The 57671-nt window shown below is 44.9% G+C and carries 50 protein-coding genes and 1 pseudogene (2 of these 51 cut by a window edge); 39 read left to right on the top strand and 12 right to left on the bottom strand.

Annotation, left to right across the window (positions count from 1 at the left end):
- The 7 genes from Q7P33_RS13275 to Q7P33_RS13245 all read right to left on the bottom strand — a co-directional run.
- Nucleotides 1-228, bottom strand: partial view of an MATE family efflux transporter gene (locus Q7P33_RS13275; RefSeq protein WP_303871019.1) — the beginning only. 1107 nt of this gene lie to the left of the window's left edge; 228 of the gene's 1335 nt are visible here — the first part of the coding sequence; the start codon lies at nucleotides 226-228; the stop codon falls past the left edge of the window.
- A 58-nt stretch (nucleotides 229-286) separates the two neighbouring features.
- The gene (locus Q7P33_RS13270) at nucleotides 287-880 is read right to left on the bottom strand and encodes an MBL fold metallo-hydrolase (RefSeq protein WP_303871017.1); all 594 of its coding nucleotides are present in this window, start codon (nucleotides 878-880) and stop codon (nucleotides 287-289) included.
- A gap of 399 nt (nucleotides 881-1279) precedes the next feature.
- Nucleotides 1280-1846, bottom strand: coding sequence for a hypothetical protein (locus tag Q7P33_RS13265; RefSeq protein WP_303871015.1), 567 nt, complete (start codon nucleotides 1844-1846; stop codon nucleotides 1280-1282).
- The gene (locus Q7P33_RS13260) at nucleotides 1839-4424 is read right to left on the bottom strand and encodes an FtsX-like permease family protein (RefSeq protein ID WP_303871013.1); all 2586 of its coding nucleotides are present in this window, start codon (nucleotides 4422-4424) and stop codon (nucleotides 1839-1841) included. Before Q7P33_RS13260 ends, Q7P33_RS13265 begins: the two co-directional genes overlap by 8 nt.
- 11 nt (nucleotides 4425-4435) lie before the next feature.
- Nucleotides 4436-5143 (bottom strand): ABC transporter ATP-binding protein, encoded by a 708-nt coding sequence (locus Q7P33_RS13255; protein WP_303871012.1) that lies wholly within the window; start codon nucleotides 5141-5143, stop codon nucleotides 4436-4438.
- A gap of 127 nt (nucleotides 5144-5270) precedes the next feature.
- Entirely contained in the window at nucleotides 5271-6581 is a 1311-nt protein-coding gene (locus Q7P33_RS13250) for a cell wall metabolism sensor histidine kinase WalK (protein ID WP_303871010.1), read from the bottom strand.
- Nucleotides 6581-7258, bottom strand: a complete 678-nt coding sequence (locus Q7P33_RS13245; RefSeq protein ID WP_303871007.1) for a response regulator transcription factor — start codon at nucleotides 7256-7258, stop codon at nucleotides 6581-6583. The genes Q7P33_RS13250 and Q7P33_RS13245 overlap by 1 nt, the downstream gene beginning before the upstream one ends.
- Nucleotides 7259-7640: 382 nt before the next feature.
- Here Q7P33_RS13245 and Q7P33_RS13240 point away from each other — a divergent pair, with 382 nt between their 5' ends.
- From Q7P33_RS13240 to Q7P33_RS13180, 13 genes and pseudogenes are all read left to right on the top strand, one after another.
- Entirely contained in the window at nucleotides 7641-9368 is a 1728-nt protein-coding gene (locus Q7P33_RS13240) for an MATE family efflux transporter (RefSeq protein WP_303871005.1), read from the top strand.
- A gap of 14 nt (nucleotides 9369-9382) precedes the next feature.
- The gene (locus tag Q7P33_RS13235; protein WP_303871003.1) at nucleotides 9383-11005 is read left to right on the top strand and encodes a PP2C family protein-serine/threonine phosphatase; all 1623 of its coding nucleotides are present in this window, start codon (nucleotides 9383-9385) and stop codon (nucleotides 11003-11005) included.
- Between the two features lie 3 nt (nucleotides 11006-11008).
- Nucleotides 11009-11563, top strand: a complete 555-nt coding sequence (locus tag Q7P33_RS13230; protein ID WP_303871001.1) for a GNAT family N-acetyltransferase — start codon at nucleotides 11009-11011, stop codon at nucleotides 11561-11563.
- On the top strand, nucleotides 11560-12162 hold the full coding sequence (locus Q7P33_RS13225; protein ID WP_303870999.1) for a hypothetical protein: 603 nt from the start codon (nucleotides 11560-11562) through the stop codon (nucleotides 12160-12162). Before Q7P33_RS13230 ends, Q7P33_RS13225 begins: the two co-directional genes overlap by 4 nt.
- On the top strand, nucleotides 12159-12569 hold the full coding sequence (locus tag Q7P33_RS13220) for an ATP-binding protein (RefSeq protein ID WP_303870997.1): 411 nt from the start codon (nucleotides 12159-12161) through the stop codon (nucleotides 12567-12569). The genes Q7P33_RS13225 and Q7P33_RS13220 overlap by 4 nt, the downstream gene beginning before the upstream one ends.
- 120 nt (nucleotides 12570-12689) lie before the next feature.
- Complete coding sequence (locus tag Q7P33_RS13215) at nucleotides 12690-15680, top strand: ABC transporter permease subunit (protein WP_303870995.1); 2991 nt, start codon at nucleotides 12690-12692, stop codon at nucleotides 15678-15680.
- Nucleotides 15677-16393, top strand: a pseudogene (locus Q7P33_RS13210) (amino acid ABC transporter ATP-binding protein); the annotation flags it as partial. The gene Q7P33_RS13215 and the pseudogene Q7P33_RS13210, both read left to right, overlap by 4 nt.
- 572 nt (nucleotides 16394-16965) lie before the next feature.
- Nucleotides 16966-21054: a PEP/pyruvate-binding domain-containing protein gene (locus tag Q7P33_RS13205; protein ID WP_303870991.1), complete on the top strand. Its 4089-nt coding sequence runs from the start codon at nucleotides 16966-16968 to the stop codon at nucleotides 21052-21054.
- Between the two features lie 85 nt (nucleotides 21055-21139).
- On the top strand, nucleotides 21140-22003 hold the full coding sequence (locus tag Q7P33_RS13200) for an ABC transporter ATP-binding protein (protein ID WP_303870989.1): 864 nt from the start codon (nucleotides 21140-21142) through the stop codon (nucleotides 22001-22003).
- Between the two features lie 44 nt (nucleotides 22004-22047).
- Nucleotides 22048-22779, top strand: a complete 732-nt coding sequence (locus Q7P33_RS13195) for an ABC transporter permease (protein WP_303870988.1) — start codon at nucleotides 22048-22050, stop codon at nucleotides 22777-22779.
- Nucleotides 22780-22847: 68 nt separating this feature from the next.
- Complete coding sequence (locus Q7P33_RS13190) at nucleotides 22848-23465, top strand: helix-turn-helix domain-containing protein (protein WP_369693309.1); 618 nt, start codon at nucleotides 22848-22850, stop codon at nucleotides 23463-23465.
- Nucleotides 23466-23504: 39 nt separating this feature from the next.
- On the top strand, nucleotides 23505-23840 hold the full coding sequence (locus Q7P33_RS13185) for a GIY-YIG nuclease family protein (RefSeq protein WP_303870987.1): 336 nt from the start codon (nucleotides 23505-23507) through the stop codon (nucleotides 23838-23840).
- 4 nt (nucleotides 23841-23844) lie between these two features.
- The gene (locus Q7P33_RS13180; protein ID WP_303870986.1) at nucleotides 23845-24507 is read left to right on the top strand and encodes a chloramphenicol acetyltransferase; all 663 of its coding nucleotides are present in this window, start codon (nucleotides 23845-23847) and stop codon (nucleotides 24505-24507) included.
- Nucleotides 24508-24588: 81 nt separating this feature from the next.
- Here the strand turns inward: Q7P33_RS13180 and Q7P33_RS13175 are convergent, their stop codons facing one another.
- Complete coding sequence (locus Q7P33_RS13175) at nucleotides 24589-24942, bottom strand: helix-turn-helix domain-containing protein (RefSeq protein WP_303870985.1); 354 nt, start codon at nucleotides 24940-24942, stop codon at nucleotides 24589-24591.
- 182 nt (nucleotides 24943-25124) lie between these two features.
- Between Q7P33_RS13175 and Q7P33_RS13170 the strand changes: the two genes are divergently transcribed.
- Nucleotides 25125-25616 (top strand): nitroreductase family protein, encoded by a 492-nt coding sequence (locus Q7P33_RS13170; RefSeq protein WP_303870983.1) that lies wholly within the window; start codon nucleotides 25125-25127, stop codon nucleotides 25614-25616.
- 532 nt (nucleotides 25617-26148) lie between these two features.
- Here the strand turns inward: Q7P33_RS13170 and Q7P33_RS13165 are convergent.
- Nucleotides 26149-26481 carry a helix-turn-helix domain-containing protein gene (locus Q7P33_RS13165; RefSeq protein ID WP_303870981.1) on the bottom strand — a complete coding sequence of 111 codons (333 nt, stop codon included), beginning with the start codon at nucleotides 26479-26481 and terminating at the stop codon, nucleotides 26149-26151.
- Between the two features lie 140 nt (nucleotides 26482-26621).
- On the opposite strand from Q7P33_RS13165, the gene Q7P33_RS13160 reads away from it, so the two are divergent.
- The 6 genes from Q7P33_RS13160 (at nucleotide 26622) to Q7P33_RS13135 (ending at nucleotide 32632) form a co-directional block, all read left to right on the top strand.
- Nucleotides 26622-27419: an amidohydrolase family protein gene (locus Q7P33_RS13160; RefSeq protein WP_303870979.1), complete on the top strand. Its 798-nt coding sequence runs from the start codon at nucleotides 26622-26624 to the stop codon at nucleotides 27417-27419.
- Between the two features lie 205 nt (nucleotides 27420-27624).
- The gene (locus Q7P33_RS13155; protein ID WP_303870977.1) at nucleotides 27625-28398 is read left to right on the top strand and encodes an ABC transporter ATP-binding protein; all 774 of its coding nucleotides are present in this window, start codon (nucleotides 27625-27627) and stop codon (nucleotides 28396-28398) included.
- A gap of 1 nt (nucleotide 28399) precedes the next feature.
- Nucleotides 28400-29512: an ABC transporter permease gene (locus Q7P33_RS13150; RefSeq protein ID WP_303870976.1), complete on the top strand. Its 1113-nt coding sequence runs from the start codon at nucleotides 28400-28402 to the stop codon at nucleotides 29510-29512.
- A gap of 1 nt (nucleotide 29513) precedes the next feature.
- On the top strand, nucleotides 29514-30773 hold the full coding sequence (locus tag Q7P33_RS13145) for an ABC transporter permease (RefSeq protein ID WP_303870975.1): 1260 nt from the start codon (nucleotides 29514-29516) through the stop codon (nucleotides 30771-30773).
- Nucleotides 30774-30848: 75 nt separating this feature from the next.
- Nucleotides 30849-32006, top strand: coding sequence for a sensor histidine kinase (locus Q7P33_RS13140; RefSeq protein ID WP_303870974.1), 1158 nt, complete (start codon nucleotides 30849-30851; stop codon nucleotides 32004-32006).
- The gene (locus Q7P33_RS13135; protein ID WP_303870972.1) at nucleotides 32003-32632 is read left to right on the top strand and encodes a response regulator transcription factor; all 630 of its coding nucleotides are present in this window, start codon (nucleotides 32003-32005) and stop codon (nucleotides 32630-32632) included. The genes Q7P33_RS13140 and Q7P33_RS13135 overlap by 4 nt, the downstream gene beginning before the upstream one ends.
- Before the next feature lie 94 nt (nucleotides 32633-32726).
- On the opposite strand, the gene Q7P33_RS13130 is transcribed toward Q7P33_RS13135, so the two are convergent.
- Nucleotides 32727-33311, bottom strand: a complete 585-nt coding sequence (locus tag Q7P33_RS13130) for a TIGR00730 family Rossman fold protein (RefSeq protein ID WP_303870971.1) — start codon at nucleotides 33309-33311, stop codon at nucleotides 32727-32729.
- 335 nt (nucleotides 33312-33646) lie between these two features.
- Here Q7P33_RS13130 and Q7P33_RS13125 point away from each other — a divergent pair, with 335 nt between their 5' ends.
- From Q7P33_RS13125 to Q7P33_RS13035, 19 genes are all read left to right on the top strand, one after another.
- Nucleotides 33647-34942 carry an MFS transporter gene (locus Q7P33_RS13125; protein ID WP_303870969.1) on the top strand — a complete coding sequence of 432 codons (1296 nt, stop codon included), beginning with the start codon at nucleotides 33647-33649 and terminating at the stop codon, nucleotides 34940-34942.
- Nucleotides 34943-34972: 30 nt separating this feature from the next.
- Complete coding sequence (locus Q7P33_RS13120) at nucleotides 34973-35785, top strand: glycerophosphodiester phosphodiesterase family protein (RefSeq protein ID WP_303870967.1); 813 nt, start codon at nucleotides 34973-34975, stop codon at nucleotides 35783-35785.
- 215 nt (nucleotides 35786-36000) lie between these two features.
- Nucleotides 36001-36816: a glycerophosphodiester phosphodiesterase family protein gene (locus tag Q7P33_RS13115; protein ID WP_303870965.1), complete on the top strand. Its 816-nt coding sequence runs from the start codon at nucleotides 36001-36003 to the stop codon at nucleotides 36814-36816.
- A 74-nt stretch (nucleotides 36817-36890) separates the two neighbouring features.
- Entirely contained in the window at nucleotides 36891-37100 is a 210-nt protein-coding gene (locus Q7P33_RS13110) for a hypothetical protein (RefSeq protein WP_303870963.1), read from the top strand.
- Nucleotides 37101-37209: 109 nt separating this feature from the next.
- Nucleotides 37210-37665 carry a peptide deformylase gene (def, locus tag Q7P33_RS13105; RefSeq protein ID WP_303870961.1) on the top strand — a complete coding sequence of 152 codons (456 nt, stop codon included), beginning with the start codon at nucleotides 37210-37212 and terminating at the stop codon, nucleotides 37663-37665.
- A 53-nt stretch (nucleotides 37666-37718) separates the two neighbouring features.
- Entirely contained in the window at nucleotides 37719-38621 is a 903-nt protein-coding gene (locus Q7P33_RS13100; protein ID WP_303870959.1) for a YafY family protein, read from the top strand.
- A gap of 72 nt (nucleotides 38622-38693) precedes the next feature.
- The gene (locus Q7P33_RS13095) at nucleotides 38694-39191 is read left to right on the top strand and encodes a VOC family protein (protein WP_303870957.1); all 498 of its coding nucleotides are present in this window, start codon (nucleotides 38694-38696) and stop codon (nucleotides 39189-39191) included.
- Between the two features lie 117 nt (nucleotides 39192-39308).
- Nucleotides 39309-39869, top strand: coding sequence for a GNAT family N-acetyltransferase (locus Q7P33_RS13090; RefSeq protein WP_303870955.1), 561 nt, complete (start codon nucleotides 39309-39311; stop codon nucleotides 39867-39869).
- A gap of 160 nt (nucleotides 39870-40029) precedes the next feature.
- Nucleotides 40030-43620 carry a radical SAM protein gene (locus Q7P33_RS13085; RefSeq protein ID WP_303870954.1) on the top strand — a complete coding sequence of 1197 codons (3591 nt, stop codon included), beginning with the start codon at nucleotides 40030-40032 and terminating at the stop codon, nucleotides 43618-43620.
- 15 nt (nucleotides 43621-43635) lie between these two features.
- Nucleotides 43636-45348: a radical SAM protein gene (locus Q7P33_RS13080; RefSeq protein ID WP_303870953.1), complete on the top strand. Its 1713-nt coding sequence runs from the start codon at nucleotides 43636-43638 to the stop codon at nucleotides 45346-45348.
- Nucleotides 45349-45375: 27 nt separating this feature from the next.
- On the top strand, nucleotides 45376-45645 hold the full coding sequence (locus Q7P33_RS13075; protein WP_303870952.1) for a Nif11-like leader peptide family natural product precursor: 270 nt from the start codon (nucleotides 45376-45378) through the stop codon (nucleotides 45643-45645).
- A 145-nt stretch (nucleotides 45646-45790) separates the two neighbouring features.
- Nucleotides 45791-46063 (top strand): Nif11-like leader peptide family natural product precursor, encoded by a 273-nt coding sequence (locus Q7P33_RS13070; RefSeq protein ID WP_296558103.1) that lies wholly within the window; start codon nucleotides 45791-45793, stop codon nucleotides 46061-46063.
- 230 nt (nucleotides 46064-46293) lie between these two features.
- Nucleotides 46294-46566, top strand: coding sequence for a Nif11-like leader peptide family RiPP precursor (locus Q7P33_RS13065; protein WP_303870949.1), 273 nt, complete (start codon nucleotides 46294-46296; stop codon nucleotides 46564-46566).
- 77 nt (nucleotides 46567-46643) lie between these two features.
- Nucleotides 46644-48395 carry a radical SAM protein gene (locus tag Q7P33_RS13060; RefSeq protein ID WP_303870948.1) on the top strand — a complete coding sequence of 584 codons (1752 nt, stop codon included), beginning with the start codon at nucleotides 46644-46646 and terminating at the stop codon, nucleotides 48393-48395.
- Nucleotides 48371-50074, top strand: coding sequence for a radical SAM protein (locus Q7P33_RS13055; RefSeq protein WP_303870947.1), 1704 nt, complete (start codon nucleotides 48371-48373; stop codon nucleotides 50072-50074). The genes Q7P33_RS13060 and Q7P33_RS13055 overlap by 25 nt, the downstream gene beginning before the upstream one ends.
- Nucleotides 50075-50179: 105 nt before the next feature.
- Nucleotides 50180-51331 (top strand): ABC transporter substrate-binding protein, encoded by a 1152-nt coding sequence (locus Q7P33_RS13050; protein ID WP_303870945.1) that lies wholly within the window; start codon nucleotides 50180-50182, stop codon nucleotides 51329-51331.
- Entirely contained in the window at nucleotides 51324-52148 is an 825-nt protein-coding gene (locus Q7P33_RS13045) for an HlyD family efflux transporter periplasmic adaptor subunit (protein ID WP_303870943.1), read from the top strand. The genes Q7P33_RS13050 and Q7P33_RS13045 overlap by 8 nt, the downstream gene beginning before the upstream one ends.
- 15 nt (nucleotides 52149-52163) lie before the next feature.
- Entirely contained in the window at nucleotides 52164-54365 is a 2202-nt protein-coding gene (locus Q7P33_RS13040) for an NHLP family bacteriocin export ABC transporter peptidase/permease/ATPase subunit (protein WP_303870941.1), read from the top strand.
- Nucleotide 54366: 1 nt separating this feature from the next.
- Nucleotides 54367-56508 (top strand): NHLP bacteriocin export ABC transporter permease/ATPase subunit, encoded by a 2142-nt coding sequence (locus tag Q7P33_RS13035; protein WP_303870939.1) that lies wholly within the window; start codon nucleotides 54367-54369, stop codon nucleotides 56506-56508.
- A gap of 87 nt (nucleotides 56509-56595) precedes the next feature.
- On the opposite strand, the gene Q7P33_RS13030 is transcribed toward Q7P33_RS13035, so the two are convergent.
- Together Q7P33_RS13030 and Q7P33_RS13025 are read right to left on the bottom strand one after the other, a co-directional pair.
- Entirely contained in the window at nucleotides 56596-57090 is a 495-nt protein-coding gene (locus Q7P33_RS13030) for a rubrerythrin family protein (protein WP_303870937.1), read from the bottom strand.
- 220 nt (nucleotides 57091-57310) lie between these two features.
- Nucleotides 57311-57671 carry the 3' portion of a GTP pyrophosphokinase family protein gene (locus tag Q7P33_RS13025; protein ID WP_070370848.1) on the bottom strand. It continues 305 nt past the right edge of the window, so 361 of the gene's 666 nt are visible here — the last part of the coding sequence; its start codon lies beyond the right edge, outside the window; the stop codon is at nucleotides 57311-57313.

Raw genomic sequence — 57671 nt, 5'->3', positions numbered from 1 at the left:
TTGTTTCAGGGCAGTATGGTTTTTCATTCCCCAGAAACGGGAAGTAAGTACCGAAGCGCCCATGCCAATCCCCATGCAACAGATTTGAAAAACCATGATGAACTGATTGGCCAAAGCGGCTCCGGACAATGGCACCTCGCCCAGAGCGCCTACCATCATTGTATCGGTCATGTTCACGCCAATGGTGATTAGGCTTTGTAGGGTGATGGGAATGGCAATAGTAGCCACTAGTTTATAAAATGATCGGTCTTTAATGATCTGTTTGATTGCGCTACCTCCTTAAAATTTAAAGTTTTACTTCGTCATTGGGTTCAAGAATCAGGCGACCCTCAGCCACAAAGGTTTCGGCGAGCTTACGATCAAACAAAGCCCCCGGTTTCATATGGATAGGGATGTTATGGACGGCACCGATGACTGCCGCACATGCAGATGCTTCCTGAGGATCCATGTTATAAAAGCCATCAATTGGTAACAAGGCATAGTCAATGGCTGCTTTAGATAAAACATCCTTCATATAGTCAGTGGTGGATGTATCACCGGAAGCATAGATTTTAATGCCATCAAGCACGATTAAATAACCCACACATTTGTTTTTATCATGTCCGGAGTTATAGGCAGGTACGGCCTGGATAGTAATTTCATGAATTGTGCGGGTTTCATAAACACCATTAATCAGGATCGTTTCCGGTCTGATGACAACGCATCCATGGTTTTGGAGAATTAAAGACAAATCGTTATGGTCGGGATGTTCGTGGGTGATTAAAACAATGTCGGCTGGTAGATCATAGCCTGCTCCGGCAAATGGATCAACATAGACTACAATTCCCTGATCTGAAACAAGACGGTAACTGCCGTGGCCTTGATATAACAACGTTCCCATAAAGTTTTCTCCCCATATAAAAAATTAGTCGCTTTTAGTATCTCAATTATTTTTGCTCATACCGATTCAGTAGAAATACGTAGACTGCTGTTTTCAGTTTAGCGCTATGAATTGGTTTTGTCAAAGGAATTTAAGAAGAATGCGATAGGACAACTCGAGAGTTAAAGTTGGTAGGAGGAAAATTACACACTAACAAAGCATAAACGAGACAATGATCAAAAAATAAAAACAACGGTTCATTGATGAAACCGTTGCTTTCATGAAAGGTTAGAATAGTTAAGTGTTTGATGATGCTTTGCTTGTTTATAATATACATGGAAATACTTAAGGGTAGCTTGAAATGATTCTTAATTAAGTATTCATTAAGAAATGCGAATATAGAAATCGATAAGAATCCGTTTAAGAAACCTGTTCCAGTGCGTCAATAATTGCATTCTGCAGGTTGGCAGTGTCACTCAAAAGCGTTTCCAAAGCAGTCAGATCGCGTTGTTTTTTGGCTTCCAGGATTTGATCACAATTGGAATCCAAGTTTTTATTGAGTTGATTGATTTCAGAAAACAGGGTCATGTTTTCATCAGATTCAGGGATATTGGCGATCATTTCATTGAGTTCAGCACACCGGGCAATGATCAGCTTTTGATTTTCCATAATAGTTGTCACGGACTGATTCAATCCTGAGAGTGAAAGCAGTGTCTGGTTAATTTTCAGACCAGTGATCCGATTTGAGGTCTCTGTCAGTTGAGCAAGGGTCTGAGCAAAGGGCGTTTCAATGCTGGTGGCCGGGGTTGAAAGTTCAGAGGAGCTGAGATCTGATGGATCGGGTAAATCCGACGAATCGGAAGCCCTAAACATAAACAAGGAAACTCCGGCAATCACGATGCAAAGTAGAATACCGCCGATCAGGATCAAAACCTTTTTTCTGACGCTGTTGTTTTTTCTTCTAGCGGGTTTCTTTTTTCTATTCATTGCTTTTTAATGCCTCCACCATATTGATTTTCTTGAGGGTGCCGATTAGAATTAGATTCACCAGCCAGGTAAACATAAAGGTCAGCAGAATACTGAGAAGAAAGCTTTGAGCAAGGATGGACTCAACATACATCACATTACCAACCTCGGCAGCGTCGAGAATATAGCCATGCAAAAGGACCCCAGCAATCAGGCCGGGAAGAATTCCGAATAATGTGAGCAGATAGCTTTCCCGGGTAATATAGGCTGACACCTCGCGGTCATAAAAGCCCAATACCTTAATGGTGGCAATCTCCCGGAATCGCTCACTGATGTTGATGGTTGTCAGGGTGTATTGCACCACCAGCGCCAGCAGCGCTGCAGCGATGATAATAATCCAAATCAGATAATTGATACTTCCCAGGGTGTTTTGAAAGTCCTGTTCATTATTAGAAGTGAATCGGACGGAGGAAACACCCTCAGTGGCCATCAATGTAGCGGCTAGATCTTCCTGTGGCTGGGTCGAATCAAGTAGCCCCAGAATCTGGTTAGGCTGAGGCGCCTCACCATAAATGGTTTGATAGTAGCTCGGGGACAGAAAAACATAGTGCTGAAGGTAATTCTCGGCTATTCCTTCCACCAGCACAAGCTGGGTAGTCGTTTCATCTTCCTTAATTACAATGGTGTCACCTGGTGAAACATCAAGGGATTCGGCAAGTTTCTGGGTCAAAATCACCCCGTGATCGGATAAGACTAAGGGCTCTCCGGTGTCATAACTGCGCAACATAAAATAGTTGGATAAGGAAGCCGGATCGGTGGGAACCATCAGCAGGCTGTCGATACTGTCTGAAGTGTCGGCGATACGTTGTACCGAGATGTTATTGACGGTATTATCCAGATAAGCAGAAAGGTTATTGTTTGTCAGGGTATAGTCCAGAGCTGACTGTTGTTCCATCGTCACATTTTCTTTTAATTGCAGGGAGATATCGTAGCGTAGGATATCGCCAAATTGTTTTTCGGCGACCTGGGTAGCAATGGAGTCCCGTAAGCCCAGCCCGGCAACCAACATGGCAGTGCAGCAGGCCACACCCAGTACCGTCATCCAGAAGCGCTTTTTGTAACGGAAGAGATTTCGAAAGGTGATTTTTTGACTGAATCGAAGTTTCTTCCAGATAACGTCAAAGCTTTCCAGAAAAATACGTTTTCCCGGTGGTGGGGCACTGGGCAGCATCAGTTCCGCAGGGGCAGAGCGAAGGATGGTCAGGCAGCTTAAAAAGGTGGCAACAGTGGTGACTGTGATGGCAAAAAGAGCCGATAGTGCCGCAATTGAGCCATAAAAAGCTGAAGTCATTTCAGGTAAGGTGTAAAGCACCCGGTAAGCTTTAAAGATGACCTGGGGAATGAGCATAAAGCCAATGGCCCAGCCCAGGAGGCTACCTAAAATGCTGGCCGTCGCCGCATACAAAAGATATTTAAAGGCAATGGCACCATTGCTGTAGCCAAGCGCTTTGAGGGTTCCAATCTGGGTGCGTTGTTCTTCCACCATTCGGGTCATGGTGGTCAGACAAACCAAGGTGGCAATACCAAAAAAGAACAGCGGCAGTATACTGGCAATGCCATTGGTACTATCAATGGTATTTTGATAATCCAGATAACCTGAATTGGATGTCCGACTGAGAACATGCCATTGGGGTGTCGCCAGCTCATTGATTGATTTTTGAGCCGCCAAAAATTCTGGTGAGGCATCCAGTAGACTGGGATCAGTGATGCCGTTCGCTGCGGCAAAGGCTGTTTTTTGTGCGGCCAACTGAGCTTCAGCGTCGGCCTTTAGTTCCTGCTGGCGGATTTCGACGCGTTGGCTGGCGACGGTATTAAGCGATTCTTCCAGTGGCGTGGTTATTTCGATATATTCCTCAGAAAAGGTCGAAATGCCCGACGTTCCGGCAGCGGTTACCAGTATTTCGGTGTAAGCAGGCACTGTAAAATTGGCAGCGGGCAGAAACACCAGGCCATTTATTTTACCATTACCCAATTGAGTGATGCCCCGGTCTTTGGTCAGATAGGAGGGCGTTTCGGCGATGCCGACCACATGGTAGACAGTTTCACTAAGGCTCTCACTAAGTGGTGTTTCGGTTCCTGACGTGAGCGTAATGGTGTCGCCGATTTTGGGACCGGCTTCCGAGCGCTGTTTATCAATGATGCATTCATTCGATTGTTGAGGCAACCGGCCTTGCACCAGGTGAAGATCGTTGATGGCCCCGGTAGGGTCTGGGATTGAAATCACATGAGCGACATTGGTCTGCTGACCAAATGACAAAAACGTATCGATGGCATTAACTGGTTGGGCATTCTCCACTCCTGAAGTGTTCCGGACTGCGGCCAGATCGGCATCATTAAATCCGATAGATGACAGCAAACGAAAGTTCATGAAGTGCGTTGCTTCAAAATATTGATTAGCGGAAGCCTCAAGATCAGGACCCACCGATTTCAAACCAGTATAAAAAGCGGAGCCGATCATGATGACCAGTAAGATGGCTAAAAATCGGGAGAACGAAGAGTGGATTTCCTTAATGGCGTTTTTAATGATGACTGTTCCCATTGCGTTTCTCCTTACCATTCAATGTCTTCCACCGGAAGGGGATTGGGGTTGACGGACATGTTTTCGACGCAGCCGTTTTTGATTTTAATAATCCGATCACCCATGGGGGCAATCGCCAGGTTATGGGTGATCAGCACCACCGTCATGCCAGTTTGACGGCAGGTATCCTGAAGCAGTTTCAGCACTGATCGGCCAGTAGTGTAGTCCAACGCGCCGGTGGGCTCATCACAGAGGAGTAGGGTGGGGTTTTTAGCCAGCGCCCGGGCAATTGACACTCGTTGCTGTTCACCTCCGGAAAGCTGGGAAGGAAAATTGATCATCCGGTTTTCCAGACCGACCTGTTTTAATATCTCCAGAGGCTTAAAAGGGTTCTTGCAAATTTCTACAGCCAGTTCGACATTTTCCAGTGCGGTCAGATTTTGGATCAGATTATAAAACTGAAAAACAAAGCCGACTTCCTGACGACGGTAAGTAATCAGGTCTTTTTTCCCATAGCGGTGAAGGGGCTGCTTGTTGACTGTGAATTCACCGGTGGTGGGCGAATCCATTCCTCCGAGAATGTTTAAAATCGTGCTTTTACCGGCACCGCTGGGACCGGCGATAATAGCAAACTCGCCCCGTTTTACTGTGAAATCGACACCAGTCAGCGCATCGATTTTAACCTCGCCCATGGTGTATTGTTTGGTGATTCCTTTGAATTGAATCATTGTTTCATTCATTTTAATGGTTCCTTTCCCAGTCGCTTTCAAAAACGACCATAAAAAAATGGATTGTTCAGAATGTTCCTGACACAATCCATTTTATGACTTGGGAATAAAATAAAAATATAGAAACAATAAAGAAAAATTAAGAACTAATCAGCGGCAGTTGGATTTCAATGCCAAAATCATACCGGGTAGGCTGGTAAGCCCGAATGCAGCCGCCATGCTGGGTAATCAGTTCCCGACAGATGTACAAGCCTAAGCCGCTACCGCCTTTTTCCTTTGAGCGAGAGGTTTCCACTCGGTAAAATCGGTCAAAAAGCAGTGGGAGTTGTTCATCAGGTACCGGTTGCCCGTTATTTTCTATTTTTAGGATCAGCCAATGTTTGGTTTGAAACAGATGAACATCAACAAAAAGTGGATGGCCCCCATATTTAACAGTATTGTGAAGAATGTTACCAATCACCCGCTGGAGGGCCGGTTTGTTGACTTGAATTTGGGCAGTGTCGGAAAGGTGGCTGTTGTATTCCATACTGGCATCCACATCATCCCAGTCGGATAGATAGGGATTCAGGAGGGATTGCCAGAAACAAGCCGCTACTACCGGTTCAAAGTTCATTGAGGGATCCTGATGAATAATTTGGGCGGCTTCCTGAAATTGATCAATCAGCAGTCGAATATCCTCGGATTTCTGGTGGATAACCGAGTAATAGTGGTTTATTTTTTCAGCATCGGTGATTTTTCCCGAGGCGAGTCGATCGGTATAGCTGGCAATTGAGGTGAGCGGGGTTCGCAAATCATGAGAGATGGCTGCCAGCATGGTCTGCTGTTCCCGGTCTGAGGATTGCAAGCGAACCAGCATGTCATCGTAGCGTTTTTCCAGTTCACCGATCTCGTCATGGCGGTAATGTCGTGCCTGAATCTTGATCTGCAAAGGGTTTTGAATCATCCGCTCGTGAAGCACTGATAGTGGGTAGGTGATGGAACGATGAAGGAAATAGGCAATGGCCATAAATAAGGCAACGATTAATAGAATAATCAGCCAGAGATACTGAAAAATATAGTCTTCGATAATCTGATTGCGGCCGTGAAAATTATAATTAATCCGTAGGGCATAGCGTATTTTTTCATCTTCGATGACATAATCTTTGACACTGAGTTTGGTACTGAGGGGAGCCTCGCCACTGGACCAGATTAACTGATTATTGGAATCAAGTAGCAGCATCTGATCCCCGCTTTGATTTTGAGCAGCAAGTAGCGCTATGATGTTATCTTCCTCAATTAGAGCCGCTTGTTTTGCAAGATCTGCGGCAAGGGCTTCATAATGCTCCCGATCTTGCACCAGACTATCTCGATAGTCACTGCGGTAAAAAAAGAAAAAACTTGCCAGCAACAGGCCGATGACCAATAAAAACAGCAAAATAAAGGAAAGAGAGAGTTTTAAGCGGATCGACATCAGTGACCTCCGATCATGCGATAACCGACACCCCAAACGGTTTCCAGAAGACTGCTTTCGCAGCCCAGCTTTGAACGGATATTTTTAATATGAACCGTGACAGTCGTCATGTCGCCACCGTAGGCATCTTTCCAGACGGCTTCGTAAATCTGCTCCCGGGTTAGCACCTGGCCTTTGTTTTCGATTAGGTAGGATAGGATCTGAAATTCCTTGGTCGAAAAATCCGTTAAGGTTCCCTTGACAAAAACTTGAAAGGTGGATTTGTGGAGTTCAATAGTACCCAGACGGATTATTTCGTTGATTTTTTCCCGACGGTGCTCCCGGCGAAGGTGCGCATAAACGCGAGCAACCAATTCATCCATGGAAAAAGGCTTGGCCATATAATCGTCGGCTCCGATCTGAAGGCCGATGACCTTATCAATATCCCGACCCTTGGCGCTGAGAATAATGACTGGAATATCGATTTCTTTTTTTAGCTGAGTCAAAACTTCCAGACCATCCATCTCAGGCATCATGATATCTAAAATCAAAAGGTTGATTTCATGATCTCTTATTTTTGCGAGGACTTCCAATCCATTGCCGGCCGTGTGGACAAGATAGCCTTCGTCCGTCAGTACCTCGGCAATGATTGTGGCGATATCGCAGTCATCATCAGCGACTAATATTTGTTTGGGCATGTTATGACCTCCGCATGTTTTGTAAGTATTTAGTAATAGAAAATGAGTCTTGTTAATCATACACGGTAAATATAAAATAAAAATAAAGAAAGTAGTGATTTTAGTCACGTATAAAAATAAGTATTAGTGATGAAACATAGGATTCAAGGATTAAGAAAATTTACAGCAGGAGTTGAGAAATGTTCGACAATCAAAGCTGTTTCTATGCTATAATAGCCTCGTATAACTTTATTCTATTCAAGCAATTTTGTTTGTAGTCAATCAATATCAAGTGATAGCAGATACGTGTATTTAATCACCAAAAATGATGTGTCGATCATTTGACGGTAGCCAGTGGGTTTTGCTGTCCTGGCTGAAAAAGGAGGCAATGGGAGAGGACATAATGAATACTCAACACTTTGTTAATAAGGCTTTTCGCATATTTGTCATCAACAGCATTCTTTCCTCAGCGGGAGTAGTGCTGGGAACCTTTGTAGATGCTATTATTCTGGGGAACGCTTTTGGAGAGATTGGTCTATCGGTACTGGCGGTGTCAATGCCAATCTACATGGTTTATAATCTGTTCGGTTATGCCTTTGGTGTTGGTGGCTCCCTGAAAGTAGCGGAGGCCATTGGTGCTGAGGATAAAGATGGGATCAGATCCTATTTTACCCAGACATTATTTTTTGCGACAGTCGTTGGTGTGGGCATTGCCGTGCTGGGAAGTATCTTTCTTACGACCATCATTGGTATCACCGGTGGGGCCGAAATTGATGCAGCCAGGGACTATATGTGGCCGATTGTCATCACTGCACCGATATTCATTCTGGCACCGGTAATCTCACTGTTGATTCGCAGTGATGCCGATCCATTTTTGTCAACTTTGGGTATTGGTGTCTCGGTGATCGTAAATCTGGTGCTGGATCTTATCTTTATTTTTGGCCTGAATATGGGCGTACTTGGAGGCGCTCTGGCGATGGTGATTGGTCAGTGTTGTGCACTTATTGTCTATGCTATTCATTTTTTTAAAAAGCATAATCATCTTAAATTCGGGCAGACTTCTCTGACCCCTCAAGCTGGTTACCAGCTTTTTCATGGTGGCTTTGGAATCGGCTCGGCCTTTATTTACCAGGGGATCACCCTGGTTGTCATTAATAATTTACTCAGCGCAACGGTTGGCATCGGCGGGCTGGCAGTTTATAATATTCTTTTTAACGTTTCCCTGTTTGCCTATGCGATTTTTGATGGGATATCACTGGCCCTGGCACCGCTGGTGGCAACCTTTGCTGGTGAAAAGGACACTGAAGGGGTTTATGACACCATGGGCCTGTCCTTAAAGACCGCGGTTTTACTCAGTAGCTTATGTGCCATGGTGCTACTTATTTTGGCCGATCCGATTGCAGCGATGTTTGGAGTGACCAATGATCTGCCGCTGGTAGCCCAGACTATCCGGATCTTTGCTTTTGGGGTGGTGCAGACGTGTTTTAACTGTGTGATGGCACACTTTTATCAGACCATTAAACGGCCGACGCTGGCAGGGATTATTTATTTCTTACGAGGTTTTTTGCTGCTGATTGGTTTTTGCGCCTGGTTGATTCCGGCTTTTGGTGTTGTTGGAGCTGCACTGGCCATTGTGGCGGCGGAAACGGTAACCTTGGCGATCCTTATTTTTGCGGCATTGGTACTTAAAAAACAAGGCGGATACCGAAATATTTTATTGTTTCGGGAGCCGGTAATCAGCAAAGATAATCTCTATGAAACCACCCTTTCGGCCGATATTAAGGATCTGGAAAAATGTGTGGAGGAAATTGAAGATTTTTGCGAGCGCCTTGATATTGATAGTAAAAATGCATATTTTATCAACCTGACCATTGAAGAATTGGCTGCCAATATTATTAATTTCGGTTTTAATGACGGAAAACCTCATTATATTCATATAAAAATTGCGTTATTTGAAGAAGACATCTACATCAGGCTCCGGGATGACAGCACCAGCTATAATCCCTTTGAAGAATCAGAAAAACCCGATGAAGCCCTGGATTATCTGGGGGTTTCGATTGTTCGCAAGAAAGCAAAATCTTTTGCCTATAACCGGACGCTGGTATTTAACAATTTGCTTATTATTCTGTAAAAAAGGTGGCAAAAATGAAAGATCAAAAAAATATTCGTCGTATCAGCTTAAAAACCAAGTTCGCCTCAGCCAGTATGATTTTGGCACTGGTGCTTTCGCTGGTGATTGTGCTGATTTCCTATTTCAGTTATCGGGACTCAATGTTTAAGCGGTATGAAGAAAACATTACAGCGCTGGTGAAGACGGCATCGGTCTTTATACCGGTAGAAAAAATCGATCAGTATTATGAAACCGGTCAGGTCGATGAAGATTATGAATTACTGCTTAAAGAGTTCCAGACCATTCAAGAACAGAATCATCTGGAATTCCTTTACGCTTATGTACCAACGGAACAAGGAATAAAAGTTTTTGCTCAGGGAACCAAACCACGGATGGTTGGTCATTTTGTGCTTGGTGGCATTTTGGGAGGAGAATATTTTCCGCAGGAAGATATTGATGCTGCCAATCGACTTTTCGATGATCCAGATGCACCTAAAGTGGTCATTACCAATGAAAGTGAGTTTGGCTATCTGATTTCGGCATTTAATGTATTGCGGGATGATCAAGGTAATCCGGTTATGGTGGTGGGGGCAGATATGTCCATGAAGGAGATCAACTCAACCCTTTTTAAATACATTATTCTGGTATCTTCGATTGCGGCTGTCATCTTAATTTTGTTCATCACCATTTATCTGCTGTTTCTCAATAAGTCGATTATTGATCCGCTACAGGTGATTGTGGATAATGCCACGGATTTTGTTAATACCAATGTCGATGAAAACTTAAGTGAGATTGTGGCCTTGAATATCGATGTTAAAACGGGGGATGAAATCGAAATTCTGGCCGAAGCCTTTAATAAAATGACCAGTGACATTATCCGATATATTAAAGAGCTGACCAGTGTAACGTCGGAGCGGGAGCGGATCGAAACGGAGTTGCGAATTGCTACCCTGATTCAGGAAGGGATGCTGCCCCGGAACTTTGAGTATCCCGATCGGGACGAGTTTACCCTGTATGCCTCGATGCGGGCGGCCAAGGATGTCGGCGGTGACTTTTATGATTTCTTTTTTGTTGATGATGATCACTTTTGTATCACCATCGGCGATGTTTCCGGAAAAGGGGTGCCGGCGGCGCTGTTTATGGCCATGACAAAAGCCACGGTTAAAGATCTGGTGCTTAGACGTTTGCCGGTTGATGAAGTCATGACCGAAGCCAATGTCACCCTGTGTAATAACAACGAACAGGGCATGTTTGTGACCCTGCTGATTGCCATTATCAATGTTAAAACTGGGGTGTTCCAGTGGTGCGATGCCGGACATGATCCGGCCATAATCTGGAAAAAAGATGGCCAGGTTGAAATGCTGACGGGCAAAAAAGGCTTTGTATGTGCCGGAATTGAAACCGCCAAGTATAAGATGAATGAATCTAAAATTGAAAAAGGGGATATTATTTATCTCTATACCGATGGGATTCCTGAAGCAAATAATACCAAAAAAGAATTTTATGGACTGGAGCGTCTGCAAACATTGGTGGCGGCAAAAAAAGAGCATGATATTAAAGCGCTGTGTGCTGATATCCTGGCGGATGTCGATGAGTTTGCAGATCGGGAACCTCAATTTGATGATATCACCATGCTGGGCTTCAAGCTTGAGGAATAACTGATGGAGATTACCATTAAATCGGGACAGGAATTGTCGGTTGAAGCGTTTGAGGCGATTCTCGATCTGGATTGTAAAATTTATGGGAATGAAATTCTAACCAATCAGGGGATGGCGTTAAAGCGTTTTGTAAAGTTCCCGGAGGGAATTATTGCAGCATATAACGATGAGGTTCTGGCGGGTTTTATCAGTTTTTTTGGTGTCGATGAATCCGTCTATCAGCGGGCGGTATCGAATCAGGAATATATCGATGACAATCTGAACGAAAATGACGTGGTACCACTGGAGAAAGGAAGGGGTAATTACATCCTGATCCTGGATCTTGCAGTGGACGAGCTTTTCCGGCATCAGGGCATCTCAAAGCGGTTACATGATTACCTCTGGGGTTATCTTAAGCAAAGGCAGAATCAGGGCTTTCCAATTGAGCGGGTGTTTTGTTTTGCAATAACAAATGAAGGATGCAAAAGTATGTCAAATTTAGGTGGCCAAGCAATCTGGACAAGAAATCAGACAACCCTTTTTGAACTCGATAAAAAGCTCGTTTTGGGGCAATTATGATCACAATAAGCGACAAAAAATTGGATCAACATCGCCTCGAAGAGGCTGTGGCAGTCTTGTGTCAGGCATTTAAAAGTGATCCCTTATACTTGGCGGTTTTTCAGAATGAGAAAGATTTGTGCCGCTATATCCGACTGATGGTGGAGTACTATAATCGTAACGGCGAAATCCATGTGGCGGTTTTCAATGGAAAAATTGTTGGGGCATCAATCTGGAATCATAAAGGAAAACCATTTTTTAGTATCCGCAGTGTTCTTGTCAGTGGCATGATTGGCAAAATAGTCAAATTTTTATTATTGATTCAGTTAAAAAGCTTGATCCGGCTGAGGAATGAAACGCTGATTACCGAACGCTATCATTATAATCAGGAACATCACTATCTTTTTATGATCGGTTCAGTTTATCGGGGTTCGGGGCGGGCTTTGATGGACTACGCGGTCAACAAATTCAGGGACTGTCCCATTTATCTTGAAAACAGCAACATAAAAGACAATACCTATTTTTATCAACGGCTGGGATTCCATTCCATCAAGACGATTGAGGTTCTGGGTATTTTTGTGGATTTGATGAACAACAGTAAAGGAGATCAGATAAGATGAAGAAACTAACTGTAAATGCATCGACAGATAAGTTGCCGGAGGTACTCGAATTTATCGATGCCGAATTGGAGACCGCTGGGGCCAGCATGAAAATGATCTTTCAGATTGATTTGGCTGCTGAAGAAATTTTTGTGAACATTGCCAACTATGCTTATGCTCCGGATGACGGCAATGTCATCATTCAAGTTGATAATTATGGGGAACCGCCCTTGGTGGAAATTCAGTTTATTGATCAGGGCGATCCGTTTAACCCCCTCGAAAATCCCGATCCGGATATTACCTTAACTGCGGAAGAACGCCAAATTGGCGGGTTAGGGGTGCTGATGGTTAAAAAAAGCATGGATGCGGTCGATTATCGTTTTGAAGAAAATAAAAACATTTTAACCATTAAAAAACTGGTATCCTAAATCAGGCTCTTGTTTTGAGATGAAGAGCAGATAATATTTAACACGAGAGCTGGGCGATTTAGGTCGAAAAAGGCGCGGGAATTGCTTGGAAACTAATAATAAGTAAAATGGAGGCGATTGATGAAACGCATTTTTGTAGGCTTATGCGTCGTAATGATAGTATTGCTGGCCGGATGCAGTCAGACGGTGGTGCCCCTTCCACCGGTGGAAACGGCAAAAATCGGAACGATGATTGGAACAGTGAGTGAATCGCTGGCACCAGAAAAATACCCTGAGGCAGAAATCAACCGCTTCAATAATTATGTTGATGAGTCAGCGGCCTTGATGGCGGGAAAAATTGATTATGCCATTATGGATTACGCAACAGCCCATAACTTTGTAAAAAGTAACAAAGGAACAATGGTATTACCAGAGCCGCTGACGGATGAAGTGACCGCAATGGCTCTTAAAAAAGAGAATATCGAGCTTAACGAGAAACTTAATGCGGTGTTAAACCGTTATTTAAGCGATGGCACCATGGAGGAAATCAAAGCGCACTGGTTTCCGGAAGCGGGCGGTGATTATGAAATCGTTGACGTGCCGAAAAATGTCAGCGGCCCGGTACTGCGGGTAGCGGTCACATCCCTGACTGAGCCCCGGTGTTTTGTCAAGGACGGTGAGCTAATCGGGATGAATGTGGAATTGCTAAGCCGCATTGCATATGAATTGGGAATGCAGGTCGAGTTTCAGGACATGGATTTTAAAGCGATGATTGACAGTCTCCAATCGGGAAACAGTGATGTGATTGCGGCTATGTATAACACCCCAGAGCGATCGGAGAAGGTCGATTTTACCGCCGGTTATTTTCCCAATCCCCAGGTTTTTGTTGTCAAAGCGGATCGGCAGGCGACAACTGAAGGCTCTCAGAGCAGCCAGACATTGATCAGTAGTAGTAGTGATCTGAATAAATCTGGTTATACCATTGGCGTACCGGAGGGAACCCCGCCGGAAGAGGTGGCTAAAGAACTGATGCCCAACGCTGATATTTCCTATTTTACCCAGTTTATGGACGGGGTGGCAGCGCTTAAAAGTGGTAAGGTGACCGCTGTGATTTATGATAGCTCTGGGGTTGATCGGATTTTGTTAAGCAACCCGGATCTGGTCAAGCTTGACGAAGAGCTGGGGAATATCGAGATTGCCGCCGTTGTCCGACTTGATGATATGGCCATGAATGAGCAGCTCAATGCTTTTATTAAACAATATCAGGCCGATGGTACGGCAGCAGCGATGGTGAAACGGTGGATAAATAACACCGGTGGGGAAATGCCGGATATACCCAAGCCCCTAAATCCGGAGAAAAAAATCACGATTATTACCAATGGTTTAACCGAACCGATGAACTATTATGAAAATGGCCAACTGACCGGCTTTGATATTGAATTTATGAAACGCTTTGCCAGCTATGCCAATCTCGATTTTGAAATCATTACCATGGATTATCAGGCGATGATTCCGGCCCTCCAAAGCGGGAAGGGAGATGTGATTATTTCTGACTTCTTTAAGACTGATGAGCGAGGGCAAGAGGTGCTTTACACGGATGCCTATGTGGTCTTGCACAACAGTGCTTTGATCAGAAAAGATATGGCAGCAGCGTCGATGGTTGATCAATCCATTAAAACGAATGAGGAACTTAATGGAAAGCGGGTTGGTTTTATTACCGGAATGGTTCATATTGACAATTTTCGACCACTTTATCAGGCTGATGAATATGAATTCAATGATTTTTCGTCGATGCTTGAAGCGCTAAAATCAAAAAAAATCGATGCGCTGCTGACAAGTCAGTCAAAGGTTGCCGAAATTATTGAGCAGAACCCTGATCTGATTGCATTGCCGCCTTATGCGGATATCTCGTCATCAATCGGAGTCAGCAAGACCAATACCCAGCTCGGCGATGCCCTTGATGCTGCGGTCAAAACAATGATCGATGATGGCAGTTTAAAAGCGATGACCGAAAAATGGATGGGCGAAAACGAAGATCAAAAAGTGCTGACGCCGGTTGATCTGACCGGCGAGAAAGGAACCCTGATAGCCGGAGTTTTAGGCGACGATTATCCGTATTCCTATTATAAGGATAACGAACTGGTTGGTCTTGAAGTTGATCTGGCACGCAGTCTGGCTGCCCGGATGGGAATGAACGTGGAGATAAAGCCAATGGATTTTTCGGCTATCATTCCCAGTATCACGTCAGGAAAAATTGATCTGGCCTTCTATCTTGTTTATACTCCGGAACGGGCTGCATCGATTCGTTTTTTGACACCGCTAAAGTCTGATCAGGCTGTGGCGATTGTCAGAAATCAGGCAGTGACCGCTTCGACAGGAGGACAACGATGGGCTGGCATGATAGCGTCATTGGGGGATAGCTTTAACAAGACGTTTGTTGTTGAAGACCGGTATCAACTGATTTTACAGGGACTTTCAACGACGATTGTCATTTCGCTGCTATCATTGTTCTTTGGTAGCTTATTGGGGGCGCTCATTTGTGCGATGCGCCGTTCGCGGCTACACTTGATTTCAGGTTTGGCGGTTGTTTATATTCGTCTGATTCAGGGTGTACCGATCGTTTTGACGCTGATGATCCTTTATTATATTATTTTTGCTTCAGTGGATATTCATCCGGTACTGATTGCGGTGGTAGGTTTTTCGATTAATTTTGCCGCCTATTCGGCAGAAATATTCAGAACCGCCATTGACGCCACCGATAAAGGGCAGTTGGAGGCTGCCTACGCACTGGGGTTTACCAGAGTGTCCAGCTTTTTTAAGGTTACGCTGCCCCAGGCGTTGCGGCATATTTTGCCGATTTTTAAAGGCGAATTTATCAGTATGGTAAAAATGACCTCGGTGGTCGGTTATATTGCTATCCAGGATTTGACCAAGATGACCGATATTATCCGAAGCCGCACCTTCGAAGCATTTTTCCCACTGGTGATAACGGCGGCCATCTATTTTGTCATTACGTACCTGTTTATTCTGGTACTGGGAAAGACTGAAGTGCAGATCGATCCCAAACGGCGGAAACGGATCGTCAAAGGAATTGTTGCGATTGATGTGGAAACGGATGAGGTGACAAAATGATTAAAATAAACGGGCTATCGAAAAGCTATGGGCAGCTGCAGGTGCTTAAGGATATCAACACTGAGATTGAAAATGGCGAGGTGATCTCGATTATCGGACCATCGGGATGTGGTAAGTCGACCTTTTTGCGGTGTATTAATCTGCTCGAAACTCCGACAGCCGGAGAAATCTATATTGACGGGCACAATATCCTCGATAAAAAAGCGGATGTACCTAAATTACGACAGAAAATGGGCATGGTATTTCAGTCGTTTAACCTCTTTTCCCACCTGATGATCATCGAAAACCTGATGCTGGGGCCGGTTAATCTGCTTAAAATCCCGCGTCAGCAAGCTTATGAAGAAGGATTGGCCTATCTGGAAATGGTCGGGCTGCGGGCTAAAGCGACCGCTTTTCCCGATGAATTATCCGGTGGCCAGAAGCAGCGGGCGGCGATTGCCCGAACCCTGGCGATGAAGCCCGAGGTGGTGCTCTTTGATGAACCCACATCGGCCCTGGATCCGACCATGGTCAGTGAAGTGCTGGGGGTGATCCGCAAGCTGGCATCAACGGGGATGACGATGATGATCGTAACCCATGAGATGAAGTTCGCCCGGGATGTTTCCAGCCGAGTCTTCTATATGGATGAGCAGGGCATTTACGAAGAAGGAACACCCGAGGAAATTTTTGACCATCCCCAGAAGCCCAAGACCCGGGCCTTTATCCGGAAAATTTCAGCCTTTGAATACACGGCGACAGGCAGCGGCTTTGATCTTTATGAACTCAATGCCAAAATCGAAACCTTCCTTAAAAAACAAATGTTTACTGATCGCCAGATTATGAATGTCCAGCTGGTATGTGAAGAACTGGTGCTGGCGATCCTGCTGCGGGCTTTTCCCAGAGCCAGTGTCACCCTATTAGTGGAGTATTCGGATTTAAGTGGTGAGATCACCCTTCAAGCCAGTTTTGAAGGAGAGGCTTATGATCTGGAGCAGGGCGATGAAAATGAAATATCCATGGCGATCATCAACACCTATGCAAAATCGCTTGACGTTCGTCACGAAGCGGGCCGAAATACGGTTACGGTCATTATTTAACCAACCCAACAGAAATAAATCACGTTGCGCTCGACGAACGATGATTTTATCAAACGCCTCCGAATCGGATTTGATTCGGAGGCGTTTGACATCGTAAATAAATCAGATCGGTTGCGAAAACGGTTTCAATTCAGCGGATGATTATGCTATACTGAGGAAAAGGTAAAGCCGACATTTACCCAAATCGATTGAATCAGGGGGATAATAAAATGGCTAACGTGTTTTCTTCCAAGGCCTTAGAGGCTAATCTTAATCAGACCCGGGAAACCAATATTAAAATCCCGGAGCACCAACAGTGGTTCGGCGAATTGTCACAAGAGTATTGGGGAATCCATAAACGGACCCAGGAATTTTTGATTGAGCTCAATCATAAATATCGCAACAATCGCTACGTCATCGAGTCGCTGCAGACCATTTGTCTGGGTGATATCTGGCTCTATCATGGTCTGCCGGAGTCAGAAAAAGCCTTCACTGTTCTGGTGGAGATAATCCGTTCTGTGCTGCAATCCAAACTCAAAGACAGCCAGCGGACGCTACTCAGCCAGGTGTTGATACGTTTTATGGATCGGCTGGCCAGTTTTGATGTGTATCCCAAAGCGGTCATTTTTTTATGTATCGATGTCCTCAAAGAGGATTTGGCTCAGCATGAACTGCTTTATGTCAAGAATTCCGGCATCTTCAAAATATATCTCAATAAGGTGGCGGCAGAGCCGGAATTTGCCCAAAATCTGGAAGCAATCGTTGCGAGTCTGCTGGATCAGTGCATTGATTTCTGGGAGCAAACCTCCCAGGCCGAGGTCTGGTTTGACTCCCGGAAGAAGTTGTTTCCCCATCTGCAGGCTGCCGACATCGAGGCCATCGGTCAGGATTTTTTTGATGGCCTCAGAGCTCGCCGCATGCAGGCGATCCATTGGCCGGAACTTAAGCAGCAGCTGTTTTTCAACGACATCGCCAACTATTTTCGTAGTTTTTCAGAAAAACTTCCGACCCATCTGGAAACCATCTATTATCTATATTATCTGCTCCATTTGCCTGGAATGTCGACTTTGAATGATCATCTGATTTATGATATCAATCGGAATCTGGGCAATATTTTCGATGAGCTGGATTCGCAGGATATTACCGAATTCATCAATACCATTATGGCAGAGTTTCAGGAACTCAGGCAGGAGCATGGCGATACCGTTCTTGACTGCTTGCTGACGCTGGGGAAAGAGATTATTGCGACCAGAGATGCCGCCAATATTGATTATTTCACCAAAGCGTTGATTAACTTGGGCTTTAATGCTCCAGGGAAGTTGAGCCTCAATTCCGACTGGCAGATTATGATTGATTCCAATCACGTAAAAAATATCCGGGTATGGTTGGAATTAATTGAGGAAGATCCCCGGGCGATGCGGGAGCTGCTGGCGGCGCTGATTGTTAACCTCAAGCTGGGGGGGATCTTTATTTCGGACACTGATCTTTTCCAGCGGGATATTACCCGCATGCTTAACAGTGAGATCACCCCGGTTTATCGGGAAATCAAACAGTTGGCCCGGATCTTTCCGGTTTATTTCAAAGAGATTGGTGCAGAGGGTGAGCTCCGGGATGTGACCACCGCCATCGATGAAGAATCCCGGCGCAAGGATCGGTTGATTCACTTTATGCGAAAACAGATCCATATCGAAAGTAACAATACGCATATTGATCTGGCCCGGAAAATCATTACCTACTGGTATGACGGCAATAAGGAGCCGCTTAAGGAATTAATTCCCCAGGAAATTTATGAAGGTCTTGATCCCCAAAGCAAGTGGTTTAGCCGACCCCATGAAACGCTGGTCCGGTTGTGTCAGGAACTGGAAACCACCCCGGCTGGGCTGTTGCGTCTGGATATAGATACGATCCGGGCGGGGTTGCAGCGCTTTGGCACGGATCAGGGGTTGGATATCAAACGCGTGCTCGATCTGTTCCGGGTTTATTTTTTATTGCTGGAAAAATATTCCTTCGAATTTGATGATGTGCTGGCGATGCTTAGTGGTTACAGCCCCAATCTGACTGGCGATCTGAGTGAATTAAAAAACTGCCTGAAACATAATGATCAGGAAGCGGCGATTCGCCAGATTTATCAGCATATGAACCGTCTTAAGACGATTATTCTGGATCCCCGTCCCAGCGAAGCCTCTGAAAACATCTATTATAAGCGCCATATTGCAGCCGATATACCCTCAATGTATGGCGAATATGTGGAACTCAAGTTTGATGCGTTGGGGTTGATGTATCGGCTTGAACGAACCGTGGCGAAACTGATGACCCAGATTACCCAGCCCTTTAACGCCGAGTACATTACAGCCAAGACCTTTCGCCAGATTTATCATATTCTGTTGCTATTTAAGGATGGCTTGGAGTTGGATGGGATTGTTAATCAGGGGCTTAATTCCCATCTCGATATGCTGAAATTCGGGCTGGCCTCGCCCAGCTTTTCAATCCATCAATACATCAATATTTTTCAATTTATGGCCAATGATATCAAACAGATTATCAGCGAATACTTTTTCGAGCTTTTTGAGATCCCGATGCGGGTTATTATTCCTCAGATTCTGGTAGCAAAGCAGGAAAAAGTGATTGGCGATGAGCGGCGACTCTATCATATTGAATCCGAAAAGTTCCTTCGAGACAACCTGTCCACCGCTTTTCTGGTTCAGGATTTGGATAATTTTATCACTGACACCATCAGTGGGCTGAGAAGCCTGATGAAAAACTATTCCAGTGCTTTTATTGAAAGCATGCTGACCTATGATCCGGATATTTCCTTTAGTCTACTTACCGAAGATTCGGCTGCCATTGATAACCCGGTTTTTCTGGGTGCCAAGGCTTATTTTCTTAAGAAATTGATCAACTATGGCTTTCATGTGCCACCGGGATTTGTCATCACCACTGAAGTATTTCGGCATAAGGAAACCATTGAGGGTCATCCGGACATGCGGCGGGATCTGGATTGGCAGATCGAAAAATATATTGCACAGATTGAAGAAATCACTGGGCAAACCTTTGGTAGTGCCAAAAATCCGTTGTTCTTTTCGATTCGATCAGGCTCATCAATTTCGTTGCCCGGGGCTATGAAAACATTTTTAAACGTCGGAATAAATGATGAGATTGCTGCAGCTTTCAGCCAGCAGGCGGGGTATGGTTGGACCGCCTGGGATTGTTACCGGCGTTTTTTACAGAGCTGGGGGATGGCCTATGGCATTGACCGGGATGTGTTTGACCGGGTGATGCTGGAATATAAACAGCAGTGGGGCGTGACACTTAAAATAAATTTTAGTCCCGAGCAGATGAAAACCATTGCCTTTAGCTATAAAATGGTTTTAGCTGACTATCGTATTGAAATCGAAAACGATCCCTTTAAACAGCTGAAACAGGCCATTGGCTCGGTGTTGGATTCCTGGTTTTCGGAAAGCGCCGTTTATTATCGGGATCATCTGCAGATTGCAGAAGACTGGGGAACCGCTGTGGTGGTTCAGAAAATGGTGCTGGGAAACCGTTCGGCGCGCTCTGGTACAGGGGTGGTATTTACCAGCAGTCCCTTTAACGGTTGCGCCGGGATAAATCTTTACGGCGATTTTGCCCTTTGCAGTCAGGGTGAAGATGTGGTTTCAGGTTTGGTCAATACCTTGCCGATCAGCGAATCGCAACGAAAACGGGATTACCGGGATAGCAGTCTTTCACTGGAGTCGGGCTTTCCAAATATCTACGCGGCACTGACCCGTTATGCGGTTCGATTGATTGAAGAATATGGTTTTGTTCATCAGGAAATTGAATTTACCTTTGAAACCGACAATCCTGAGGATTTATATATTCTCCAGACCCGGAACCAGAATCTCAAAAAACAGACCGCTTTTTCCAGCTTTCTGCCGGCGCCCAATGAAATGGAGCTGGTTGGTCACGGTATCGGCATGAGCAGTGCGGTACTGTCAGGGCTTTTGGCTTTTGATATGGCCGATATGGAAGGCTTAAAAAGACAGTGTCCCGAGGCCAAAATTATTCTGGTGCGACCAGATACGGTGCCGGATGATATTCCCTTGATTTTTGTCTGTGACGGGTTGATCACCGCTAAAGGTGGGGTCACCTCTCATGCTGCTGTGGCCGCGGCCAGTGTGGGTAAGGTTTGTATTGTTAAATGTAAGGGTTTGGAAGTGAACGATTCAACCAAAGAATGTACCATCAATGGGCATCGCTTCAAGTCCGGGGATCCCATCTCCATTGACGGTGGGCTCGGAAATATTTATAAAGGGAATTATGAGATCGGTGAGATCTAAAATTAAAAAAACAAATGTGAATGATTTGATTCTTTTTTTCGACTACCTCATTTGAAGTCAGATAACTTCAAAAGGAGGTAATATAGTGAGTGCAAAAGTGCTATGCTTAGAGCATATCAGAAAGGATTTTGGCAAAGCAAAAGTCCTCTCGGATATTAATTTAACTGTTTTAAAGGGAGAAGTTTGTGGCTTGGTTGGGAATAACGGTGCTGGAAAGACTACCTTGCTTCGCTTGGTAGCTGGATTGATGAAACCTTCTGAAGGCAGCGTTTCGCTTCATACCGAAAAACCGTATATTGGTTATATGCCACAAACCTGTCGCTTTGATAATCGGCAAACGGTTGCCCAAACGGTTCTCTTTTTCGCATCCCTTAGAAAAAAAGACGAACGTGAAGGACTGGTGCTTTGTCAGAAATTTGGATTGGAGATAAACAAAAAGGTAAGGTATCTTTCACCTGGACAGCAGAAAAAGCTACTGATGGTAATTGCCATGATTGGTGATCCTGACTTGTATATTCTGGATGAGCCAACTGCTGGGTTGGATCCAGGTGCGACCGATGAAATGGGGCGATTGATAAAAGAAATCTATAACCGAGAAAAGAGCATTGTGATTTCCTCCCACATTCTTCAGGATATGGATGATATCTGTACCGATATCGCCATCATGGAGCGTGGAATGCTTATCTATAATCAGAAGTTGGAAAGCAGTTACATTGTATCTACGAGCCCAGTTGGAGATGTGTTAATAGAGCATTTGGAAAAAAAGTATTCGTTAAAGGTGAGTAATAAGAGGACGACATTGCATATCAAAACGGATAAGAAAGGCGTGGCAGAGTTGGTAAAAGTACTGACGGTTAATTCTGTTGATGTTTATGAAATATCGCCTACCAATGTGAAGGGTATTGTACAGGAGCATCTGTATCTGAGAGAAAATGAGGTAATGAAATAATGCGAACGATATTCAGATTGACGTGTCGTGATATCAAACACGCATTGAGTTTAAGAACGTTCGGTGTTTGGATTGTCTTAGCAGGGATCACTGTTTTTTTCTTTTTTACGTCAAATGGACGACATGCATTGGTGGAAACCAACCAAGTAGAATTTATGTCAATCTTTTTACCGCAGATAATTTTTGGAGTATGGGCAGTCATGTCGGTATACTTTGATTTAATATCTGCTGATCGGGAGCATAATGTCTTAGATTGTATCTTGAGTTCTGGTGTTACGAAAGGGCAGGTGTTTACTGCGAAACTGATTACCACGGCAGTTATTTCTTTGTTGCTTTCGTTTATTTATTTAACCCCAATTATGACAGTGATTGCCGGGTTAAGCGATGTGTCGATAGCAGCTGCAACGGTCGGGAAATATCTGTTTCCTTTTTGGGGGTATATCATGGTGTTTGCGGCAATGGGTGTTGTGATTTCGGTATTGGCACGTTCCTCTAAAGCAGCGATGATTTGGAGCTTGGCATGCGGGCTTATTCTTATGCCACGTTTTTTTATACTGATTGTAGATAGCATTGGAGCGGTATTTAATTTATCAGAAAAAGTGGTTAATAACCTCAGTTTAATTTCCCCAGGTGTTATGATGGAGACACTTTCAAATTTGAATAACATCGAAAGCTGGATTACGGCAACGGTTGGATTCTCAATTAGTGTTGTTTTGCTATTTGTGATTGCGTATGTGGTGTTTAAGAATCAAGATGAATACAATTATGGGGAATAAAGAGAGACAAATACAAACTCTACGGAGCGTTGATTGAATAAATTTTATTGAGCGATTATGATATGGTTATGGAGGTACGACAATTGGATTGCAGTAAGGTAGGCGTGTTATTGAAGGCATTACGAAAAGAAAAGGCGATGACCCAGAAGCAGGTTGCCGAGCGGATGCACCTCAGTGATAAAACCATCTCCAAATGGGAGCGGGGCCAGGGGTGTCCGGATGTATCCCTTCTGGGCGCGCTTTCTGAACTGTTTGATGTAAATATTGAAAAAATACTATTGGGAGATTTGGAACTGAATGATATGGAAACGGGAAATTTGAAACGAATAAAATTCTATGTTTGTCCAAACTGTGGCAATGTGGTCAGCACCACTGGCGAAGCCGAGCTTTCTTGTTGCGGTCGAAAACTGGCTCCACTGGTGGCTAAACCGGCAGATGAAAACCATCTGGCAACCATCCAGGATGATGATGGGGAATACTATATTACCTTTGATCACGAAATGACAAAGTCTCACTTTATTTCCTTTGTGGCCTACGTGTCAAGTGATCGTAGCTTGTTTGTCAGACTTTATCCGGAACAGATGGCAGCTCTGCGACTACCCAAGATGAGCGGCGGCAAGTTGGGCAAAAAGTTTGGCAGCAAATTATATTATTATTGCAGCGGTCACGGTCTTTGGGTCATGTGAGCAACGACCGGAAACGTTACTTTAAGGGGATTAAAATAAATGGAAACACAGTCAAAAAAAGAATTGAAAGAAAGCTATAAAAACAGAGCGGTTATTGGGGGCATTTACGGCATAAAATGCAGTGGCAATGACCGGATCTGGATAAAATCGACCAAGAATATGGCTGGACAGCAAAACCGCTTCGGCTTTGCTGTTGCCACCAATTCATGCCCAGAGCCGGCAATGCTTGATGATTGGAAAGCCTTTGGCGCCAAGTCTTTTTCATTTGTCGTTCTGGAAGAAATCGAAAAAAGTGAAGCACAGAGCGAGCGAGAGTTCAGCGATGACGTTGCAATACTGCTTGAAATCTGGATTGATAAACAAAAGGAAGAATGAATAAATGAACACACAATTACACCCCATTGACGTTGAAATCTGGAATCGGCGATCTTACTTTTACTATTTTACCGAAATGCTGCCTACCGGATTTTCGATGAGTGTGGAGATCGATATTACTGAGGCATATCACCAGATTAAAAAAGCTGGTAAAAAGTTTTTTCCGGCCTATCTCTATCTGGCGGCAAAATTGATAACTGAGCAGTCGGAATTTCGGGTTGCAAAAACGGCCGATCAGCTGGGGCATTATGAGGTTTTACATCCTTCTTACGCCTGTTTTCATGAGGATGATAAAACCATGTCAACTATGTGGACAGAATATGATCCGGATTTTGAAGTCTTTTATCACAACTATATAGAAGATCAGAAACGTTATTCTGGGAATCACGGGATTTTGGCCAAACCAGAGCTGCCGCCGTCGAATAGCTTTATGGTGGGGATGGTGCCGTGGACCCAGTTTACCAGTTATTCACCAGTCCCCTATGCGAAGGCCGATTATTATTTTCCGATCTTGCAGGCGGGCCGTTTTTTCGAAAAAGCGGGCCGGAAAATGATGCCCTTTTCGATCACTGTTCACCACGCCGTTGCGGATGGCTACCATGTGGGTTTATTTTTGGAAAAATTCCAGGATGCCATGAATCATCCCGAACAGTGGATTGGGCTGTGACGAAAACCATCGTTTTTTGCGTCGATGCGAATATAAACATAAAGTTTTGGCAACACGGTCGGTCAAAATGGATTCGTTTGGTTACTGATTGACAGCCGTAGCTGTTTCCTCAGGGACTTCTTCAGCCATATAATCTTTGCCCCATTCGCACATGGCATCGAGAATCGGATAAAGGCTCTGGCCAAAACTGGTTAGTGTATATTCAGTTTTGGGAGGTACCACCGGATAGACGGTTCGGGTGATCAGACCATCCCGCTCCAGCTCACGTAGTTGTTGGGTGAGCATTTTTGGGGTAGCCTGGTGAACGATTTTTTGCAGTTCATTAAAGCGTAGGGTCTGATCAATCAGATTCCAGAGAATTTTTGTTTTATATTTTCCACCGATCAGGCTAATGGTGGCATCAATGGGACAGCAGAAATGTTTTTTTTCGGCCATGGTTTCTCCTTTGGTAGTTTCTTGAATACTTACTATCTTTTTGGGTAGTAAGTGACAAAAAAGTGCATTCTTGTTTTTATGAAAATGATTGGTAAAATGATAGCATGAATCAGGAATAGAAGCAAGAAATAGCCAAAACGGCATGGGTAAACACCCAGCTAAGAAATAATTGGAGGATGAAAATGAACGTGATCTTTAACAGAACCAGTGTGAGAAAGTATGAAGACAAGGCAGTGGAAACAGAAAAAATTGACCAGATTCTAAGAGCTGCGATGGCCGCTCCATCGGCCGCCAACCAACGTCCCTGGGAATTCTTTGTCGTTAAAAATAAAGAAACCATGGCCGCTCTGGCAGACTGCAGCCCCTACGGCGGATGCATCAAGGACGCTGCTGTGGCGATTGTACCAGTATATCGAAAAGAGATGATGATGCCGGAATTTGCCGACATTGATATGGCTGCCTGTACTGAAAACATTCTTCTTGAAGTCACTGAACTTGGTTTGGGGGCGGTTTGGATTGGTATTGCGCCGCTGGCTGACCGGATGAAAAATGTTCGTGACGTTTTAACTATTCCAGATCATCTTGAGCCTTACGCCATCATTCCGATCGGTTACCCGGCAGCCGAAGCAAAGCAGCAGGATCGTTTTGAGGCAGATCGGGTTCACTTTGAGTAAGTCTAAATTTATTAACTTAGAATGATAAAGTCAAAAGCCGCAATTAGCCCGAAAAGGTTAATTGCGGCTTCTTAAAATCTGTGCAAAATTGGCAGCGGCAAGAATAAACGTCAAAAGAATGTTTATTGCGATTGCTTTATGACCACGGCCATTGATTTTATTGACTTTAGTCTGTTGAGTGAGCATAGAATCCGAAATAATAAACCACCAACTATGTGGGTGGAAGACGCAAAGATTATACCCCAAAAGCACCTCACCATGTAAGATAGTGATATTTAGGCGCTATTTAAAAGTAAGGAGTGGTGATTTTTTAAAAAACAAAACAAATCGTTTTTCCCATACAAAATGGATGTGTAAATAGAACATGATATTTATATCTCAATATAATGAGGCGATGGCCGGTAAAAAAGGCCGATAGCCTCAGTGCAAATCGCCCGTTAGACCGGTGTTGATGATTATCATATGGGTTTGCTCCTGGGAAAATATATGAGTGGTGTGAACCTGCCCGAAACATGGATAGAGTAGACCAATCTCAGTTGGTACGCCGATGCTGTCGTCCCCAATCGCACATGGCAACAACCAGAGGGATCAGACTTTCGCCTTTTTCGGTCAGGGAGTATTCCACCTTGGGGGGCACCTGAGGATATTCTTTTCGCAAAATGATGGCTTCATTTTCCAGTTCTTTTAGTTGAGAACTCAGCATTTTGTGGGTGATCCCATCGATGTTCTTTTTTAAAATGCCGTACCGGATGGTTCCCATGCAGGAAAGTAGATAAATAATTTTTAACTTCCACTTGCCACTGACAATCGACAAGGTATATTCAAAGGGTTCTTTATTCGTAACAAAACAGATTTCTTTTGGCATGGCTATCACTTTCCTTTTCGTTAGTATGTTACATAAAAGTGCATACTATTTTTTTTTACTAAACGCATTATAATAAAAGATAGAAAATATTGCAATCGAATATGTATATTTGAGTAAAAGAAAGAAGAGGAACGTAAATAATGATTATTGATGGACATTCCCATGTAACCTTACCGGTTGAAGCACATATAAAAGATATGGATGCAGCCGGAATTGACAAAACGATTTTGTTTTCAACATCGTTTCATCCGGAAATGGCGAAAAATGCACAGGAAGTAAAAGTGGCCATGGCCTATCTGGGCGATTTGCTGGCGGGAAAAAAGGGCTCCATGATTGAGGCTCGAGAACAATCAATTACCGAATTAGTGGCAGCGATTAAGCAGTATCCCGCCCGCTATTTGGGGTTTGGAGCGGTACCACCAGGATTGGATTATGACACCACAATGGCCTATGTGGATAGAAATATCAAAAAAAACCAGTTAAGCGGTCTGGGCGAATTCACCCCGGGTTCTGGTCAGATTCAACTACTGGAAAATATCTTTAAAGCTTCAAGTGAGTTTGGCAATCTGCCCATCTGGATTCATGCTTTTTTCCCACTGGAAATACAGGATATCCGGGAGATTGCAGCGTATGCCAGGCAATACCCGCACAGCCCTATTATTTTAGGGCATTTAGGTGGCTGCAACTGGCTGGAAACCATGGATCTGGTCAAGGAACTACCGAATTTGTACCTGGATACATCGGCCTACTATTCCACCTTTGTTTTGGGGATTGTCATCAATGAATTGCCAGAGAAGTGCATCTTTGGGGTGGATCGCCCTTTTGGAGATCTGGTATTATCACAAGAAGCGATTTTAAAGGTGGCGAAAACGCCTGCGATTGCAGCGGCTGTTCTGGGTGGAAATATAATGAGGTTGCTTGATGTTGAGCAACTTTGAGCGTCCCTTAGGTTCACGATCTGCACGGTTGATGATTAATAATCGGAGCGGGTGAAAAACCAGGTTATGACGAAAGTCATAGCCTTTTATTGCTTTTTGCACTGTGTTAAAAACGACCAAAATGATATCTTAAGGATAGAAAATCCGTGATTGCGAATTGATGTGGATCGTAGATAAAAAGTGTGATAAAGAAAGGACATAAATAATGGAAACTGCAATTGTAAAACTGGAAGGCTTAACAAAAAAATATGATGGTAAGGCTGTCGTTGATCATGTTTCGCTGGAAATACGGCGAGGGGAGATTTTTGGACTGTTGGGGCCTAACGGTGCCGGTAAAAGTACCACCATGAATATGATTTGTTCGTTGGTAAAGCCAACAGCCGGAAAAATCAGGCTGTTTGAAAAAGATGTGCAAACCGATATGAAGGAGGCTAAAGCAAGACTTGGTTACATCCCTCAGGAGCTGGCCATTCATAGCAATTTGAAAGCCTGGGAAAATGTCGAGTTGTTTACCTCCCTTTATGGAATAAAGGGCAAGGAACTAAAAAAAGCCATTGATGACTCATTGGAATTTGTTGGCTTAAAAGATAAACGCAATGTCTTTAGTAAAAATTTTTCCGGCGGTATGAAACGTCGGCTGAACATTGCTTGCGCCATTGGCCATCATCCGGAGCTGCTGATTTTTGATGAACCCACGGTGGGCATTGATCCCCAATCCCGAAACTTTATTCTGGAAAAAATAAAAGTTGCCAATGGACAAGGTGCTACCATTATTTATACCAGCCATTATATGGAAGAAATCGAAGCGATCTGTTCCCGGATTGCCATTATGGATAATGGCAAAATCATAGCCATGGGCACAAAAAAAGAACTGACCGAATTGGTCACGGCAGAAACAGATTCTGAAATGAGCCTGGAAGAAGTTTTTCTAACCTTAACCGGCAAGAAACTCCGCGATTATGCCGAGGGAGAACTGTGAGATGCCACTGATATTGATCAAAAACAACATGAAACTGATGTTTCGGAGTAAAGCATTTTTGTTGATGATGATCGTAATGCCGGTCATTGTGATTGCCCTGTTGTCCAGTGCCTTTAAGGATATGATGGCGTCGGCCCGGGAAATCGATCCGTTTACGGTGGGCTACCGGATCATCGCAGACAGCCCCTATCAGACGTATTTGCCAGAGCTCAAAAAAGCAAGCATGGAGAACGATGTAACCCTCACCGAATATCCGGAAGGTGAGATTGAAAAGCTGATTAAAAATGGAACCGTCACTGCTTTTGTAGACATCCAGGATGATGATTATATCCTGTATCAGTCAAGCGAAAAAAAGGCCGAAGCGTTGGTTACAGAGAGCATTTTTGACAGCTTCTTCTATCAGGTGGACGCCAACACCGCCCTGGTAAAAGCCCAGATGGCGCGAGGAATCGTTGATGTAAAATTACTGGATTCGAATGTCAATCGATTATCTCAAGAGGTGCTGGAAGTGGAACCAATGCCTACATCCACCGATTATTATGGCATTATCTATATTGTCTTCTGGAGTTTTTGCGGGATGATGCCATTGGCGGCGGTCATCGCCAGTGAACGTAAAAATGCCATTCCTCAGCGAATGCGGGTGTCACAAATGACCAAGACGCAATTTTACCTGGCGAAGTTCGTACCTTGTTTTCTGGTAACCTTTATTGAAATGGGGTTAGCCTGGACAATCTCAGCACTGCTCTTTAACGTCCATTGGGGACAGCTTCCGGCTTCAGTCGGAATCATCCTGCTTTCCACCATGGCAGCAGCGGCGATCGGCGTTTTTCTTTATCAGCTCTTTAGCAAAGTGGTTGTCAGCGTGGTCGTAGGCTTTTCACTAACCTGGGTGCTGGGCTTTTTCGGCGGTTCCTTTGATCCGTACATCTATGAAGATTTCCCAATTCTGCTGATGAAAGCATCACCGATTTACTATGTTAATCGGACCCTGGTGGAGTTTTCCACCAAAGGATACAGTGACTACACCGGAACCTGTTTGATTTATCTGGTTGGCCTGATTTTGGTTTTTGGGATACTAGGCAGCATGCTGATGAACCGGAAAGTGGAGGAATAAAATGAATGGCTTTTTTACGATGGTAAAAACAAACCTGAAGCTACTGCTTCGGAATAAGGGCTATCTGTGTCTGGTGATTGTGCTACCGATTCTATCAGCCGGCCTATTGTCGTTGCAATTAGACGACACCGTGACAATGAAGGATGACACCTCTTATGTTGTTCAAAACATTGACAATCGGGATAAAAACATTACCAGTATTGAAAATACCAAGCTTTTGGTTAAGATCTATGACAACAGCAACACGGAGCTATCCGATGATCTGGCTCAGGAGCTGGCGGGAACTGGAATTTTTCGAATCTTTCGCTATAATCAGGAAGTGGTTGATTTGGCCACTGCCAGAGCAGCCAGCATCGACAGTGCCGGGAAGAGTAATATTGGCGCAGTGGTCTATATTCCCGAGAATTTTGAGTCGGACATCTTATCCGGCGGTACCGGTAATTTATCGATCATGGAAATCACCGATGACGGACGAAATGACTTGCTGGCCAGCACGATTAATACTTACGTCAGCTTTATGATGCAGGCTGCCAACAGCACGAATTATGATAAGCCGGCGCTGAAGACGATGCTCGGCGAACTGAAAGAAAGTCGCCTCAGCAAACAAATCAAACCGGTGGAAGTCGGAAATAGCTTGACATTAACCAGTCAGCAGAACCATCAAAGCACCCGCATTGGTTATTCAATTGCTGCATTGACAATGGGTTTTCTGTTTTGTGGGGTCTTTATTTCGGACATCATCGTCAGAGAAAAAAACAACAAGGTCTATAACCGGATATTTTTGTCGAGAGTCAGTATTCTCAACTATATTCTGGCAAAAATGGCTATGATCGTGCTGACCGTTGTGATACAGACCGGCATTTTAGCCGTTGTAACACCGATGTTGGTGAGTACTGATTTTGGTATTCCTTTTGGCAGCTATTTGTTCCTGGTTTTCGGTCTGGGCTTATGTATCAGTACCCTTTCGGTCGTTATTGGTACCCTGGTCAGCAATACCATGAATGCGACCTATGCTGTCTTTGCCATCTGGATTGTCTCCAACATTATGGCTGGCTTATACTTTCCGATTACCAGTGCGGCCCAGTGGTGGGTAAAAACGTCGCTGTTGATTCCCCAGCGCTGGGTGATTGTCGCTTCAGAAATGCTGATGACGGGAGAAACCGGGGTTTATGCAATGTACGGGTTGATTGTCGGCTGTTATCTGCTAATCCTGATGGCTGGTACCACCATTGGCGTTATGGTTGGAAAAAAGGATTATTAAACAATTACATTGAAGTAAAAATTAACTATGTGATAAAATGTTCATAAAGCAAACTGGAGATAGGAAGTCAGACAGATGGTTGAAAAGATGAAGGAAAATTATTCTGCGATGATAAAATTCAGCTGTCTGACGATCATGCTGGCATATGTGATTGTTGGTAGTGAAAAATCGCTGCAAGCGATCAGTTTGGAGTGCTTTCTACTGGGATTGTTTCTGATGGTAGCGACCCTTTATGAATTGCTCGACAAGGAGAAAATCGGCTGCCTGCTTGCTGAAATAATCCTGGCGATTGTGATCTTCGCTTTATTTCTCAATAGCAGCATCGGTTTTTATTTAATACCGGTGGTGGTGTTGGATACGGTGGGTTATTTTAAATTGCCCCTCGTCGTCGGTTTGATGGCTTTTGCCGGTGTCTTTTTTAATCCGCCGGATTTAGCTGTTTATATGATTTTTTGTATCTTTATTAGTGTTATTTATTTCCAAAATCAAGTGATGATTAAGAAGTATCAAGATAAGCTCGAAAACTATGAGCAGGAAGAGTTTAAACTAAAAGATTCCATTTCAGACAAAGATCTGAAGTTTAAAAAGAAACTGGAGCAGAACAGTCTGCATTATAAAAATCAAATGCTTGAAGAACGGGCCCGAATCTACCAGGCGCTCCACGATAAACTGGGGCATAGCATTAACGGTTCTGTTTATCAATTGGAAGCCAGTAAGGTATTGATTCATGATAAACCGGACGAAAGCACCCGGATCATTCAGGCGGTAATTGATACCTTAAGGGAGAGCATGGATGAAATCCGCTTTATCTTAAGAAAGGAAAAACCGGATCGGAAAAAAGCAGCGCTGTTGCAGCTTCATGGATTGTGTGAAGAATGCCGGGAAAAATACGGCATTCAAGCGACCTTGCTGTTAGAGGGGGAAGACAAAGAGATCCCCGATCACATTTGGGAAGTGATTCTGGATAATGCCATTGAAGCGGTTTCAAATGCCCTTAAATATGCCAAATGCTCCAGACTGGCCATCGAATTGATGGTGATGAACAAAATCGTCCGTTGTAGCATTTATAATAACGGCGCAAGCTGTGAAACCATCGTCGAAGGAATGGGGATTCAGGGAATGAAAGACCGCATCCGGAAAGTAAATGGACTAATTGATATTGATGGCCAAAACGGATTTCGGATCAATATGATTTTCCCGTTAACATCAGTTGAGGAAAGGGGACAGTCATGAATAAAATAAAGGTAATCATTGTTGATGACTCGGATTTTGTGCGAGATGGCATGGGTATCATCCTCGGTGTCGATGACGAGTTCGAGGTTGTCGGCTGTGCCAAAAATGGCAAAGAAGCCCTGGAATTTGCAATGAAGGACAAACCGGATGTCTTTTTGATGGATATCCAGATGCCGGAGATGGACGGTATTGCAGCAACCAAAGCGATTGTAGCGCAAGGGTTGGGAAAAGTGCTGATCCTAACGACCTTTGATGATCGTGAACTGGTGGAACAGGCTATGAAAAATGGCGCCGATGGATACTTGATCAAAAATCATACCCCGGAACAACTAAAACAAAGCATCAAATCCGTCTATCATGGGGTTCATTTTCTCGACAGTCAGGTGCTTAATAAATTTACCGAACCGGAAACCAAATGCAGTACGGGTTTTGACGGCAGTTTGTTTACAGCCAGAGAACTCGGGATTATTGAAGCGGTAGCCGATGGCTTATCGAATAAGGAAATTGCCGAAAAACTGTTTCTGAGCGAAGGCACCGTCAAAAATTATATCAGTGTGATCCTGGACAAGGGCAATCTTTCTCATCGGACACAAATGGCTATTTATTATTTAACGGGACGCCGATAAGCAGAAATGAGGGGATAAAAAACGCCATTGGGATGCAAATCCCAATGGCGTTTTTCGATAAATCCAATTCAAGCGATAAATTCACAAAAATAGTTTATGCTGGCTCCAGCTGCTGCCACTTATTGCCCAAAACCGGTGGGGTATAGTGAATCATCTGATTGACCAGCTCACCAGGATCGGAAGAAACCAGTACCAGTTTGGTATTGGACGGGTTCATAAAGCCTTCATTGACGATGGTTGTCATCATATTGATGAAGGGGTCGAAAAAGTTTGAAATATTGAGAATGCCAATCGGTTTTTTATGAATTCCCAGTTGGGCCCAACTATAGGTTTCGAATAACTCTTCGAAGGTACCGATGCCGCCGGGAATGGCAATAAAACCATCGGACAAGTCAGCCATGGTTTGCTTGCGTTCATGCATGTTTTTGACTTCGATAAATTGAGTCAGGCGATCATTAATCACTTCGTCGGGAAAAAGTCCCCCGGGCATAACCCCGGTAACTCGGCCATTGTTGTCCAGCATATAGTTGGCAATTTCCCCCATTAAACCGATTTTTGATCCGCCATAGACCAACTCAATATTATTCTTAACGAGCACCAGGCCCAGGGCTTTTGTCATTTCTTTATATTCGGGACGAACTCCCAGATTGGAACCGGAATAGACACATATTCTTTTCATTGCTGTTTCCTCCAAGGATCTTATAAAAATTTAATGGATGCATCAGAAGTGATGCATCCAAAAGCATAAGTCATATTAAGAAATTATATTATACCAATTATGGATTCTTTTGACAAGCAGGTCATGATGGGTTAGGGCTTTATTTAAGAAAACAGGCATGGCTGTTTATGGTATGGGAAATGCAAAAAAATGGCAAGCACAATTTGGAGAGAGGGGAAGATTGGCAGGAAATGATGCTGGCAAATTATGAAGATTTATTAAAGATTGGTTAAGTGCGTTGATAAATGATGCGGCTGATGCTATACTTTTTTCATGATAGAAAAAGGAGCGTGTTGATGAAGCTGGATTACCGCCTCACTGTATTAGTTGGTCTGGGGTTTATGACCATCAGTGCTTTTTGGAGCCTGTATGATTTTGTGATTCCGATGATTATGTTGAAAGCCTTTGAATTTAAGGACACAATGGCCGGGGTGATTATGTCTCTTGACAATGTGCTGGCCTTATTTATGCTGCCATTGTTTGGGATGCTGTCAGATAATACCAACACCAGCATGGGGCGACGGATGCCCTATATTTTAGGCGGCACGGCCATGGCGGTGGTTTCCATGCTCTTGATCCCCTATGCCGTAATGGCCAATAAGCTGAGTTTGTTTATTGTTGCACTGGCGTTAGCATTACTCTCAATGTCTTTTTACCGCTCACCAGCGGTGGCCCTGATGCCGGATGTTACCCCGAAACCATTGCGTTCCAAGGGGAATGCAGTGATTAATTTGATGGGGGCAGTTGGGGGGATTCTGGTGTTGGGAATGGTGGCGCTACTGGCTCCGGATAAGAACAACATTAACTACTGGCCCCTTTTTCTAGGCACGGCTTCGGTGATGGTGGTGGGTGTGATTATTCTCAAACTGACGGTTAACGAGCCGGCCGCTGTGATAAAAATGCGGCATGATAGTGCAGCCATGGGGATTGATGTTGAAGAGGCTGAGCATGATGAAACCCTGGTGACCCATGAAAAGCTACCGAAAGCGTATCGAAAGAGTCTGATTTTTATTCTCTTATCGGTGGCACTGTGGTTTATGGGTTATAATGCTGTAACCTCGGCATTTTCAAAATATGCCATGGTTTCTTTGGGAATGAAGGAATCTCAAACAGCTTTAATTTTGATGGTAGCCAGTATTGCGGCAATTATTTCTTTTATTCCCGTGGGGATTATTTCTTCAAAGGTGGGTCGTAAAAAAGTCATCCTGATGGGAGTGGCCGTGTTGGTAACCGTTTTTGCCACGGCAGCTTTTTATACCGCCTTTAACCCGATGTTATTTGTTTCCTTTGCCTTAGCTGGAATCGCCTGGGCGGCCATCAATGTCAATTCCCTGCCAATGGTGCTGGAAATGTCCAAAGGCGCTAATGTTGGCCGTTACACGGGCTATTATTATACAGCATCGATGGCTGCCCAGGTTGTGACCCCGATCGCCTCAGGCGCCCTCTTAGAACATCTTGGTTATCACACCCTGATGCCCTATGGTGCTTTGTTTGTGGGGCTGGCATTTTTAACGATGATGCAGGTTAAACATGGGGATTCCAAACCGATTATAGGGGCATCCAAGTTGGAGGCGTTTGATGTGGCCGATTAAGGTGATAATCGGGTTAAGATGGAGAATTCGATGATTACTTATCTGATATTGGCGCTGGTTGTATTGAGCCTTCTTTATCTTTTTATGATTTTGCCAGCGAAACTGCCAAATCATTCAAATTCATTTCTTTGGAAGAGTCATTATGCCCATCGCGGTCTGCATGAAAAAAACAGGACAGTTCCAGAAAACTCCATCCTGGCTTTTACCAAAGCGGTTGAAGCGGGATATGGCATGGAACTGGACGTTAACCTTACCGTCGATGGAAAAGTGGTGGTATTTCACGATGACAGTTTGCTTCGGGTTTGTGGTGTTGACAGATTGATCACCGAATGCGTATCAACAGAACTTTCGGATTATCATATTGAAAACACAGAACAAACCATTCCACTATTAAAAGATGTGCTACAGCTTGTAGCGGGTCAGGTTCCACTGATTATTGAACTGAAGAATACTAAAGAGTGGCGGAAACTCTGTGTTAAAACCGCAGCGCTACTGGATGGCTATGCCGGTGTATATTGCATTGAGTCCTTTCATCCCGGGATTGTTGGCTGGTTTTATAAAAACCGGCCCGAGGTAATCAGAGGCCAACTATCCGCTGGTTACCGCAATCTAGGTGGTACATCGTTATGGCAACGTCTACTGATTGCTTCAGTGGTGACAAATGTAGTCGCCCGGCCTCATTTTATCGCCTATAAGCACGAAGATGCGCATCATCGACTCAGCTTGTGGCTGTTTCGGCAATTTGGGGGAAAACTGGTTGGCTGGACGGTGCGGGATAATGATGATCAGGTACGGTGTATGGATTATTTTGATGTAATTATTTTTGAGTTCTTCAGGCCTTAGCGCGTACAATGAGATTTAACAGAAAATAGTCTTAATACTAATCTAGTTTTAATGATTGATTGAGAGAATAAAAGGGTAAAAAAGAAGCACTAATAGAAATAGAAAAATGAGTCGGTCATTGTGAAACAATATTGATTTAATTGTGTGGCAAGGCCATTAAAATTCGTGAGAAAGGAACTAGTTTGAATTAGCTTAACAGAAGTGGGTGAGGGAACATGACACTGTATATTTTGGCAATTATAGCCATCTTTATTATTTATATTTTGCTGTTGCTTCCGGGCAGAATGCCAAAGGAGGTTGATGATCGTCTTTGGACCAGTTATTATGCCCATCGGGGATTGCACGAGAAGGATAAATCGATTCCGGAAAATTCCATGGCGGCCTTTAAGAAGGCGGTGGCGGCTGGCTATGGCATCGAGATGGATTTAAATCTAACCGCCGATGGCAAGATTATCGTCTTCCATGACGATAACCTGTTGCGTCTGTGTGGGGTCGATAAATTAATAACTGACTGTACTTATGAGGAACTGATGATTTATAATCTCGAAAACACGGAGGAAAAAATTCCCTTGTTTGAAGAGGTGCTAAGCATGGTTGATGGACAGGTTCCATTGATTGTCGAACTGAAAAACACCAAGAATCTCAACGAGCTGTGTTCAAAAACGGCCGAGTATCTGGATCAGTATGAGGGTTTATATTGTGTTGAATCTTTTCAGCCGTTGATTGTCCGGTGGTTTTATAAAAACCGGCCCGATGTGGTCAGAGGTCAACTGTCAGTGGGGCGTAAAAGCCTCAAGGGACTGGATGTTAAATTGTGGCAATGGTTGCTGATCATTTCATTTGCGACCAATTTTATATGCCGTCCTCATTTTATGGCGTTCCACCATGGCGATGCCCGGCGCAAACTGGGGCTTAGCCTCTTCCATCTGCTGACCGGTAGACTGGTCGGATGGACAGTTCAGGATACCGATGACATTGAGTACTGCAAGAAAAAATTTGATGCAATCATTTTTGAATATTTTGAACCATGAGTTTAGAAAAGGTCTGAACATCTCAAGAAGAGGTGCCGGGCCTTTTTTTCAGGTTGTAGGAGGAATTGGAATTTTTGGAGGAAGAATTAAGGCCAAAAAACCGGACAGGTATATACGTTCTGTCGGCTGTCGAAACAGACAGAACATCGTGTGGCAATACCTTGCAGATAGAAAACGATGCTGTTGTCATTTGGGTCTTTGGAATCACCGTCGTGATCAATTTGATGGGGTTGTTTCTTTACAAAAAAATAAGCCGTGTCGGAAAAGCACAGAATGAGGAGTGAAGATTACCGGGATTACTGTTTATATTAGTTGAAGACCATCACTCATTGACAGCCCCTAGTTTTCACAATATACTTGAGAAAACTAAGTAAAACGAAGCAGGAGGAAACAATGGCAATACGACAACTTCGACACGATGAGGATCCAATACTCAGAAAAAAAAGCAAAGAAGTGACCGAAATCGATCAAAAAATACAGATGATTCTCGATGATATGCTGGAAACCTTGCATAGCATTCCCAATAGTGCGGCAATTGCCGCTAATCAGGTCGGTATTCTAAAGCGACTGGTGGTTATTGATATGGGTGAAGGAGTGATGAAATTAGTTAATCCCGAAATCATTGAGACCAGTGGCGAACAGGAATGTACCGAAGGTTGCTTGAGCTTTCCGGGAAAGTTCGGAACGACCATCCGTCCGCAAAAAGTTACAGTTAAAGCTCGCAACGAAAAAGGTGAGGAAATCATCATTACCGGAGAAGATGATCTGGCCAAATGCTTTTGCCACGAACTGGATCATTTGGATGGAGAAGTGTTTATTGATAAGGTAATCACATTTCTGGACGTTTAAATCATGAACGTCAAAAGAGCTTTCATGAAAGCTCGAATGAAAAGGATCAGCCTATGAAAATTGATCGACTCATCGGGATATTGTCTATTCTATTGCAGCAAAAAAAAGTGACGGCTCCTTATCTGGCAGACATGTTTGAAGTCTCTCGCAGAACCATCAACCGGGATATAGAAGACCTTTGCAAGGCCGGAATTCCATTGTCGACTCGGCAGGGAGCAAATGGTGGCGTTGCCATTATGGAAGGGTACACGATCGATAAAACGCTGCTGTCTTCAGGCGAGATGCAATCGATTCTGGCCGGGCTAAAAAGTCTTGACAGTGTTGCCGGAACCAATCAGTATCGACAATTGATCGACAAACTGGCAGTGGATCGGGGAGTGTCCCAGTCGGATAACCACATTGTCATTGATCTGTCCTCGCACTACAAAAATTCGCTGGCGCCAAAATTTGAACTGATCAAACAGGCCATTGACCAGCGGCGGCTGATTGCTTTTTATTACTACTCACCAAAAGGCGAAAGCAGCCGACGGATAGAACCATACTTGATTGTTTATCAATGGTCATCCTGGTATATCTGGGGATATTGTCGGGAGCGATCTGATTATCGTCACTTTAAGCTTAACCGTCTCTGGGATTTGCAGGTGCTGGAAGAAACCTACAAGCCAAGAAATCTGCCGGAATATAACAGTCAGGAGCAATTGGTTATGCCCAGTCAGATTCAATTGGTGGCAGAATTTGACCCCACAATGAAATGGCGGCTCATTGACGAATATGGGATAAATTGCTATCAGATAACCACATCGGGCAAACTTCGTTTCGAATTCTGTTTTTCCAGCCGGGAGAATCTTTTTAGTTGGTTGCTGAGTTTTGGTGATGGGGTCGAATTAATTAAACCGGAAGCCCTGCGAAATGAATTTTTGATGATCACAAAAAAAATCAGTAAAAAATACCAATGATTGTTACAAACATGACAGACAGGTGTCGTGATTGTGGCGGTATAATGATTAAAAAACGAGGAGGAAGTTGTTATGAAATTTGAAGCACCGATGCTGGTTGTGAATGATATTAATCGTTCCCGGGCTTTTTATTGTGATGTTTTTGGTTTGGAAGTGGTGATGGATTTTGGTGAGAATATTACCTTTAATGCCGGATTTTCGTTGCAGGATAAGGCCCTTTGGGCAAAATTTATCCATCGGGATGAAAAAGAGATTGTCTATCGGGGCAACGATATGGAACTTTATTTTGAAGAAGAGAATCTGGATGATTTTTCAGCACATCTAAAAAATTATCCGGAGATTGAATATTTGCACGATGTGGAGGAAGCTGCCTGGGGTCAGCGGTCGATCCGTTTTTATGACCCGGATTATCACATCATCGAAGTGGGTGAAAGCATGGCCATGGTGTGTCAGCGTTTTTATGACCAAGGGATGACCGAGGCGTCGATTGTCGAGCGGACGATGATGCCAGCGGAAGTGGTTAAGCATTTTATAAAACAACGGCCAAGTGAAAAAGCGCAATTGAATTAAGTGAGTCCCCAAAAAGAAAAGAAGCCCTTCAAACACAAAATTTGAAGGGCTTCTTTTACGTCAGTTTTAAAAATGATATAATAAATCGGTTAATATTGAGAAAAGAAGGTTATAAATATGAACACAGACATCACCATCCGTTGGGCAGAGCTAGATGATGCCCAAGCATTATTAAATATTTATGCGCCCTATGTTAAAGAAACGGCTATTACCTTTGAATATACGGTGCCAACGCTTTTAGAATTTAAGCAGCGCATGCAAAAAACCATGACAAAATATCCCTATCTGGTGGCCGTCAGGGAAGATGAAATCCTCGGCTATGCCTATGCCTCTGAGTTTAAAAACCGGGCGGCCTACGACTGGGCGGTAGAAACCACCATCTATGTTAAACAGCACAGCCGTCAAAGTGGGGTGGGTAAAAAGCTCTATCAGGCCCTTGAGGCAGTTTTAGAAAAGCAGAACATCACGAATCTCTATGCCTGTATTGCCTATCCCAATCCCGACAGCATCGGTTTTCATGAACACCTGGGCTATCAAACCATTGGTCATTTTTCTAAATGTGGCTACAAGCTGGAAACCTGGTATGACATGATCTGGATGGAAAAGATGATTGCGCCGCATGGCATAAAGCCAGCACCGTTTATCAGAATCGGGGATTTAACAAAAAATGAGAAGTGAAAGTCAGAAATTTTGAAAACCAGCTGAAACTAAAAAGTGCAGCGGTTTTAACAAAAAAGCAATAGACAAAACCGTGAAAAAAGAATACACTGTGAATAAAAAATTACGAAAATGCGGATACAATACAAATAAAGTGAATAAATTGAACTGGAGGCACATAGTGAAAACGATCAACTTGAAACTGATGCTGATTCATCGCGGAACCCGAACCCATTCGATTACCCAAATTGAGCCGATTGGTCATATGTCGCTGGCGGAAATGATGGCCAGTAAAGGGATTGAGGTGGCGGTTTTTTCAGGGGAGCTGTTAAAAGGGCTGGAGTTTCTGGCAGCAACCGGCTCCGATAGTAATACGGTGGTCGGTTTATACTGTGACTATGAGAATCAGTCAGCGGTTGAAAGTTTTTCCCGGGAAATTAAAAGGCGGTACGGTGCCACTGTGCTGGTAGGCGGGCCCCAGACCGTTGGTTTAGGGGAGGCCTTTTTGCGGGCCAGCCAGGCAGACGCAATTATGCGGGGTGAAGGGGAATATTCACTTTATGAGGCCATCCATGCCCTGCAAAATGAAGCAATCGAAAACTGGGAGCGTATTCCGGGACTCTGTTCACTCCGAAGTGATGGCAGTTATTATGATAATGGCATTTATCCGGCCATTGAAAATCTTGATGAACTGCCAATTATTACCGGGACAATTAAATCAGCCCAACATCAGGGCATCAATCATATGGCAGTCATGTCAGGACGAGGGTGTCCTTTCCACTGTTCTTTTTGTTATGAAGGGGGAAACAGCAAAAATGTAAGACGCCGCAGTGTCGCAAATGTGATGCAGGAAATCCGCTGTCGGCTGAAACAAAACCCTAACGTGAAGTACATCTTTTTCGGTGATGATACCTTCACCCTCGATAAGGAACGGGTGCGAAGTTTTTGCGAACAATTAAAAGAGCTGCGGAAGGAGCATGATTTTGTCTGGTTTGCCGATGCCCATGTCAACATCGTCATTAAATACCCGGAAATTGTCAAAATGATGGTCGATGCCGGGCTGGTGCGGATGCAGATCGGCATTGAAAGCTGTAATCAACATATTATTGATATCTATAACAAGAAGATCAAACGGGAAGGCCTCTTTGAGGTCATTGAAATCTGTCAAGCTGCCGGACTGCCCCAGTTGGTCGGCAACATCATTATTGGCGGCGCTCTGGAAACCCGGGAGAGTCTGGACTATACCTTTGATACCGTCAATCAGATGATTAAAGCCGGTCGGGGGATGGTGGAGGTGGTCAGCACCTTCTATATGCCTTTCCCGGAAACGGCGATGTCCAAAAATCCCGAAGCTTTTGGCATTTGTGTCAGGGACAAAGAAGCCCTGACATCAGTGGGGGATTTTCCGGTGATTGAAACCGCCACCTTGAGTATTGAGGAAATCTGCGCCGCCCGGAATGAATTTTTCGAAATGAATACCCGGCTGATGCGAAAAATGCTCAGTGATGGTGAAATCCCCGACGAAGTGATTCTAAAAAGCTATGCCCTCAGTGAAAAATACGGCCTCAGTGGAATGTGGCAGGGCCTGGCCTACTCCCGCTACCCCTATTTTGATGCTCAGTACAAGGCTCGGATCCGGGGCGACAAGCTGATGAAAGATTATGACGAGAAGACGGTATTTGCCACCCATCCCCAGCGGATTGCACTGCTGTCGCTAACCCCCGAGCTGGCGGCCGAGATTCCGGTATTAAATGGATTTGTCTATTCCCCCTTTGAATTTGAAGTATTAAAATACAGCTCCGGAAAACTATCGATGCTGGAGATGGCAGAAATACTATTCCCGGCATACCAGCACAGCTTTGAAAATTTTACTGCCTTTAAAGCGCATCTGCTGCAGACGATTAAAAAATTGGAGCAGGTCGGCATGTGTGTGTTGTCGGGGCCATTGACCGCCCAGGCAGCTGATCAGCAGTGGCAGGTTCGGGAAACAACCGGGGAGGACAGCGTGAAAAATAAGTTTATACTTTTTAAATTATCAACAATTGGGATGGAAATTGCCGGCTTCAGCCGAAATGGCGCTTTTCTGGGCATTTATGGTCTGGCCAGCTATCTCGATGCCAATGGCTATGATGCCATTGTCTGTGAATGTCGCCCGGATCAGACCATCGATTACCTGAAACGCTACCCGTTTCATGAGATTTGTGGGATCGGCTTTTCGGTGGATTTTGAAAACAAGCACGTGGTTAAAAAAGTCAGTGCGGCCATTACCGAAACCTATCAGCTTCCGGTGCTGATTGGCGGCCCGGAAGCAATTTCTCTGGATGAAGATTATCTGCGGCAATCGCAAGCCAAAGCCATTGTCAGAGGCGAAGGCGAACTGGCGATGGTGGCGGTGCTGTCGGCCTTGAAAGAACAGCGAAGTCTGGTAGGGATTCCCGGTATCTTTTATCTTAATGAGCATGGTGAGGCAATTGACATGGGCGAAGGCCCGGTGGTGGAAAACCTTGATGAGTTGCCTTTCCCGGCCTACGATAAAAGCATTACCCCGATTGATTTTAGCAGTCTCTATCTGATGAGCAGCCGGGGTTGCCCCTACCACTGTGTCTTCTGCCATGAAGGGGCCTTAAAACGGCCGATGCGACAGCGCAGTGTGGACAACGTCATTGCCGAAATGAAGTACTTTCTGCAAAAATACCCGGAGCTGAGTTATTTTAAATTCTGTGATGATACCCTGGTCACCAATCCTAAGTGGCTGGATGCGTTTTGCCGGGAAGCCAAAGTCTTGCAGGCAATCCGGCCCTTCCAGTTCTATTGTGAGGCCGATGTCGTGTCCTTAAGCCGACGACCGGAAGTATTAAAGGCGATGGTGGATGCGGGCCTTAACCGGCTGCAAATTGGTATTGAAACGGTGGATAAGGAGATGCTCAAAGTTTACCGCAAAAATATTTCCCCGGAAATGGTTGAAACGGTCGTAAAAGCAGCCTATGATGCCGGGGTGCAACAGGTCTTTGGAGCGCTGCTGGTGGGCGGGCCCATTGAAAACCGGGAACATATTGAAAAGAACAAGGCCTTTGGGGCGAAGCTGCTGCGATTGGGACCGGGGATGATGGAAATTGCCCCCAGCATTGTGATGCCTTACCCGATGACCGATATTGGCCTGTATCCCCAAAAATACGGTCTGACGATTTATGACCGGCAGGGATTGGGCAGTATTTCGGATTACCCGCTAATGGACAGTGAAACCATGGATCGTCGGGAAATCATGGGGGCCTATCAGGAATATCTCCAGAGTTTTGTCGATGAGGTCAAAATCATGTTGAATAACGGCGAGCTCAGTCATGAAGATATTCTAAGATGTTATAAAACATCACTGGCTGCCAACGGCCCCAAATATTGGATTAACATAATTTCCCATCATAAACCGACATTGACGGCTTATTACACGATGCTGGCCCGGGAGGCCGCCAGTCGGATTGTCGATGTGGATCGCCAGGAATTGCCGCACTGGCGGCCCCAGCGGTTAATTGAGATGTGGCGGGATGTCGATTTCTCCCAGGGCTATCCGCTGTTGTGGGGGGAGGCATTATCACCCTTTGAATATGAAATCATGAAATATGCAACCGGTAAAAGCACCATTGCCACCATGACCGAGCTGCTTTATGAGCGTTTTGGTAAACCATTTGGCGAAGGGCAGGATGAATTAATGGAACGGATCATTGAAACCCTGAAAGTTTTTGATAAAAAATACTGGCTTCTTGTTGTTCCGTTCTAGAAAAAGGGTAATAAAATGAAGATACTCCTATGCAATGTATCAAAGAAATATGAAACTAGGGTTCACGATTATCTGGGGCTCTTTTATCTGGCCGGAGCTCTGGAAGAAGCCGGCTTTGAACCCCTGGTTTTTCATGGTAAACCGGAAGAGCTGTTGGAACAAGTCAAACAGAACCAGCCGGATGCTGTGGGCTTTTCCTGTGATTTTGATAATGTTTCGCTGATTGCTGATTTGTCCCGAAAAATTAAAAACGGCTGGGAGATCCCCGTTATCGTCGGCGGCCCTCAGAGCATTGGGCTGGATGGGCAATTTCTAAAAGAAAGCCAGGCCGATTATATTTTAAGCGGTGAGGGTGAAGTGTCGCTGCCGATGCTCTTAAAGGCGGTGTTAAACGATGAGGGCGAGTTAAGGGCGATTAACGGACTGGGGATGATCAGGGATGGGGTTTTTACGGTCACCCCGCCGGAAATTATCAAAGATCTGGATGCGCTGCCGTTGCCCGCCTACCACGCTTCCCTGCATAGTGATCACGACTACGGCAAGCTGATCTTTACTGGTCGGGGTTGTCCCTTCCAATGTGCCTATTGTGCCCCCAGCCCCGGAAAACAGCAAGTGCGGTTGCGCAGCATCCCGCTGGTACTCGATGAAATCAGATTGAATTTACAAAATAACCCAAATTTGAAATACATTATTATTATGGACGATGCCTTTACCCTCAACCGTGAGCGGATTGAAGAATTCTGCCGGGGGATGAAGGAAATCCGCAAAGATCGCGACCTGGTCTGGTATTGCGAATGCCATGTCGGCCGAATCAAAAACTGGATGGACATTCTGCCAACGATGATCGATGCCGGACTGATCCGGTTGCAGATTGGTATTGAGTCGGGCGATCAGCAGGTGATTGATGCCTATAACAAGCATGTCAAGATTGATGATATCGTTGAATTTGTCACCTATGCCGCTGATTGTGGGCTGACCCAGATTGCCACCAATTTTATTGTTGGCGGGCCAGCGGAACGCCCGGGGGCAACAGCAACCCTGATAAAAACGCTGATCGATCGGGCTCCGGGTATCATTGATATCATCACCGGCTTTTTAAGAGCGTATCCGGGTACCGAAATCATGGATAATCCGGAGAAGTTTAATTTAGTACTGCATGATCAGTCGGGCCGCTTGTCCGGTGATGATTATCCCTTTGTCACTCCAGTGGGATGTAGGCAGGATCAGATCATGAACATGCGTCAGGAACTCAACAAGGTGATCCGCCAAAGTATGCAGAATAAAATCAAAAACCATGCGTTAAAAAATGAGGTGGTGCAAAAGCAATTTAACGCCGCCCTGAAATATGGCATCCGCAGCCGCTGGTTTGAGGAAATTGCTGCCAATCCCAGAGCCTATGAATACTTTTACGTGCTGTATTTAAAGGAAGGGCAGGCCTTTGAAGGATCGATGGATTTTTCCAGCGATTATCCCCAACGCACCTTTGAATTATGGCGCACGATGACCTTTACCGAAGGCTTCCCCAAACTCGATGGGATGGCGCTATCACCGCTGGAGTATGAGCTGCTGCTGCGTTGTGCCGGGAAAAGAAGTCTGGCCGAGATCGAAGTCGAATTATATGAACATTTTGGTGGCCCGTATCACGATCCGGCTGAATTCCATGGAAAATTAATTGATCTGCTGGATCAATTTGATTTTAAATATTGGCTGACCCATTTTGTGATTTAGCCAAAATCTTTTAAAAGGAGGATCGACATGAGTATTGATAGTGCCAGAGCATTAGCCGCAAAAGTATTAACGGATGAAGTGTTGGAAAAACAGATTCGCGACACAAAAACAGAAGCAGAATTTGATGACGTTGTTGCAAAATGGGGTTATAGTTGTTCAGTTGCTGAATTCATGGCCGCTTTTAAAGAAGCACAAGCAAAACAACCGATTAGTGATGAGGAATTGGATCATGCTGCTGGTGGAATAACATTGGTGGGGATCGACTACCCGTTTGTTATGACACCAATCGTTCCCTGAGTCGAATTGGTTTTAAGACCTGGGGATTCAGCTCACAACCAGGAAGAATTCCATGGAAAATTAGTTGATCTATGGGATCAATTTAATTTTAAATATTGGCTGACACATTTTGTGATTTAGCCAAAATCTTTTTAGGAGGAAGAACATGAGTATTGATGGTGCAAAAGCATTGGCCGCAAAAGTTTTAACCGATGAGGCCTTGGCAAAACAACTTGATGGTGCTAAAACTGAAGCAGAATTTGATGCAGTGGTCGCAAAATTGGGTTACAGCTGTACTGCAGCTGAATTTGATGCTGCTTTTAAAGAAGCACAGGAAAAACAGCCAATCAGTGATGATCAACTGGATCAGGCTGCTGGTGGCTTAAGTATTGTTGGCGTAGACTACGCATTCACAGCAACACAAACCGCTCGAGCTTAGTCATTAAACAACGAAGGGGATTTTCCCCTTCAAATTACTGACTCATATGATCATTCAGATAGAGTCAGTAATTTAAAGGGGAGTAAAATAAGGAGCGATAAATAAAAAAGTGACTGAATTAGACGCGATTACGAGTAAAATTTTTAATGCAGTGTGATTGTCTACCTGTTTTTAAAATTAACTGACTCAATTCATGATTCAGTTGAAATAGTAGAGAAAGGAGGAAGAACATGAGTATCGATGGTGCAAGAGCATTGGCGGCAAAAGTATTAACGGATGAGGTTTTGGCAAAACAGATCAATGAAGCCAAAACAGGCGCAGAATTTGATGTGATTGTTGCCAAATTGGGCTATACCTGCTCGGCAGCTGAATTTAAAGCAGCATTTAAAGAAGCAAAAGACAAACAGCCAATCAGCGACGATCAATTGGATCAGGCGGCCGGTGGCCTAAGTATTGTTGGTGTGGATTATGCATTTGTCGCAACCGAAACGGCGATGAGTTAGAACAACTGAAGGGGAGATTTCCCCTTCAAAGTACTGATTGGAATAACCGTCAGTAGTTTAAAGGGGGAACGGTGCAGATGGAACTATTATTAATCAAATCACACCGCTATGTCAGCGGTTATATTCCCGGCAGTAATCTGGGGATGAATATACTGACCCAACTATTAAGGCATAAGGGCTATCAGGCCGAGATGTTTCAAGGCTATGCCAAAGAAGCCCTGGATTATGTGGTCGCATTGATGGAAACAGAGGACAAACCCCAAATTATCGGCTTTTACTGTGATTTTAACAATATTCACTGGGTCAAAACCTTTGCTAAGGAAGTCAAAAGGCGCTATCCTGAGGTGATTTTACTGGCCGGGGGTCCACAGACAGTCGGAATGGACGCTGAATTTTTAAAAGATACCACCATTGCAGCCGCCTGTATTGGCGAAGGAGAAGAAACGATCCTGGAGCTGATGGATTTTTTTATAAACAGGAAGGGTTCCCTCGAAACGATTCAGGGAATTATGTTCCTTGATGAAACGGGTGCCCTGGTGGAAAATGAGCCGAGAAAGCCACCGGAAGAACTGGATACGATTCCCTGGCCCGACATCACCCTGACCAATGATTACAAACATTTTGGCCTGCTGCCGATTTTGACCGGTCGGGGTTGTCCGTTTGGCTGCACCTTCTGCTATGAAGGGGCCAATGCCAAACGGGTTCGCCGGCACTCCGTGCCATCGCTGATGGACGAAATCCGAGCCAACTTTAAACGCAACCCGGCCATTAATTATGTTAATTTTCTCGATGATACCTTTACCCTTGATCATAATCGGGTCGATCAGATTTGCAAAGAAATAACCACAATCCGCACAGACTACGATTTTGTCTGGTTTGCCAGCGCCCATATTTCAACCATTGACAAGCATCGCGAGATGGCTAAGCATCTGGCCGATGCCGGTCTTGTCAAAATCTTTTTTGGGCTGGAATCAGGCAGTGATCAGGTGTTAAAAAGCTATAATAAAAAAATCACCCGGAAAATGGCCGTCGATGTCATCAACCACTGTGTTGAATCGGGGATTCACGGAATCTCTGGCAATATTATTTTGGGTGGGCCCCATGAAACCCGGGAAACCATTGAAGAATCGGAGTCGTTGATTATGGAACTGCTCTATAATGCCCCGGGTCAGTTTGAAACGGCCTATTTTTCATTTCTGCCCTATCCCAAAACGCCAATCACTCTCCATCCCGAAAAATTCGGGATGTCCATCTATGAAGAGTTGATTGATTGTTGTAATGAGGACATTCCCCTGTCTCGCACCGAAACACTGGATTTTACCGATCTGACAAACATTCGCCTGCAGGCCAACAAGCGACTGCAGAATGAAATGCGCAAAATTTATTTTGACGGCAAAATTCCCGAAGCGGTAATTCTCGATTCGTATCGACTGGGGCGACAATACGGCGTTTTTACCCGCTGGAATGATTATGTCTATAAAAATATTCCGATTGATGACGCCTACTGGAAAATGCGGGCTTCGGATGAGTATGTTCTCCATACTCAATTGGGAAAAAACGATGAAGAGGCTGTCATTCACCGCACCTTTGAATTATGGCTTTACACCGATGTCAGCGGCGAAAGACCGCAGATATTTAATCAGGTACTCGATGAAATCGACTATACCCTGCTGAAATTATGCAATGGCAAGCTGTCAAAAAAAGAAGTGCTGCTGCAGGGCAGAATGAAGCTCGATCCCCAGGGCATCAATCCTGATTTTTACAATCAGGCAGAGCAGGCCCTGAATAAAATGGAGGGCCATAAGTGGATTTTATACCGGAGACCATAAGCAGCAAACCCCAAGTTTTACTCATTTATACCCAACGGATGATCCGGGGACGAACCTTTGAAATGATTGAAAATCTGGGAATTCTTACCCTGGCGGCCCAGCTCAATGCCAATGGTTTTAAGGCCAAAGCGTACACCGGCATTACCACCGATGTGGTAAAAACCATCAAAAATTTGACAGACCGCCTCTTTGCGGTCTGTTTCTACTGTGATTTTGACAATCGTTCGGCAGTGGCGGCGATTTGCAGTGAGCTAAAAAAGCAGCATGATTTTTATGTGGTGGTAGGCGGCCCCCAAACCCTGCATATGACGAAAAAAGATCTAAAAACATATCAGGCCGATGCGATTATTAAGGGCGAAGGCGAAGAATCCCTCTTGGCCTGGTTAAGTGCCAGGGTTCGGGGTGAAGATGTATTTGTTCCGGGCGAGCTTCGAGCCGATCAAAACGCCGATTACGTTTATCTGGAGGATTTTGCCAGATACGAATGGCCCCGCAACGAAGATGTCCTGGAGTTTCAGGAGCGGCCGCTGTTGTCGGTTATTACGGCAAGAGGTTGTCCTTATCGTTGTGCCTTTTGTTTTGAGGGCGGGAATTCCAAAAATCTGCGGCTGCGTCAGGCCGAAGATGTCCTGGCTGAAATTGAAGAACGACTAAAAAGAAGCACCCGCCCCCGCTACCTGTTTTTTTGTGACGATACCTTTACCACCCATCCGGTTAGACTGAAGCAGATCTTAGCTGGCCTGAAAGTTTTACGGGAAAAATATGATTTTGTCTGGTTTTGTGAAGGCCATCCCGGCTTTTTAATCAAACACCCCGAGCTGATCCGGGAAATGATTGACAGCGGCATGGTGCGAATGCAGATCGGGATGGAAACCGGGGTGGCTGATGTGCTCAAAGCCTATGGCAAACAGGCTAGCCCCGCTGATATTAAAAAAGTGGTTGAGCTTTGCTACGCCGAGGGTTTACCCCAGTTAACCGGGAACTATATTATTGGCGGAGCCTTTGAAACTGCGGAAACCCTGGCTGAGACCACCAAAACAGTACTGGAATTGTTGGATCTGGCCCCGGGGATGCTGGATCTATCGACAACTTTTATTATGCCCCTGCCCGGCACTCAAATTTATCAGCATCCCGAAAAATTTGGAATCACGCTGGAAGATCGGGAATGTCTGACCAACCTCGAGGATTTTCCAGTCAACCATACCGAGGCGCTGTCGTTGCCGGAAATCTGCATGGCGCGTTCCCGGTTTATTACGGCAGTTTCAAATAAAATGAAACAGCAGTTTAAACAGGGTTTGATTCCTAAAGCACGGATTTACACTGACTTTAAGCTGGCCTTTAACTATGGCATTGCCGCCGGATACCTTAAATTTATCTATGCCAAAGACCCGATCATGGTAGCCTATTATCAAAAACTGACTGAGTATCAAGGGCTGTTAAAAGAATGGCATGAACTGAGCGAGCCAGAGAAAAATAACGCAGTGATCCAGATGATTCCGGATTTTTCGCTGCTGGATATTAATAGTCTCAGTCCGGTCGAACTTGACATTCTGGCTGGCGCTGGCCGCTTTACCATCGCAGAAACGGCAGCCAGGCTAAATTGTGCCCCGGTGGATCTGAACATATCGCTAAAAAGCCTAAGTGACCGCTATCTGATTTTATTTTCGGCGTTTATTTAGACTAAGAATTATCTCAATAGGTAATTTCGAAATGAAAAGGCATCGAACAATGATTGCTTTGGGTGCAGTTTCGCAATTACTTAATCTAATAATAAGGAGACGGACATGAAAAAACAACGGATGATCTTAGCCGTCCTGACCATCCTGATGATCGGCGGCTTGCTCGGTGCTGGCTGTACCGGCAAGACTGAGGAAAACGGTAAATTGTCAGTCGATGTGGTGTACCCTTTCTCGGAAGATTATAGCCAATCCTTCAAAAATGGCATTGAACTGGCCGCCCAGGAGATCAACGATCAGGGCGGAATTCTTAATCAGTCCATTGAAGTAAACTACAATGATGATGGTAACAACATAAATACGGCAGTAGAGGTAGCCACTCGAATCGCCGAAAATTCGGATTTCCCGATTGTCATTGGCCATCGCAGTACCGACGATGTACTAAAGGTGGGGAGCATTTATCACCAGAACAATAAGCTCCTCTTTGCCCCGATTATTGCCAGTTCGAAATTGAATTTAGCCCAAAATCCGGGGGCTTATCTTTGTGCGCCGTCCGACGATGCCATGGCCAGTGAGCTGGTTGGCAGCATCGCGGCTCAGGGAATCAGCCGGATTGCGGTTGTTCATAGTGCTGGCAATACTTATGGTAAAGACTTTATTCAAAAGGTTGAAGAACATGCCAATGCGACGGGCATTGAAATTGTTGATGCAGTTTCGTATCTGCCAAACCTCGATTATTTCCGCTATTATGTCAAAAAATGGGACAGTATGGGGGCTCAGGCGATTGTTAGTGCCTGTGTCGGCAATGATATCACAGCGCTTTATGAGTATTTGGAAAAAACCGGCAACACCCGGCCAATCTTTGCCAGTTATGACATTGAGATTCAAGCGTATACAATTCCTCAAAGTATGAAAAACCTGATCCAGGTCACCAGTTATTTTAACAATACCGCTACCACTGGTGCCGAGGCCGCATTTATTCAGGCCTATCAGCAGGCTTATGGTTTGACACCGGATCTGCCGGCCGCCCAGGCCTACATGGCGATGCATCTGGCAGCTGATGCGGCCAACCAGGCCCAAAGTCTGAAAATTGAGGCGATCAGAAAAGTGCTGGAGGAAAACAGTTTTGAGACCGTCTATGGCGGCTTAAGCTTTAATAAACGGTTGATCACTGGGATACCGGTATTTCAGAAGATCTATTTAAATGATCAATTGGTGCCCAAAAATAATATAACAGGGGGAGGCAACAGCGGTGAATAAATCGATATTTCGGAATAAAGAGGATAAAGGCACTCCCAAAAGTGAACATGCGGCCCTGATGACAGTCATCGGTCCGGGAAATCTGCTGATTTTATTGGGTATTATTATTTTTCTGGTGGGCGTGATGATTTACGCCGTGACCGTTCCCATTAATATTACCACCACCACCGATGCGGTGGTAGCCTATGGTGAAGGCACGGTGGATGTGGTGGTTGAAAATGAAGGAATCCTGTCGCAGTTGGCCGTCTCCAATGGCGACTATGTCAAACGGGGTGATTTGCTGGGGGTTTTGACCACCGAAGCAACGGCAACATCGATCAGTAACGGAACTGTCTTGACCGATCAGCTAAAAAGTCTGGTGAAACGGCAAACCATGATTGTGGCCATGGAAAGTGGTGTGATCGCCGACTTGAGTTTTCAGGATGGGGCATACATTCCCAAAAACTCGACGCTCGGTAAAATTGTCAAACGGGAAAACGAAGACACCACGGTGGTGGTTCAGGCCTATTCCAGCTATGAAGGGGCCATTAATGTCAAGCAAGGTGATAAAGTTTTTATCAATCTGGAATCGGTCAACAGTGATAAATATGGCTATTTAAGAGGGATTGTCCGTAGTGTTTCGCTCAGCGGCTTGTCCCAGGATGAAGGGAGCCCCATCGAAATGCTGATTATTATCGATCCCAAGGTGGACGATCAGGGAAATTATATCTGGACCAAAGAAAACAATGGCTTTAACGGTGAAATTATCGCAGGAACCTCCGGCACGGCGACGATTTTTACCGATCAGCTTTATCTCATTGATCTGATTATTTCCTAGAAAGGCGGCCAACGCATGACGAAATCACAATCCGAAAAAAGTTGGGATGAGCACGAAAAACTGCCTAAGATAGCCAAGGTTCCGGTTGTATTGCAAATGGAAGCGGTGGAATGTGGGGTTGCTTCACTGTCGATGATTTTGGCCTATTATGGGCGCTACGAAACCCTGGAAACGCTACGGATCGATTGTGGGGTATCCCGGGATGGTGTTAAGGCCGGGAACATTGCCAGAACGGCTCGGCTTTATGGTCTGGAATCCCAGGGCTTTGTCTGCACCGTTGATAAGTTAAAAGAAATGGTAATGCCTGTGATCATTCACTGGGATTTTAGTCATTTTGTAGTGCTGGAAGGGTTTAAAAACGACAAGGTATATCTGTGCGATCCGGCTTCGGGACAACGGGTGATCACCACAGAGGAACTGGGGCAGATGTTTACCGGAGTCGTCATTGAATCCCGACCGGGACCCGATTTCACGCCAGCTGGAGAAAAACCCAATGTTTGGAAGGCGCTCTATAAACGACTTTCCCAAACCGGCGTGTCACCGCTACTCTATGCCCTGGTATTGGGTGTGCTACTAGTCATTCCTGGGCTGATCATCGCAAATTATGCTAAAATTTTTGTCGATTATTTCCTGAATAATACCGAAAGATTCGATATTCTGATCTTTATTTTTATCCTGTTAAACACGGTGGTACTCCAGGCGATTCTTAACTGGCTAAAGGAAAACGCGCTGGTGCGGATGGAGAACTATATTGCCATTGACAGTGCCGGTGCCTATCTGCGGCACGTGCTGCGGCTGCCGGTGGAGTTTTTTAATCAGCGCCAATCCGGGGATATCAACAGCCGGATGCAAAGCATCAATACGGTAGCCACCGCATTGTCAAGCAATCTGGCCCGGATTCTGGTCAATCTGGTCACGGCCTTTTTATACCTGATTTTGCTGTTTCAATATAATGTCATCTTGACCCTGATCGGGATTGTTATCACCGCAATCAATATTTTTCTGCTGCAGTACACCGCCAAGAAAAATGCCGATAACAACCGGGTACTGCTCCAGTATCAGGGAAAATCAATTGGCTGGATCATGGTTAATCTAAAATCCATCGAAACCATTAAATCGATTGGGGAAGAAGATAATTTCTTTACCCGGATCGCTGGACTCAGTGCCGAAACCCTGGCGGTGGAACAGAAAATGGGCCGGATGGAAGCCATTATTTCGGTGCTGCCGACTCTGATGACCAGTATTTTAACGGCCCTGATCTTTACCATTGGCAGTGAGTATGTCTTAATGGGAGCGATGACCATCGGTACCTTTGTGGCCTTTAACACTCTGATGACTGGTTTTACTCAGCCAATGAGCGAACTGGTCAGTACCAGCGCCGCTCTGCAGGGGATGATCGCCGATATTTCACGTCTCGATGATGTTGAAAAGTATCCCGAAGATGTCGCCCTGGAAGCCGAAAAACTTTCATTGGATGGGTTTGACTGCGATCAATTAGAAGGTGAGATTGAGATCCGGGATCTGACCTTTGGTTATAACCGCTTATCGGCTCCGATTATTCAGGGCTTGAACCTGACACTCCGGGCGGGTGGCTCGATTGCGCTGGTGGGTTCGTCGGGCAGCGGTAAATCGACCATTGCCAAAATGATAACCACCCTTTATCAGCCATGGAGTGGTGAAATCCGTATCGATGGCATTGATATTAAGGCAATACCAACTGAACTGCGCGTCAATACAATGAGTTCGGTCGATCAGGAAATCGTCATGTATTCAGCTTCGGTACTGGATAATATTACGATGTGGGATGAGACCATTGCCGTCGAGGATGTCATCCAGGCCACCAAAGATGCCTGTATTTATGAGGATATTCTGGCGCTGCCCAATGCCTTTGACCATATCTTAACCGAGGGTGGCAAAAACTTAAGTGGTGGTCAACGGCAACGCCTGGAAATCGCCCGGGCACTCTGCAAAAATCCCAAAATACTGATCATGGATGAGGCTACCAGTGCTCTGGATACGGCCACCGAAGCTGCGGTCAGTGAAAACATCCGGCGCCGGGGCATCAGCACCATCCTGGTTGCCCATCGGTTGTCGACGATTCGGGATTGTGATGAAATCATCGTGTTAAGCTGTGGCGTTGTGGTTGAACGGGGAACCCATAAAGATTTAATGGCTTTAGGTGGCGAGTATGCAAGTCTGATCAGAACTGAGGGATAAGATGGCAAAAAAATTAGAAGAAATCCGACAGCTCAATAAAAAATACGATAATAGTGCCCAAAAAGCCTTCGACAGTGTGTTGTCGCCTAAAAAATCGGCCGCTCTGGATGATAATCCCCTGATTGCCGCTGTGGCCAGAGTCGCTGAGGCGATGGGTATTGACGTTAAAATACCCCCGCTTAGAAAGCTTAGTGGTGGTGATCCCTTTAAACTGATTGCCGATGAATCGGGATTTCGAATCCGCCAGGTGGAACTTAAAGCCAATTGGTATCAGCATGATAACGGCCCGATGCTGGCGTTTACAAAAGACGGGGAGCCGGTCGCCCTGATTCCAAAATCCCCCAGTCGCTATCGGTGCTGGCATGGTGATGGGGGAGCTCAGGAAGTGGATGCTCAGTCGGAATTCGACCGGGCTTATGTTTTTTACCCACCTCTTCCCAAGGAACCCGTTTCTTTCTTAGAAATGGTGAAACTGGGCTTAAAGCTGTTTCGGCGACTGGATCTGGTCTTAACGCTGGTGCTGGCACTGGCGGCGGCGCTGCTCTCGTTGTTACCGGCGATGGCGATGCAGGAGGCCTTCAACGTCTGGATTCCTCAGAATCAGTCGGTGACAATTTTGGTCGTCGGTTTTATTCTGGTGGCGGTGGCCATCAGTCGGGGTTTGTTTGCAATGGTGCAGAACATCTGTGTGCTTCGCATTCAGGGAAAATTGTCAATTTTGCAGAATTCTCTGCTGGACAAATTGTTATCCCTGCCGGCCTCATTTTTTAAACAGTATTCATCGGGTGCGCTGGCGATGCGGGCCACTGGCTTTGCAATGATCCAGAAAATTCTATCGGTGAATGTTATCACAATGATTATCACCAGCTCATTTTCACTAATCAACGGATTGTATATTTTTACCATCAACACCACTATTGGTTTCATTGCCATGGCTTTAACGGCGGTCAGTGTGGCCATCACCCTGGTCATCGGAAAAGCGCAAATGAAATGCCAACGGATATCACTGGAAATGTCCAATGATATTTCGGGCATGGTTTTTGAGCTCATCACCTCGGTTTCACGGCTACGAGTGGCTGGCGCCGAAAGCCGTTCTTATCTGAAATGGGTTAGGGAATATGCCAAACAGCGGAAGGTGGAGTATAAACGCGGCCAGCTGATGGCCTTACTGCGGCTGATGACCATTGCCCTGCCGACTCTGTCGATGTGTGTGATCTACTATTATGTCAGTGTCAATAGCATTTCCTCCGGGGGCTTTGTAGCCATCAATTCGGCCTTTGTCATTTTTATCTCGTCGCTGCTGGGGCTGGTGCAAACCCTGATTTCCATCAATAGCGTGGTGCCCCAGTATGAAAACACCAAGCCGATCATTGACGGAGTGCCCGAAGTGGATAGCTTTAAAACGACCCCGGGCAAGATTCAGGGAGAGATTGAAATTAAGCACCTGTACTTTTCCTATTATCCCGGGGGGGCGACGATTCTGGATAATATTTCTCTCCATATTAAACATGGCGAATATGTGGCCGTTGTTGGGGCCTCTGGTAGCGGTAAATCAACATTGTTGCGGCTGCTATTGGGCTTTGAAAAACCCACCAGTGGCAGTATTTACTGTGGCGGCTTTGATCTGGAAAGTGTCGATATCCGGGAAATCAGAAAGCAAATGGGGGTAGTTCTCCAGGACAGTCAACTGATTCCCGGGGATATTTTATCAAACATTGCCGGTTCAAAAAAAGAACTATCGGAAGATGAAATCTGGGAATTACTTAAAAAAGTCGGGATGGATGAAGAAATCCGGGAAATGCCGATGGGTCTCAAGACCATGGTGGCAGAGGGTGCCGGTACCCTGTCTGGAGGCCAGCGGCAGAAGCTGCTGATTGCCAGAGCGATTGCGGCCAATCCGGCAATACTCTTTTTTGATGAAGCCACCAGTGCCTTGGATAACCGTTCCCAGAAGACTGTTTCTGAAAGCTTGAAAAATCTCGACGCCACCCGAATTGTGATTGCCCATCGGCTCAGTACGATTATGGATTGCGACCGGATTCTGGTGCTGGAAAAAGGCAGCATCGTTGAATCCGGCACCTATGATGAACTGATGAAAAAAGAAGCGTATTTCTATAAGTATGCCAAGAGGCAGCTGGTCTAAGAACACAGAAAACCAGAAGAATGCTTGCCAGACGGCAGTGGAATTCTTCTGGTTTTATCAAGTTAGGAGATAAGAAAGATGCAGGGTTTAGTATTTAATAAAGCTGGTTCCGGGAACGCCACAGATCGGGCATTTGTCAGGCACGGCTTTTTCAATATTTCCGCAGAGGGGGCAGAGGTAGTAGAAGATTTCTTCAGTTTGATCGAGGTTTTCCAGGGCTTCCTGATACAGCCGGGCATGAACGGCTTCAGCTTTCATTGCAAAGGTAAAGGTTTTAATGGCAGCCTGATTGCCTTCAGCTTCAGCTGCTTTAATGAAATCCGGATACATCTCGGTAAACTCGTGTGTTTCTCCAGCCACGGCGTCTTTTAAGTTGTCAGTAGTGCTGTGGATCTTACCAGCGACTTCAAAATGTTTTAAGGCATGTAGGGTTTCAGCATCGGCTGCCGCTTTAAATAATTTAGCCGCATTGATTTTTCCATCAGCTTCAGCTTTCTTTGCATAGGTAGTGTACTTTCTGTTTGCCTGAGACTCCCCGGCAAACGCCTCCATAAGATTGTTTAATGTTTTTGATTCTGACATTTGTTTTCCTCCATATCAATAGTTTAAATAGTTAGTTCGACTTAGCAAGAGTCAGGAAAGAAAGGGGAACGTTCCAGAGTCTTGAGTGTGAACCTTCGCTAAAGGTAATTATTACTAAACAGTAATGAATATAAATAAGATAACATGGAATAATCAGAGTGTCAATAAGATATGTAAAAAAAGCATAAAAAAACCGAGGTGATTGCCTCGGTATCGATTATTATTGGTCGCAGTCGTTTGTAGTAATTTCTTCGTAGATCATCTGCATTTCTTCATCCAGTCGGGTAATTGACTCGGCACAGTATTTGAGCCGCTCCCGAAGCCCTTCGGAGATATCGCTATGACCTTTGTATTTGAGTTGATGTTCAAGACTGGCCCAGAAATCCATGGCGATGGTACGAATTTGGATTTCCACCGGAACGGATTCGGTTCGCTCAGCCAGAAAGATGGGTACCAGCACAATCAGATGAAGGCTGCGGTAGCCATTTTTCTTGGGCTCATTGATATAGTCATTTTTACGGATCAGGGTAATATCATCATGGCGCAGCAACAGGTTGGCAATCCGATCAATGTCATGTAAA

This window comes from Acetobacterium wieringae (assembly GCF_026646375.1).
In the GTDB taxonomy this organism is placed as follows: domain Bacteria; phylum Bacillota; class Clostridia; order Eubacteriales; family Eubacteriaceae; genus Acetobacterium; species Acetobacterium wieringae_A.
Note: the sequence above shows the minus strand (reverse complement) of the source record. Positions and strands in the feature narration are given on the sequence as shown.

Bases quoted from the DNA above. Each gene is read 5' to 3' on its own strand.
- Q7P33_RS13120 (WP_303870967.1), top strand. From the start codon at position 34,973: ATGATTACTTATCTGATATTGGCGCTGGTTGTATTGAGCCTTCTTTAT.
- Q7P33_RS13235 (WP_303871003.1), top strand. From the start codon at position 9,383: ATGAAAGATCAAAAAAATATTCGTCGTATCAGCTTAAAAACCAAGTTC.
- Q7P33_RS13250 (WP_303871010.1), bottom strand. From the start codon at position 6,581: ATGTCGATCCGCTTAAAACTCTCTCTTTCCTTTATTTTGCTGTTTTTA.
- Q7P33_RS13100 (WP_303870959.1), top strand. From the start codon at position 37,719: ATGAAAATTGATCGACTCATCGGGATATTGTCTATTCTATTGCAGCAA.
- Q7P33_RS13140 (WP_303870974.1), top strand. From the start codon at position 30,849: ATGGTTGAAAAGATGAAGGAAAATTATTCTGCGATGATAAAATTCAGC.
- Q7P33_RS13215 (WP_303870995.1), top strand. From the start codon at position 12,690: ATGAAACGCATTTTTGTAGGCTTATGCGTCGTAATGATAGTATTGCTG.
- Q7P33_RS13060 (WP_303870948.1), top strand. From the start codon at position 46,644: ATGGAACTATTATTAATCAAATCACACCGCTATGTCAGCGGTTATATT.
- Q7P33_RS13150 (WP_303870976.1), top strand. From the start codon at position 28,400: ATGCCACTGATATTGATCAAAAACAACATGAAACTGATGTTTCGGAGT.
- Q7P33_RS13070 (WP_296558103.1), top strand. From the start codon at position 45,791: ATGAGTATTGATGGTGCAAAAGCATTGGCCGCAAAAGTTTTAACCGAT.
- Q7P33_RS13260 (WP_303871013.1), bottom strand. From the start codon at position 4,424: ATGGGAACAGTCATCATTAAAAACGCCATTAAGGAAATCCACTCTTCG.
- Q7P33_RS13225 (WP_303870999.1), top strand. From the start codon at position 11,560: ATGATCACAATAAGCGACAAAAAATTGGATCAACATCGCCTCGAAGAG.
- Q7P33_RS13040 (WP_303870941.1), top strand. From the start codon at position 52,164: ATGACGAAATCACAATCCGAAAAAAGTTGGGATGAGCACGAAAAACTG.
- Q7P33_RS13220 (WP_303870997.1), top strand. From the start codon at position 12,159: ATGAAGAAACTAACTGTAAATGCATCGACAGATAAGTTGCCGGAGGTA.
- Q7P33_RS13030 (WP_303870937.1), bottom strand. From the start codon at position 57,090: ATGTCAGAATCAAAAACATTAAACAATCTTATGGAGGCGTTTGCCGGG.
- Q7P33_RS13205 (WP_303870991.1), top strand. From the start codon at position 16,966: ATGGCTAACGTGTTTTCTTCCAAGGCCTTAGAGGCTAATCTTAATCAG.
- Q7P33_RS13160 (WP_303870979.1), top strand. From the start codon at position 26,622: ATGATTATTGATGGACATTCCCATGTAACCTTACCGGTTGAAGCACAT.
- Q7P33_RS13245 (WP_303871007.1), bottom strand. From the start codon at position 7,258: ATGCCCAAACAAATATTAGTCGCTGATGATGACTGCGATATCGCCACA.
- def (WP_303870961.1), top strand. From the start codon at position 37,210: ATGGCAATACGACAACTTCGACACGATGAGGATCCAATACTCAGAAAA.
- Q7P33_RS13065 (WP_303870949.1), top strand. From the start codon at position 46,294: ATGAGTATCGATGGTGCAAGAGCATTGGCGGCAAAAGTATTAACGGAT.
- Q7P33_RS13265 (WP_303871015.1), bottom strand. From the start codon at position 1,846: ATGAATAGAAAAAAGAAACCCGCTAGAAGAAAAAACAACAGCGTCAGA.
- Q7P33_RS13130 (WP_303870971.1), bottom strand. From the start codon at position 33,311: ATGAAAAGAATATGTGTCTATTCCGGTTCCAATCTGGGAGTTCGTCCC.
- Q7P33_RS13095 (WP_303870957.1), top strand. From the start codon at position 38,694: ATGAAATTTGAAGCACCGATGCTGGTTGTGAATGATATTAATCGTTCC.
- Q7P33_RS13185 (WP_303870987.1), top strand. From the start codon at position 23,505: ATGGAAACACAGTCAAAAAAAGAATTGAAAGAAAGCTATAAAAACAGA.
- Q7P33_RS13035 (WP_303870939.1), top strand. From the start codon at position 54,367: ATGGCAAAAAAATTAGAAGAAATCCGACAGCTCAATAAAAAATACGAT.
- Q7P33_RS13255 (WP_303871012.1), bottom strand. From the start codon at position 5,143: ATGAATGAAACAATGATTCAATTCAAAGGAATCACCAAACAATACACC.
- Q7P33_RS13165 (WP_303870981.1), bottom strand. From the start codon at position 26,481: ATGCCAAAAGAAATCTGTTTTGTTACGAATAAAGAACCCTTTGAATAT.
- Q7P33_RS13270 (WP_303871017.1), bottom strand. From the start codon at position 880: ATGGGAACGTTGTTATATCAAGGCCACGGCAGTTACCGTCTTGTTTCA.
- Q7P33_RS13180 (WP_303870986.1), top strand. From the start codon at position 23,845: ATGAACACACAATTACACCCCATTGACGTTGAAATCTGGAATCGGCGA.
- Q7P33_RS13135 (WP_303870972.1), top strand. From the start codon at position 32,003: ATGAATAAAATAAAGGTAATCATTGTTGATGACTCGGATTTTGTGCGA.
- Q7P33_RS13075 (WP_303870952.1), top strand. From the start codon at position 45,376: ATGAGTATTGATAGTGCCAGAGCATTAGCCGCAAAAGTATTAACGGAT.
- Q7P33_RS13155 (WP_303870977.1), top strand. From the start codon at position 27,625: ATGGAAACTGCAATTGTAAAACTGGAAGGCTTAACAAAAAAATATGAT.
- Q7P33_RS13090 (WP_303870955.1), top strand. From the start codon at position 39,309: ATGAACACAGACATCACCATCCGTTGGGCAGAGCTAGATGATGCCCAA.
- Q7P33_RS13125 (WP_303870969.1), top strand. From the start codon at position 33,647: ATGAAGCTGGATTACCGCCTCACTGTATTAGTTGGTCTGGGGTTTATG.
- Q7P33_RS13190 (WP_369693309.1), top strand. From the start codon at position 22,848: ATGGAGGTACGACAATTGGATTGCAGTAAGGTAGGCGTGTTATTGAAG.
- Q7P33_RS13175 (WP_303870985.1), bottom strand. From the start codon at position 24,942: ATGGCCGAAAAAAAACATTTCTGCTGTCCCATTGATGCCACCATTAGC.
- Q7P33_RS13170 (WP_303870983.1), top strand. From the start codon at position 25,125: ATGAACGTGATCTTTAACAGAACCAGTGTGAGAAAGTATGAAGACAAG.
- Q7P33_RS13240 (WP_303871005.1), top strand. From the start codon at position 7,641: ATGAATACTCAACACTTTGTTAATAAGGCTTTTCGCATATTTGTCATC.
- Q7P33_RS13145 (WP_303870975.1), top strand. From the start codon at position 29,514: ATGAATGGCTTTTTTACGATGGTAAAAACAAACCTGAAGCTACTGCTT.
- Q7P33_RS13230 (WP_303871001.1), top strand. From the start codon at position 11,009: ATGGAGATTACCATTAAATCGGGACAGGAATTGTCGGTTGAAGCGTTT.
- Q7P33_RS13115 (WP_303870965.1), top strand. From the start codon at position 36,001: ATGACACTGTATATTTTGGCAATTATAGCCATCTTTATTATTTATATT.
- Q7P33_RS13050 (WP_303870945.1), top strand. From the start codon at position 50,180: ATGAAAAAACAACGGATGATCTTAGCCGTCCTGACCATCCTGATGATC.
- Q7P33_RS13080 (WP_303870953.1), top strand. From the start codon at position 43,636: ATGAAGATACTCCTATGCAATGTATCAAAGAAATATGAAACTAGGGTT.